Source organism: Collinsella sp. AF16-8, assembly GCF_003462695.1.
GTDB lineage: Bacteria > Actinomycetota > Coriobacteriia > Coriobacteriales > Coriobacteriaceae > Collinsella.
The window spans coordinates 57,672-101,519 of record NZ_QRXX01000005.1 but is presented as its reverse complement, the minus strand read 5'-3'; the positions used below and the strand labels follow the sequence as shown (position 1 = coordinate 101,519).

Sequence of the window (43,848 nt, the reverse complement as noted above, 5' to 3'; positions counted from 1 at the left end):
CGCCCCAAACGGGGCGGCACGCCATCTTTTATCAGCCAACTCGCTGAAGTAAGGCTGCGAAGGCCGCGAGGCCGGGAGGGGTTTCCTAAGGGCACATCCCGCAGCCGCAACGCGGCGAGGACGTGCCCGTGGAAACCCCGCAGGCCCCGCGGCCGGTGGGAGCAACGCTACTTTACGACCAAAATGTCGCAGTCCGTATTGCGCAGCAGGAACGTCGAAATTGAACCCAGCAGCGCATACTTGATTGAGGACAGGCCGCGGGCGCCGCAGAGCACCAGGTCGGGCTTAACCACGTCGAGCATCTCGTCCTTGAGCGTCTCGCGAATGCGGCCGGCGCGAATCATGACCTCGACCTCGGGAATGTCGGGATTGGCCTTGGCCTCTTCGAGCTGCTTGGCGATGGAGTTCTTAAATGCCTCCTCTAGGCCGTTGACCAGGTCGACCGGATAGGAGCCGGCGCTCTCGAGTGCCGTGGAATCGATAACGTGGCCGATAATCAGCTTGGCGCCGTTGTTCGCGGCGACCTTGATGGCGCGTGCGAGCACAAAATCCTGCTGCTCAGTACCGTCGAGTGAAACAAATACCTTGGTGTAGCCCTCGTTCATGGTTTCCTCCTTGGTCTATCGCACGGGCGCGGGGCTCGTGCGTCGGGCGGGCGCGGGTGCGTTGACCGCCGGACACTTTATCTTGTTGCAGTTATACCCAAGGATTTCGGTTTAACTGCTCGCAATTCTGTGAACGGGCGAGTTTTTTGGTAAGGGTAGGCGCGGTCGCACCGCCAACGGTTAATAATGGGACATCGCCCGCATCGTCCGCAGAACATCTACCGGCGGGTGTCTAACGAGGGGGTCCCTTTGGATATTATCGAGCTTCTAAAATCTGCCTTCATGGGCCTGGTCGAGGGCATCACCGAATGGCTGCCCGTTTCGTCGACGGGCCACATGATCTTGGTGGACGAGTTCGTCAAGATGAACGTGAGCGAGACGTTCTGGAATATGTTCCTGGTCGTGATTCAGCTCGGCGCCATTCTGGCCGTCTGCGTGCTGTTTTTCCATGAACTCAATCCGTTCTCGCCCAGCAAGGGCAAGGAGGGCCGCCGCGACACCTGGGTGCTGTGGGGCAAGATTGTGCTCGGCTGCATTCCTGCGGCGGCGATCGGCCTGCCGCTCAACGACTGGATGGAGGAGCATTTCTACAATGCTCCCGTCGTGGCGCTGGCGCTCATCGTGTACGGCGTGCTGTTTATCGTGATCGAGAACTGGCGCGCGAGCAAGCGCGAGGAAATGGCCGTTGCCGGTTCGTTTGGTTCGCGTGCTGTGGTGTCGGGTGGACGTCCCGCCGGTGCGCACTTTGCGGCGCCCGCCGCGGCTACCGCTGAGGATGAGGACGATGACGAGAATCTGGACTTTGGTTCCATCGCCACGCTCGAGGATCTAAGCTGGAAGACTGCGCTGGGTATCGGCTGCTTCCAGGTGCTTTCGCTGGTGCCTGGTACGTCTCGCTCCGGTTCTACCATCATCGGCGGCCTGCTTTTGGGCTGTACGCGTTCGGTGGCGTCTAAGTTCACGTTCTTCCTGGCTATTCCTGTTATGTTTGGCGCGAGTGCGCTCAAGCTGGTCAAGTACTTCATCAAGGGCGGCACGTTCGGCACCAACGAGATCGCCATCTTGGGCGTGGGCTGCGTTGTGGCCTTTGTGGTTTCGCTCATCGCCATCAAGTGGCTCATGGGCTTCGTCCGCCGTCACGACTTCAAGTGCTTCGGCGTCTACCGCATCATCCTGGGCATCGTAGTGCTCGCATACTTCTTCGTTCTGGAGCCCATGCTCGGCCTGTAACTTGGTTGACGTTGCGCGGCGGCCAGAGCGACAACTTGTCATTCAAAGAGGGTGGCATGACCAAAAGGTCTATGCTGCCCTCTTTTTTGGGCGATGGGGCGGGCCTGACGGTGGCGCACGGAGTCGTGGTGTGATTTGCGTCGGTGTCCGCGCGGCTCGGTATACTGGTACGGCTCAAACTATGGCGCTGCCCGCAGGCGCGCCGTCCGTCAGATGAGGAGTCGCCCATGACCCAGCCCTTGCCCTGGGAAAAGAACGCCGCGGTACCCGTGCCGCCTGCGCCGGAACCCGTGCCGCTCGATGCATACACCGCCCCCGCTGCGCCGGAGCCCGAGCTCGTTCCGCTCGACATCTACGATGCTTCCGCGCCGGCGCCCAAACCTGCCAAGCCGCTCGTCGACATCGACAGCCTTAATCCCGCCCAGCGCGAGGCGGTCCTGACCACCGAGGGCCCGCTGCTGGTCCTTGCCGGTGCTGGCTCGGGCAAGACCCGCGTCCTGACCTTCCGCATCGCTCATATGCTCGGCGACCTGGGCGTTAAGCCCTGGCAAATCCTTGCCATCACGTTTACCAACAAGGCCGCTGCCGAGATGCGCGAGCGTCTGGCGGCACTCATTCCCAGCGGCACCCGTGGCATGTGGGTGTGCACCTTCCATGCCATGTGCGTGCGCATGCTGCGCGAGGACGCCGACCTGCTGGGCTACACCGGCCAGTTCACCATCTACGATGACGATGACTCAAAGCGCATGGTGCGCGACATTATGCAGGCGCTCGGCATTGAGCAAAAGCAGTTCCCCATCAACATGATCCGCAGCAAGATCAGCTCTGCTAAAAACGCCATGATCGGGCCCGAGGACATGCTCAAGAGCGCCGATAGCCCCAACGACAAAAAGGCCGCGCAAGTCTACCTGGAGCTGGAGCGCCGCCTGCGCGCCGCCAACGCGATGGACTTCGACGACCTGCTCGTGCGCACGCTCGAGCTACTGCGCACCCGCCCCGAGGTGCTCGACAAGTACCAGGAGCGCTTCCGCTACATTAGCGTCGACGAGTATCAGGACACCAACCACGTCCAGTACGAGATCGCCAACCTGCTGGCCGCCAAGTACCAAAACCTTATGGTCGTGGGCGACGATGACCAGTCCATTTACAGCTGGCGTGGCGCCGACATCACCAACATCCTGGACTTTGAGCAGGACTTTAAAAACTGCAAGACCGTCAAGCTGGAGCAGAACTATCGCTCTACGGGTCATATCCTGAGCGCCGCCAACGCCGTGGTGCGTCACAACTCGCAGCGCAAGGACAAGCGCCTGTTTACGGCCGAGGGCGATGGCGAGAAGATTCAGGCTTTCCAGGCAAGCGACGAGCGCGACGAAGGTCGCTGGATTGCCGGCGAGATCGAAAAGCTGCATGCCAAGGGTACAAGCTACGACGATATCGCCGTGTTCTACCGCACCAACGCCCAGTCGCGTATCCTCGAAGATATGTTCCTGCGCGCGGGCGTGCCCTACAAGATCGTCGGCGGCACGCGATTCTTCGACCGCGCCGAGATTCGCGACGTCATGGCCTACCTCAAGATGATCGTGAACCCGGCCGACGAGATGAGCGTCAAGCGCGTCATCAACACGCCGCGCCGCGGCATCGGCTCCACCTCGATCCAAAAGATCGAGCAGCTGGCGCGCGACAACCGCTGCTCGTTCTTCCAGGCCTGCGAGATCGCAACAGCCGAGACGGGCATGTTTAGTGCCAAGGTGCGCAACGGCCTGTCGAGTTTTGTGGCGCTGGTGCGCGAGGGCCGCCGCATGGACGGCGAGCTCAAGGACGTCGTCGAGATGATTGTCGATAGGACGGGCCTGCTGCAGGCGTTTCGCGCCGAGGGCACCATGGAGTCCGAGAGCCGCGCCGAGAACATCCAGGAATTCCTGGGCGTCGCCGCCGAATTTGAGGAGACGCACGAGGATATCGAGGGTACGCTCGAGAGTCTAGAAGAGCTGCGCGCGGCCGGTGTTGCCGACGTGCCGTCCGTCGCCGAGTCCGAGTCCGTCGTGGTGAGTGCGCCCGCGTCCGAGCCGGAGCCGTCCGCTCCGGCATCCTCGTTTGAGGCACTTGTCGGCGCTCGTGACGCCGCGGGCTCCAATCCGCTCGATAGCCTAGCCGCCCCGGCGCTCTCGCCGCAGGATGCCCTGGCCGCCGCCATCGCGGGCAACGCGTATGCCGTGCCAACAGAGTTACCGGCGGGCGCCGTGCATGCCGACGAGATCGAGCGCACCTACGGTCCGCTCACCTGTAAGGCACTGCCGGCACTCATGGAGTGGCTGGCCCTGCGCTCCGACTTGGATTCCCTGGCCGGCGAGACACATGCCATCACCATGATGACCATCCACTCCGCTAAGGGCCTGGAGTTCCCGGCGGTGTTCGTGGCCGGCATGGAGGAGGGTATCTTCCCGCACGTGCACGACTTTGGCGGCAGCGATGACCCGGGCAAGCTCGAGGAGGAGCGTCGCCTGGCCTACGTTGCCATCACGCGTGCCCGTAAGCGCCTGTTCCTGACCTATGCGGCCACGCGTCGCACCTACGGCTCGACCTCTGCCAACCCGCGCTCTCGCTTCCTCAACGAGATTCCGTTTGAGGATATCGAGTTTAGCGGTATCGGTTCTGCCGGTTTTGAGGGCACGGGCTGGGAGAAGCGCGGCGACCGTCACGGCACCTTTGGTTCGGGCATGGGCTCGGATATGTATGGCGGCAAGGTGTTCGGTTCGCATACGCGCTCGACCGGCGGTTCCGGTTCGCGCGGCGGATCGAGCTTCGACGATTTCTTTGGTGGCAGCACCTATGGCACCGAGCGCCATCGCGGGGTTTCGCCCGACGCCGGCCGTGTTGCCTCGACCTTTGGTTCGGGCGCGCCGCGAGCTAAAAAGCCGTCGTCCAAGGTGTCGCCGACGGTGGAGCGCAAGGTCGATCGCGCCAGCGCGTCGCAGGACTTTGCCGCGGGCGATACCGTGAGCCACAAGACCTTTGGCACCGGTACCGTGATCTCGGTCGCCGGAGACATGATCGAGGTTCAATTCGAAAAAACCGGCCAGACTAAAAAGCTCATGAAAGGTTTTGCACCGATCGTCAAGCTGTCGTAATCCCGGCGGACCTGGGAGGGCGTATGGGGCAACATCGCCTGCTCGGGCAGTCCTGCGCAAGACGGAGAGCACATTAAGTGCTCTCCTTTGCGTGCGGAACTCGCGATCGATGTTGCCCCATACGCCCTCCCAGGTCCTTTGATAACGCTGCTTGCGAACGTCGCTTTGCTCGTTCGTTTTTTGGTCTGGAGAGCCGGGTGGGCCGATAGCTAGATATGGCAAGGGGCTCCTCCGTTGATGAACGGGGGAGCCCCTTGTTGCGTTGTGATTGTTGTTGCTAGTCGGAGGCTCGCCGGGACGGGGCGCGGGGTTTGGTCGATCGCGAGTTCCGCACGAGCCGGAGAGCACTTAATGTGCTCTCCGTGCGAGCAGGACTGTCCGAGCAGGCGACCAAACCCCGCGCCCCATTACAGTTTGAGTCGTCCGAAAGGGCGGCTCTTTTCCGTTGCACGGTTATACGATTGAGCCGTACCGGTGGTCGCTGGCCGACCGCCCCGGACGGCCGTCAGCCCCTGCCCCGTAGAGGGCCCGGGACGTGTTGCCGCCGGGGCGGGAGGGGCCGCGGGGAACGACTGATAGAGATGTGCCGGGCCCGGACCGGGCCACGGCCGGGTAATGTGGGTGTCGCTTCCGCGGCTAACGGCCGGCTCAAGGGAGAGGATACACCATGCCAGCAGCAGAGACGCCCGTGGCCTACCTGGGGATCGACGTCGGGAAGAGCTCGCACAGCGCGTGCGCGCTCGACGCGGGAGGGGGCGTCGCCTTCAGGGCCGAGCTGGCAAACAGGCCCGACGACATCGACCGGCTGCTCGAGCGGGCCGGCTCCGGCGCGCTGGTCGTCGTCGACCAGAAGCGAAACATCGGCGCACTGGTCCTCGCGCGCGCCCATGCGCATGGGAACCCCTGCGCCTACCTGCCCGGATATGCCGAGAAGCAGGCCCGCGGGATGTTCCCCGGCATCGCGAAGACCGACGCCATCGACGCCGAGGTGATCGCGCGCACCGCGCTCGGCGTGCCCCGCGCCCTCAGACCGGCGCCCGAGGAGCCCGAGGGGACCGCCTCGCTTCGGATCCTGTCGTCGCAGCGCGAGTTCGCGTCGTCCGCCAGGACCCGCGCGAAGAACAGGCTGCGCGCGACCCTGCTCGAGGCCGACCCCGCGCTCGAGGGCGCGGTCGACCCGTCGAGCCGCTGGCAGGTGTCGATGCTGGCCGAGTTCGGCGGGGCCGCCGGGTGCTCGGCCGCCGGCTGGCGCAGGTTCTCGAACGCCGCCAGGCGCGCGGGCGCCCCCGCGGCGGGGGCCAGGAGGCTCTGGGAGGCGCTGCTGGCCTCGTCGCACTCGGGAAGGCGGCTCCCGGCCGGCGAGGACGTCGCGGTCCGGATACTCGCCCGGGAGATAGCCTCCCTCGACGCCGACATCGAGGAACTCGACTCGCTCGTGGCCGACTCGCTGGCGGGAGACGAGGTCTACGAGTGCCTCCTCACGGTGCCCGGGATCGGCCCCAAGACCGCCGCGGCGCTGGTGACGTCGATCGACATATCCGCGTTCAGGGGGCACGACGAGCTCGCGAGCTATTGCGGCGTGGCGCCGTCAGACAGGCGCTCCGGGAGCAGCATCAGGTCGACGTCGCCGCAGCACGGCGGGAACAGGCAGCTCAAGAACCTGCTCATATTCAGCTGCAACTCCCTCATCGGCACGGACAACAGGTTCGGGAGGTACTACGGGGAGTGCAGGGCGAGGGGGATGAGGCACAGCAAGGCGCTGAAGGCGGTCGCGAGGAAGAGGCTCAAGGTCATTTACGCGATCATGCGCGACGCCGTCCCGTACGCGGCCTAGCGGGCGGCGGGATCAACCAAAGAGGAAACCAAGCGGGGGCGCCTGACGCCCGGATGCGTCATGCCGAAATGGCGCGAAGCACGCGGTTGACAAAACCATAGAGACACGTCCCGGCGAGCGCTCGGGGACCGGTAGCTTACAGGTGGCTGATGATCAGTTCCATCTTGCCTTCGAGGTCGATGGAGCTGACGGTGCTGGGGGCCAGCAGGTGGCTTCCCTTGTGGACGGGGTCGCCGCAGACGGTGCCTTCGCCGTCGATGACTGACAGGCACATGAAGGGCCAGCGCTGCTCCAAGGTCTTGCTGCCGTTGACGCGCACGCGATCGACGGTGTAGCAGGGGTTGGACTCGAGCTCGGTTACGCCATCGACCTCGCGCGCGGTTACGGTACCGTCGGTCGGTGCCTGCGCGTTAAAGTTGATGCAATCCAGGCTCTGCTCAATGTGAAGTGGGCGCAGCTTTCCGTCGGTGCCGGGACGATCGTAGTCGTATAGGCGATACGTCACGTCGCTCGACTGCTGCGTCTCTAAAATGAGCGTGCCGGTCTTGATGGCGTGCACGGTACCGGAATCAATCTGGAAAAAGTCGCCCTTGTGAATCGGCAGTACGTTGAGCATGTCGTCCCAACGGCCTTCCTCGATCATCTGTGCGGCCTCGGCGCGGTCCTTGGCACGCTGGCCGACGATGATCGTGGAGCCGGGCTCGCAGTCCAGCACATACCAGCACTCGGTTTTGCCCAAGCTACCGTTCTCGTGCTCGGCGGCGTACTCGTCGTTGGGATGGATTTGGATCGAAAGGTCGTCCTTGGCGTCCAGAATCTTAATGAGCAGCGGGAACTCCTTGCCCTCGCAGTTGCCAAAGAGCTCGCGGTGCTCGGCCCACAGCCATGACAGCGTGTGACCGGCGTACGGGCCCTCAGCGATCTGGCAGTCGCCGTTGGGGTGTGCCGAGATGGCCCAGCACTCACCGATGGGACCCTCGGGAATGTCATAACCAAATACGGTTTCGAGCTGGCGGCCGCCCCAGATCTTCTCGTGAAAGATCGGCGTCAGTTTAATCAAATCGGACATGTTCATACCCCCATGGTGTTGCGCGGCCGCCCACTCTAAACGAGCCGTAACGAGCGCCCGCATGACTACAAAAACCTATGCCAACGTTACGTTGTGCAGCTCAAAGCGGTCACCAACGTTGCGCGAGATCGAATGCTCAAAGGCGGTGCCGCTATCCAAAAAGCCAATCTGGTTGAGCTCGAGCAGGGGAGAGCCGGGTTTGGTGTCCAGGCGCTCAGCCTCTTCCTCGGTTGCCGCTACGGCGCGAATGGTGCGGTGGAAGCTCGAAATCTTCAGCCCGCATTGCTTGCGGATGAAGCTGTAGACCGATCCATACAGGTCTTTCTTTTTAAGGCCCGGAATCAGCTCGAGGGGCATGTAGGTGTACTCGATAACGATGGGCTTCTCGTCGACCTGGCGCACGCGCACGATGTGATAGGCAAAGTCGTCCTCGGCAATTCCCAGCTGGGCAGCGACGTCTGCTGGCGGATTGACAATCGAGAAATCGTAGACCACCGAGGTCACCTTCTCCCCGCGGTGCTCATACGAAAAGCCCTGGGAGCGATCGTTCTTGCCCTGGAAAAACGCCTGGCCGGGAAGCCCCGCCGTGTCCTTAACGTAGGTGCCCGATCCGCGCCGGCTGGTAACAAGACCTTCATCGGTAATCTGCTCAATAGCTCGTTTGACGGTGATTTTGGAAACGCTATAGAGCTCGCAGAACTCAACGACGGTGGGCAGCTTGTCGCCCGGCTTTAGAGCGCCGTCCTCGATGCTTCGACGGATATCTGCAGCTATTGCCTCGTATTTGGGAATCATGGAACCTCCTTTCCGGCTTGATTGAGTACAAACGAAAGTATAGTCCACGCCTAAGCATCCCTATTGCGTTTTTGAAAAGTTCGAGAAAGATATAATCAAAAAACGCTTTTCTATATTAACTAGAGCGCTCTAAATGAATATGCATTCGAATAATGTGGTATTGAGCAAATTGATCGGCTCGAAGATGGGGTTGGGCCGTTTTGCCGCCCAGCGAACCGAATCTCATGCCTTGCGTTTTCCCAGATAAAACCTGCCAAAACAAACCTGTCCCTTTTTGACAGGTTTTTGCCTGGGGAGCGGTACCATACAGGCAATGTTTAAACGAGAAAGGTGGGCTCCCATGGAACCTAAGCAGTACTACATCGGCATCGACGTTGGCGGCACTTCGGTTAAGGAAGGCCTGTTCGACGAGGACGGCAACCTGCTTGCCAAGGCCAGCGTGCCCACGCCTCCTATCGTTGACGCCGCGGGCTTTGCCGCGGTGACCGAGGCTATCGATCAGGTGATCGCCAAGGCACAGATTCCGCGCGCCTTTGTGGCGGGCATTGGTCTGGCCGTTCCGTGCCCCATCCCGGCTTCGGGCGATGCCAAGGTCAAGGCCAACATTGCTATCAACCTGCCTGAACTGAGGATTGCCATCCAGGAGCACTGCCCCGACGCGGTCGTTAAGTACGAAAACGATGCCAACGCCGCTGCCATGGGCGAGGCCTGGCTCGGCTCTGCCAAGGGCGTACAGAACGTGGTGATGGTCACCATCGGTACCGGCGTGGGCGGTGGCGTTATCGTTAACGGCGACGTGGTATCGGGCGTTGTGGGTGCCGGCGGCGAGATTGGCCACATGTGCCTGAACCCCGAAGAGGAGCGCACCTGCGGCTGTGGCGGCCATGGCCATCTGGAGCAGTATTCCAGCGCCACCGGCGTGGTGAGTAACTACCTTGCCGAGTGCAAGAAGGCGGGCGTCGAGCCCATCGAGCTCACCGGGCCTTCTGATTCCAAGGACGTGTTCCAGGCCTGCCGCGAGGGTGACAAGCTCGCGCTGGCAGCTGCCGATACCATGGCCGACTATCTCGGCCGCGCCCTGGCGCTTATTGCCAACGTGGTCGATCCCGAGATGTTCCTGATCGGCGGCGGTGCTTCCGCTTCGGCCGATGTCTACCTCGACAAGGTCCGCGAGCACTTTAAGCAGTACGCGCTCTCCGCCTCGCGCGAGACGCCCATTAAGGTCGCTTCGCTCGGCAACGACGCCGGCATCATCGGTGCCGCTTACGTAGCCCTGCGCGCCGCCGGTAAATAGCTGGTGCGGGGGCAGGTGGTGAAAGGGGGACAGGCTTCGTCCCTGACCTCGCCTCAGCGCTTGCCCCAAATTGTGCCGCGACCCTTCCGTCTCATAAGGTTCGGCGTCAGCGTGCTACCATAGCTACGTCCAAGTACACATATCAAGTGGAGGATATCCATGGCAAACGTTCTTGTCTTTGGTCACCAGAACCCCGATAACGACGCCATCATGAGCGCCGTCGTCCTGTCCCAGCTGCTCAACCAGGTTGAGTATGCCGGCAACACCTACGAGGCCTGCGCCCTTGGTCAGCTTCCGGCCGAGTCCGCCAAGCTGCTTGCCGACGCCGGCATTGCCGAGCCCCGCGTGATCGAGTCCGTCGAGGCCGGCCAGCTCGTCGTCCTCACCGACCACAACGAGTCCGCCCAGTCTGTCGCCGGCCTTAAGGACGCCACGGTCTTTGGCGTTGTCGATCATCACCGCATCGGCGACTTCGAGACCGCCGGCCCGCTGCACTACATCTGCCTGCCCTGGGGCTCCAGCTGCACCATCGTCACCAAGCTCGCCGACGTGCTCGGCGTTGAGCTTTCCGACGTCCAGGCCAAGCTGCTGCTCTCGGCCATGATGACCGACACGCTCATGCTCAAGAGCCCCACCACCACCGATGTCGACCGCGCCGTCGCCGCCAAGCTCGGCGAGCAGGTGGGCGTCGACCCGGTCAAGTTTGGCATGGAGGTCTTCCTCACCCGTCCGTCCGGCTCCTTCACCGCAGCCGAGATGGTCGGCAACGACATCAAGATGTTCGAGCCCGCTGGCAAGAAGCTGCTCATCGGCCAGTACGAGACCGTCGACAAGACCCGCGCACTCGGCATGATCGACGAGATCCGCGAGGCCATGCGCGCCTACGCCGCCGAGAAGGGTGCCGACGGTATTGTCCTGTGCATCACCGACATCATGGAGGAGGGCTCGCAGGTCCTGCTCGAGGGCGAGACCGAGGCCGCTCAGAAGGGCCTGGGCATTGCCGATGAGCACGACGGCGTCTGGATGCCGGGCGTCCTCTCCCGTAAGAAGCAGGTCGCTGCCCCCATCATGGCCTCCTGCTAGGTTTAGTTGACCGAACGCCACGACCGGATCGCGGACGCCCCGCGCTCCGGTCGTTTTTTGTGCACGGCGCCGCGTCGTCTCCCGGACAGGCACGCCCGTGCCGTTGAGCAAATAATGTTCAACCTGTGGTTCCGCTTTTCGGCCACGCCTGCGTGCTTGTCGTGCAGGGTAGGCTAGATGCAAGCGTAATACGATAGAGCGCGGCGCCGCCACTTGGGCGGGCCGTGCTTTTTTAAGACGGGAACTTTCCCGTGAAAGGAGCCGCCCATGGCAGCAACTGAGCAGCTGTTCAACGTTCGTGAGCGCAAGCGCTTTGAACGTCACGACATTTGGGAGCGCATTGCCGAGAACGGCACCATTTCTGCCGCCGTCATGGTGATCGCCGCCATCGCCGCCGTCATCTGCGCCAATACCGATGCCTACGAGGCCATCCATCACTTTTTGGAGACCCCGCTGTATGTGGGTCTGGGCAACCTTACGGCCGGTCTCACCGTTGAGCTTTTCGTCAACGACTTCCTCATGGCGATTTTCTTTTTGTTGGTGGGCATCGAGCTTAAGTACGAGATGACGGTCGGCGAGCTCAAGAATCCGCGTCAGGCTATGCTTCCCATGCTGGCGGCCGTGGGCGGCGTTGTCGTTCCCGCTTGCATCTACCTGATCTTTAACCATGCCGGCGCCCGCAACGGTTGGGCCATCCCCATGGCAACCGATATTGCCTTTGCGCTGGGCGTGCTGTCGCTTTTGGGCAACCGCGTTCCCAACGGCGTGCGCGTGTTCTTCTCGACGCTCGCTATCGCCGACGACCTGATCTCCATCGCCGCCATCGCCATCTTCTACGGTCAGAGCCCCAATCCGTTTTGGTTGGGCGCCGCCGCGCTTGTGACCTGCGCGCTCGTGTGGCTCAACAAGACGCAGCATTACCGCCTTGCCCCGTACTCGGTGCTGGGCCTGCTGCTGTGGTTCTGCATGTTCAAGAGCGGCGTACACGCCACGCTTGCTGGCGTCATCTTGGCCTTTACCATCCCGGCCAAGTGCGGCGTCAAGCTCGATAGCCTCACCGATTGGCTGGGCGAGTGCCTGCCGCTGCTCGATGACCGCTACGACGACGAGGCACACATCCTGGGCCAGCATGACTTTACCGTCTCGACTACCAAGGTCGAGCGCGTCATGCACCGCGTGACCCCGCCGCTCATCCGCATGGAGCGTCTGATCTCCACGCCGGTCAACTTTGTGATCCTGCCGATCTTTGCGTTCGTGAACGCACAGGTTCGCCTAGTGGGCGTGGACATGAGCACGCTGCTCACCGACCCGGTGACGCTCGGCGTGTACTTTGGCATGCTGCTGGGCAAGCCGATCGGCATCTTTGGTATGACGTTTGCCCTGGTTAAGCTTAAGGCCTGCGAGCTGCCGCACAATGTCAACTGGCACATGATTGCCGGCGTGGGCATTCTGGGCGGTATCGGCTTTACCATGTCGATTCTCATCAGCGGCCTCGCCTTCCCGACGGCCCAGTTTGAGGTTCTTGCAGCCAAGGCCGCCATTCTTGCCGGTTCGGTCACCGCAGCCGTGCTTGGCATGATCTACATGAGCGTGGTCTGCAAGCACCCCGCGCCCAAAGACGAGTAAGAGCGCGAAAACCGGCTCCAGAACGGATTCGGGCGCGTTCAAAATGCGGATTCGGGCGGTGCTTGCCGCCTGCCAGACACGCCAGTGGTCAAAAAACGCCGTTTGTGAGTACTGTCACAAACGGCGTATCATTTTAGGTGCGGAAAATAATGAACAAAGTTATAAGAACTGTACGTTAATGAGTGACCATCGACTTCCAATTTGGCGCTAGCTGACGGTGATTAGGAAGTTTCAAGTCGAGTTTTGCCGATTTCGACCAAGAATCGCTGCTACTAAAAAGGTAACAGTACTCATATTTGCCCTTTTTTGGCCACAAGCCCTAAAACAAGCCTCGCCAAGGTCGGGAAGCGGGCCAAATCGCCGGCCTCGAGGCTTATTCCACCGTTCCGTAGACGGCGCCCCAGCCGTGGGCGGCCAAGGCGGAGTTGAGCTGGTCGCAAAGTGACTGGCGGTCGTAGTAGCCGGGCGGCAAAAGATTCACGATCTCCATGAGGTCGGGCGCCAGGTCCAAGATTTCGGCCTGTACGATCAGATCCAGGCGGTCGATGGCGTGGCGGTCGTAAAACAGTCCGTCGACCAGGCACTGCAAGTCGCCGAATTCCTCGGCCTGAAACGATCCGTACTCCATAGTGCCTCCTTGGGCGCCCCACGCCGGCATGCGCGGCGATTCGTAATTGATTGCGATGAACTTAATCTATCACGGCTTCATAACGTTGCGACGATGGCGGTCTATACTTAGACGAACTGCAACGTACCGCTTCGCGAAAGGTCGCACCCCATGCAGACGATCTACCAGAAGATGGAAACCACCGAACTCGATGCCGCCATCGAGGCGCTCAAAGCCGAGGTCGCCGAGGTCAAGGCCAAGGGCCTGGCGCTCGATATGGCCCGCGGCAAGCCGTCGCCCTCCCAGGTGGACATCTCTCGACCCATGCTCGATATCCTCAATGCCGATGCCGATCTGCACGACGGCAACGTCGACTGCTCCAACTACGGCTGCTTTGAGGGCATTCCCTCGGCACGCAAGCTGGCGGGGGAGTTCCTGGGTTGCCCTGCCGAGCAGACGCTCGTGCTGGGTTCGTCGAGTTTGCTGATTGAGCACGACATCGCCGGCATGTTCTGGCGCTGTGGCTCGTGCGGCAGCGACCCTTGGGAGGCTTACGAGGCAGCGCACGACGGCAAGAAGGTCAAGTTCCTGTGCCCCGTTCCCGGCTACGATCGCCACTTTGGCATCACCGCCGACTTGGGCATCGAGAACGTCCCCGTCGCGATGACCGACAATGGCCCCGACATGGACGAGGTTGAGCGCCTGGTTGCCGCCGACGATTCCATCAAGGGCATCTGGTGCGTGCCCAAGTATTCTAACCCCACGGGCATCACCTTTAGCGAGGACACTGTGCGCCGCCTGGTCGAGATGCCCACGGCCGCGCCCGATTTCCGCATCTTTTGGGACAACGCTTACTGCGTGCACGACCTGTACGACGAGACCGACGAGCTCGCAAATATCTTTGACCTCGCTCGCGCGGCGGGCACCGAGGATCGCGTGGTGGCCTTTGCCTCGACGTCCAAGATCACCTTCCCGGGCGCCGGCATCGGCTTTATCGGTGCGAGCCCCGCGGTCATCGCCGAGTTCTCCAAGCGCCTGAAGGCCGGTCTTATTAGCGCCGATAAGCTCAACCAGCTGCGTCACGTGCGCTTCCTTCCCACCATCGAGGCGGTCAAGGAGCACATGAAAAAGCATGCCGAGTTCCTGCGCCCGCGCTTTGAGGCCGTTGAGCGTAAACTCACCGAGGGCTTGGGTAACACGGGTTGCGCCACTTGGACGCATCCCCATGGCGGCTACTTTGTGAGTTTCGATGGCCCCGAGGGCTCGGCCCAGAAGGTCGCCGCGCTTTGTGCCGACCTGGGCGTCAAGCTCACGCCGGCTGGTGCCACCTGGCCTTATGGCAAGGATCCGCGCGACACCAACATCCGCATCGCGCCGAGCTATCCCACGGTCGAGGACCTGGAGGCTGCGCTCGATGTGCTGGTGCTGGCTGTCAAGCTCGTCGCTGCCGAGCTTGCGCGTGCCGAGCGCGCCTAACGCGTAGGGCCCCGCAAGTCCGCGCCTAGTACTATCCGCACTTTCGATACGTAAAGGAGCGTATACATGGATTTGGGTATTTCCACCAACCCCACGCCAGAGCTCTACACCATTAAGGTGACCGGTGAGATCGATATCTCTAACGCCGATAGCCTGCGCAATGCCATCGACCTGGCGCTCGAGCAGCCCACTGAGGCCGTTGAGCTCGATTTTGCCCAGGTGAGCTACATCGATTCGACGGGCATTGGCGTGCTTGTGGGCGCCGCACACCACGCAGCTGATCATGGTAAGCGTTTTAGCTGCGTCAACGTGCAGCCCCCGGTGATGCGCGTGGTTCAGCTGTTGGGCGTCGACCAGGAGATTTCGATCACCGCTGCATAATCTTTGCCCCCAAAAGGGCGTGCCGTTTGGCATATGTTTGTGATGCGCTCGGACGTTTTGGCGTCCGGGCGCTATACTTGACCGAATGAATAGACGAGTTCCGGCCGAATGGCGCGGTGCGGGCTCGACTCACATCGAGCCTTGGAGGTATGTGTGTTTGGTATTGGAGAGGGTGAGCTCGCGATCATCGTGGTCTTCGGCTTTTTGCTGTTTGGCCCGGATAAGCTCCCGCAGATGGGCCGCACGATCGGCCGTGCCATCCGTCAGTTCCGCGAGACGCAGGAAAAGATGACGGCCGTTGTTCAGTCCGAGATTATCGATCCGGTGAGCGAGGCCGCGTCGGCCCCGGTCAAGCCCAAGAAGACTGCTGCGACCGACGACGATTCCGATGCGAACGAGGATGCCGCCGAGACGGCAGCGCCCGCCAAGAAGGAGACCTTTGCCGAGCGTCGCGCCCGTCTTGCTGCCGAGAAGGCCGCAAGCGAGGGTGCTGCTGAGGGCGAAGGCGCTGTTGATGAGGCCGAGGGTACAGAGCCTGCTGCTGCCGTCGAGCCCGAGCCTGCTGCAGAGCCCGAGCCCGAGCCGGCAGAGCCCACGACGGCTGACCTCTACGCCCGTCGTCCCCGCAAGCGCAAGGCCGTCGTCGACCAGCTCGCTCGCGAACTCGAGGCCGAGGACGCTGCCGAGACTGCTGCCGCCGACGCCCCGAAGGGAGGCGATGAGTAATGCCTATCGGACCTGCTCGTATGCCGCTCTTCGATCACTTGGGAGAGCTCCGTCGCCGCCTGACCATCGTGGTCGTGTCGGTGTTTGCCGCCGCCATCGTGCTGTACTTTGCCACGCCCGTGGTGCTCGATATCCTGGAAGATCCCATCCGCTCGTTTGTGCCGGACGGTAAGTTCTACATCACCACCACACTCGGCGGCTTTGGCCTGCGCTTCTCGCTGGCCATCAAGATGGCCGTGGTCATGTGCACGCCCATGATCATCTGGCAGATCCTGGCATTTTTCCTGCCGGCGCTGCGCCCCAACGAGCGCAAGTGGGTCGTGCCCACGGTGCTCGCCTCGACGGTGCTGTTCTTCCTGGGTGCCATCTTCTGCTATTTCATCATCATCCCGGCGGGCTTTGAGTGGCTCATCGGCGAGACCTCGGCCGTCGCTACGGCGCTGCCCGACCTGGAGAACTACGTCAACATGGAGCTGCTCTTTATGATCGGCTTTGGTGTGGCGTTTGAGCTGCCGCTCATCATCTTCTATCTGTCCGTCTTTCACATCGTGTCCTATGCGGCCTTCCGCAGCGCCTGGCGCTACGTGTACGTAGGCCTGCTTGTGGGCTCGGCTGTGATTACGCCCGACGGCTCGCCCGTTACGCTGGGTCTCATGTATGGCGCCCTGCTCTCGCTCTACGAGATTTCGCTCGCCATCGCTCGCGTGGTCATTACCGCGCGCGAGGGCAAGGAGGGCCTGTTCGTGAGCCGTCTGGACCTGTTCTCGGACGACGAGGACGACGAGGAGTAAATCGGTATGCACGAGGTTGGCATTGTCAACGGCATACTCGATACAGTGATTCGCGCGGCGCGTGGGGCGGGGGCCTCGCGCGCCGTTTTGGTAACGCTGCGTATCGGGGATATGACCGAGGTCGTGCGCGAGGCGCTTGACTTTGCGTGGGAGACGTTTCGCGACGAGGACCCGCTCACGCGCGGCTGCGAGCTTGCCGTGGAGGAAGTCCATCCACAAAGCGAGTGTCTGGACTGCGGTGAGGTCTTTGAGCACGACCGTTTCCATTGCCGTTGTCCCCAATGTGGCGGTGCCAACGTGCGTCTGCTGCATGGCCGCGAACTCGACATCGCAAGTATCGAGATCGAGACCCCCGACGATTAGCACGCTCGCCATCTAGCGATGGGGTATAAAAGGGCCAAAGTAAGGAGCGCTAAGTATGGCCGAGAAAACGATTGATATCGCGTCGCCGATTCTGTCGCGCAACGAGCGCCTGGCAGATCAGCTGCGTCAGCGGTTTGAGCAGACGGACACCTACGTGATCAATGTGCTGTCGAGCCCTGGCTCGGGTAAGACCACCACGATTCTGGGCACCAACGAGCGCCTGCGTGACAAAGCCAGCCTGCGCTGTGCCGTTATCGAGGGCGATATCGCCTCGGACGTCGACGCCATCACCATGAAGGAAGCCGGCATGCCCGCCATCCAGATCAACACGGGCGGCCTGTGCCACCTCGAGGGCAACATGATCATGGAGGCCGTTGACGCGTTCGACCAAGCTGTGGGTCTGGAAAACATCGACGTCATCTTTATCGAAAACGTGGGTAACCTGGTCTGCCCAGTCGACTTTGACCTGGGCGAGAACCTGTCCATCATGATCCTCTCGGTGCCCGAGGGCGACGACAAGCCCATCAAGTACCCGGGCATCTTCCAACACGCCGGCGCGCAGCTGCTCAACAAGGTCGACGTGGCCCCGGCTTTCGATTTTGACATGGATAGGTATACTAAGACCCTCGATGACCTCAATCCGCAAGCGCCGCGGTTTGCCGTGAGCGCGCGCAAGGGCGAGGGCATGGATGCCTGGTGCGATTGGCTCATCGGGCAGATTGAGCAAGCAAGGGCGTAAGTCGGCCGCCATAAGCGCGGGCGCAGCCGCAGAGACATGAGATAGGAGCCTCTTTTGAAGCTCATCATCGCCGAGAAAAACGACGCCGCGCGTCAGATCGCCGAGCGGCTGTCCACGGGCAAGCCCAAAAAGGACAAGGTGTACAACACCGCCATCTACCGTTTTGAGTGGAAAGGCGAGGAGTGCGTGACGATCGGTCTTGCCGGTCACATCCTCGCGCCCGATTTTTGCGACAGCGTGCTGTTTGATAAAAAGCTGGGCTGGTATTCGGTTACCGAGGACGGCGAGATGCTGCCGGCCGACATGCCCGATGGCCTGGCTCGTCCGCCCTACGACACCAAGCGCAAGCCGTTCCTTGCCGACGGCATTTCCATCAAGGGCTGGAAGCTCGAGAGCCTGCCTTACCTCACCTGGGCGCCCGTCATTAAGCTACCGGCCGAGAAGGAACTCATTCGTTCGCTCAAGAACCTTGCTAAAAAGTCCGACAGCGTCATCATCGCTACGGACTTCGATCGCGAGGGCGAGCTGATCGGCTCGGACGCCCTCAACAAGGTGCGCGAGGTTGCGCCGGACTTGCCGGTCGCCCGTGCCCAGTATTCTTCGTTTACCAAGGCCGAGATCACGCACGCCTTCGATAATCTCGTCTCGCTCGACCAGAACCTGGCCGACGCCGGCGAGAGCCGTCAGCACATCGACCTTATCTGGGGCGCGGTGCTCACGCGCTATCTGACGCTCGCCAAGTTTGGCGGCTTTGGCAACGTGCGCTCCGCCGGCCGCGTGCAGACACCGACGCTTGCCCTGGTGGTCGAGCGCGAGCGCGAGCGCATGGCGTTTGTGCCCGAGGACTATTGGCAGATTCGCGGCATGGGTGCCGCGCAGGGTGCCGCCGAGGACGATCGCTTTAAGATCGCGCACAAGACAGCGCGCTTTACCGACAAGGATGCTGCCGTGACGGCGTACGGCCATGTTGACGGCGTTGCGACGGCAACCGTTGCCGCGGTGACCAAGCGTTCGCGTAAGCAGCAGCCGCCCACGCCGTTCGCGACGACCTCGCTGCAGGCTGCCGCCGCGGCCGAGGGCATCTCGCCTGCGCGTACGATGCGCATCGCCGAGTCCCTCTACATGGCGGGTCTCATCAGCTACCCGCGTGTCGATAACACCGTGTACCCCGCGACGCTCGATCTGGGCGCCGTGGTAAGCGACCTGGCAAAGATCAACCCGGCGCTGGCGCCCGTGTGCAAAAAGGTGCTCGCCGGTCCCATGAAGCCCACGCGCGGCAAAGTCGAGACCACCGACCACCCGCCTATCTATCCCACGGGCGAGGGCGATCCGTCCACGCTCGATGGCGGCCAGCGCAAGCTCTACGACCTCATCGCCCGCCGCTTCCTGGCGACGCTTATGGGTCCTGCGACCATCGAGAACACCAAGCTCGAGCTCGACGTCAACGGCGAGCCGTTCGTGGCCTCGGGCGACGTGCTCGTGACTCCGGGCTTCCGCGAGGCGTATCCGTACGGACTCAAGCGCGATGAGCAGATGCCGCCGCTGGAGCAGGGTGATACGGTCGACGTGTTCGACATTAAGCTCGAGGCCAAGCAGACCGAGCCGCCCGCGCGCTACAGCCAGGGCAAGCTCGTGCAGGAGATGGAGAAGCGCGGCCTGGGCACCAAGTCCACGCGCGCGAGCATCATCGAGCGCCTGTACGCCGTGCGCTACCTCAAAAACGATCCCGTGGAGCCGAGCCAGCTGGGTATTGCCATTATCGATGCACTGTCGCAGTTTGCCCCGCGCATCACGAGCCCCGATATGACCAGCGAGCTCGATGGCGATATGACCCGTGTGGAGCGCGGCGAGGACACCGAAGAACATGTCGTGACGCACTCGCGCGCGCTGCTGGCCGGCGTGCTCGACGAGCTGCTCAAACATACGCAGGAACTGGGCGACGCCATCAGCGACGCCGTCACGGCCGATGCGCGCGTGGGTACCTGCCCCAAGTGCGGCAAGGACCTGGTTATGAAGACGAGCGCCAAGACCCGCGGCAGCTTCATTGGCTGCATGGGCTGGCCCGACTGCGATGTGACCTATCCGGTGCCGAGTGGCGTCAAGGTAAGCCCGCTCGAGGGCGAGGCGGCCGTGTGCCCCGAGTGCGGTGCGCCGCGCATTAAGTGCCAGCCGTTCCGCCAGAAGGCCTTCGAGATTTGCGTGAACCCCACGTGCCCCACCAACTACGAGCCCGACCTTAAGGTGGGCGAGTGCAAGGTGTGCGCCGAGGCAGGACGCCATGGCGACCTGATCGCGCACAAGAGCGAAAAGAGCGGCAAGCGCTTTATCCGTTGCACCAACTACGATGACTGCGGCGTGAGCTATCCGCTTCCGGCGCGCGGCAAGCTCGAGGCGACGGGCGAGACCTGCCCCGAGTGCGGCGCCCCCATCGTGGTGGTCAACACGGCGCGCGGTCCGTGGCGCATCTGCGTGAACATGGACTGCCCGACCAAGGAGAAGAAGCCCGCCCGCGGCCGCAAGACCACAACCAAGGCGAGCACGGCAAAGAAGACGACGGCTAAGAAAGCCACTGCCGCCAAGAAGACGACCGCGAAGAAGTCGACTGCCAAGAAAGCAGCCGCCGACAAGTAACGGCGCAGTCGAAACATTGCCCAAAAAAACGAGCGAGGACCCCGCGATCCTCGCTCGTTTTTTTGACCGGCAGTTAGGGACGTTCCTTTTCTGCCGGCAGTTTAGGAACGTCCCTAACTGCCGGCTCGGGAACGACAAAGCGCTAGTTCACCTCGACAGGCTTGGCGCCGGGATAGCGCTCCTCAAAGTCTAGGCGGTACTTATTGTCATTGGTGCCCGCCACGTTGTCGCGCGACAGCGGCGCCACGATCTCATTCTTGTGGTCCGCAGGCTTGGCGTATTTCAGGCTGATCTCCCAGGCATCACAGATTGCGTCAATGCGGTGATCCAGGTCGTCGTACAGGGCGATGATATCCTTCCAGGAGCTGTAGTTCTTGGAGCTCGTCGGGACGTCCAGGTCCTCGACGATGTCGTAATACTGCTCGATGGTGTCCTCCGTGCGCTCGGCGACGTCGGCGAGATTTTGACGGGTGGTTCGATCCTCTTCCAGATAGTTGCCGTTGAAGTTCTGCGCGCAGCCACGGACCTGGCTGTCGAGATCTTCGAGCAGGTCGTAGTATTCGCTCAGGCGACGGTAGAGGTTCTGCTCGGAGAGCGTTGCTTCGCCGCCATCCTCGTCGTCATCGTCATCATCGTCGTAAAGGCTATTGGGGTCGCCGAGAGGCTTAAGGTCGTCATCGTCAACATCGTGGTGTAGCTTGGTAACCTCGGCAGTCGTCTGCGTGGCGGTGTTGTCGAAAGGCTTGATCACAAAGAAGATGACCAGGGCGATGATGATGGCCACCAGCACAACGATAACGGCGATAAGCGACCCGGTGCCGCTCCTTTTGGGAGCGGGGGTCTGTGGCGAAGCGGGCGCGTATGCGGGAGCCGGCTGCTGTTGGGGCGAGCCGCTCGCGACGGGTATGCGCTGCGTGGTCTCGACGGCCTCGGTCCTTGCGGCGGGGTCGGGGCTATAGGCGAGGGGGTCGTCCGCCTTGGCTTGCGGCGTATCAAGGGAGCCGGTCTGCTCAAAAGCGGGCTGGCTATCGCTCGCGGCTGTTTGCTCAACGGGTGCACCGCACGAGGTGCAGAACTTGGCATCATCTGCAAGAAGCTTGCCGCACGAGGCGCAATACCGAGACATTGCCACTCCTTTCGCCACATTTCAATGCAATACGACGATTATACCCAGCATCCAAAATTCCCCATCATAAGTTGCGGTGAAATAGGGACTGTTTGGCGGTCTCAGAGCTTCAATCAGTCCCTATTTCACCGCAACTTTTGAAAGGCACCTTTAGCCATTGGGGACGCGTCGAGCACTGGGGTATCATGGTTTGGTTGATATATCTGCATTTACGCGCCTTGTAGGAAGGGGCTGCGCCCATGGCTTTTGAGCCCGCTCAACATAGCTTTATCACGCTCGAGGGCGTCGACGGCGCCGGCAAGTCCACGCAGGCGCGCCTGCTTGCCCGCGCGCTCGACCTCGCTGGCTATCAGGTCGTAACTCTGCGCGAGCCGGGTGGCACTGCCATCAGCGAAAAGATTCGCGCCCTGTTGCTCGACCCCGCCAACACGGCGATGGGCGATACTTGCGAGTTGCTGCTCTACGAGGCGGCGCGCGCCCAGTTGGTGCACGAGGTCATAGCCCCCGCCCTTGCGGCCGGCAAGGTGGTCCTGTGCGATCGCTTCTACGATTCCACGACCTGCTACCAGGCGTTTGCCGATGGCCTCGATCGCCAGATAGTGCGCGACGCCAACAACCTGGCCGTCGCGGGTACGCACCCGGCGCTCACACTCGTCTATCACATCACGCCCGAGCAGGCGGCGCTGCGCATGGCAGCCCGTGGTGCGGCAGATCGCATGGAGGCAAAAGGCATGGCATTCCAGGAGCGTGTCTACCAGGGCTTTTGCGCAATTGCTGCCGAGGAGCCAGACCGCGTAAAGCTCATCGACGCCACTACGACCGTCGAGGAAGTCTTCGAGAAGACGGTCGAGCAGGTTCGCGCGTACGGTCTCGACATTCCGCGGGAAGCCGTCGCCGCCGCGCTTGCCAAGGAGGCCGAGTAACATGGCCCCCGCTCAGGCAAGCCTGCTGGCCAAGCTCGACACCCAAGAGCGCGTGCGCGACTTTTTGACCAATGCCGTCGCTAGCGGTCGCGCATCGCATGCCTACCTGTTTTTGGGCGCGCCCGGCGCGGGCAAGCTCGACGCCGCGTGGGCGCTCGCCCAAGCCTTCCTGTGCGAGCAGGATGGCTGCGGCTCATGCGATAGCTGCGTGCGCGTCGCCCGCCATACGCACCCCGACGTGCACTATTACACGCCCGAGAGCGCCACGGGTTACCTCATTGCCCAGACCCGCGAGCTGCTCGATGACGTGCCACTGGCGCCCATCCGTGCCAAGGCCAAGGTCTACATCATCGACCGTGCCGAGCAACTGCGTGCCAACACCGCCAACGCACTGCTCAAAACGCTCGAGGAGCCGCCCGAGGGCGTTATGTTTATCTTGCTGGGCACCTCGGCCGACGTGATGCTGCCCACTATCGTGAGTCGTTGCCAGTGCGTGCCGTTTCGGCTGGTATCGCCCGCCGTCGCCGCGCAGGCCGTGAGCCGCGCCACCGGTCAGGATATCGCGCGTTGTCGCATGGCCGTCGCCGTGGCGGGAAGCCCCACGCGTGGCATCGAGTTTCTTAAGAGCGCCGAGCGCCAGGACGCCCGCCGTCAGATGGTCCGTGCCATCGACTCACTCATTGCCGCCGACGAGGCCGACGTGCTCAGTCGCGCCAAGTCGCTCATCGTCGCCGTCAAGGCGCCGCTTGCCGAGGTCAAGTCCACGCAGGAAAAGGTACTCGAGCAAAACGCCGACTACCTGTCGCGTGGAGCATTGAAGCAGCTTGAGGACCGCAACAAGCGCGAACTCAACGCGCGCGAGCGTTCGGGTATCATGGAAGCGCTGGCGAGCGCGCGGACGCTCATGCGCGACGTGCTGCTGACACTTCAGGACGAGGCGGCCGACGTGGTGAACGAGGATGTGCGCGACACGATCGGTCGGCTTGCCGCCGCGACCAATGTTGCGGGTGCCACCCAGGCGCTCGAGGCGGTCGCGACCGCCGAGCGCAACATCGCCAGAAACGTTACTCCCCAGCTGGCCATCGAGGTCATGCTGTTCGATATCAGGAAGGCACTGAAATGCCGTTAGTCGTACCCGTTAAGTTTACCTACGCCTCGCGCGACCTGTGGTTTGACCCGCAGGACCTGGATATCCTCGAGGCCGATTATGCCATTTGCTCCACCGAGCGCGGAACCGAGATCGGCTTGGTTACGGCCGATCCCTTCGAGGTGCCGCAAGACGAGATCGGTCAGCCGCTCAAGCCCGTGCTGCGCGTGGCGAGCGACATTGACCTGCAGCTTGCCGACGATCTTGCCATCCAGGGCGACGAGGCCATGGTCGATTTCCGCCGTCTGGTCAAAGAACTCGACCTCGAGATGAAGCCGGTCGGCGTCGAGTACCTGTTTGGCGGCGAGAAGGCCGTGTTCTACTTTGCGGCCGAGGAGCGCGTCGATTTTCGTCAGCTCGTCAAGGATCTGTCCTCGACGCTGCACATTCGCGTCGACATGCGCCAGATCGGCGTGCGCGACGAGACTCGCCTGGTGGGCGGCTATGCCCAGTGCGGCCAGGAGCTCTGCTGCACGCGCTTTGGCGGACAGTTTGAGCCCGTCTCGATCCGCATGGCAAAAGAGCAGGACCTGCCGCTCAATTCCTCCAAGATCAGCGGCGTTTGCGGCCGCCTGATGTGCTGCCTGCGCTATGAGTTCGAAGCGTACAAGGACTTTAAGAGCCGTGCGCCCAAAAAGAAGACGCTCATCGATACGCCGCTCGGCAAGGCGCGTATCCAGGAATATGACACGCCGCGCGAGCAGCTGGTGTTGCGTCTGGAGAACGGCAAAGTCTTTAAGGTCAACCTGGCCGATATGACCTGCTCGGAGGGCTGCAAAAAGAAGGCCGCCGAGCAGGGCTGCAACTGCCGCCCCGACTGCGTGACGCGCGACGTGCTCGAGCGCATCGAGTCGCCCGAGATGCGTCTGGCGCTTATGGAGCTCGACCGCGAGAACGGCGTCGACGTGGGCGATGGCCTGTCGAGCGCCGACCGTCTGGCCGGTACGTCGATGCCCAAGCGCCGTCGTCGCGATGCTGAATCCGATGCTCGCGCCGGTCAGGGGCAGGGCGAGGGCCGTGGCCGCGGAAAGGGCCGCAGCAAGGCCGAGGCGCCTGAGGTCGAGGATACCGCCGGTGGCCGTCGCCGCCGCAAGCGTGCGGGCTCTGCCGATGCCGGCGAGGCCGCAGCCGCCGGCAAGAACGGAGCTCGCGAGCGCGAGGTTCAACAGCCCCAGCAGCAAAACCGCGGCGGTGGCATGAACCCCACGCGCCGTCGTCGCCGTCATCTGTCGAGCGAGGAGCGCGAGGACGCCTTCCGCGCCGCAGTTGCTCGCGAGGCTGGTGCCGCTTCCAAGGGCGCCTCGGCCTCCGACGCGCCTGCCGACAAGGGCGGCAAGTCACGTGGCGAGGAGGAGCGCGCACCGCGTCCGCGTCGTCGCCATTCCTCGGGCGCGCAGCAGAAGCCCTCAGTGCCCTCCGTTGCCGATCAGGTCTCGGATGGCGAGGTCAAGGTCACGCGCCGTCGTCCCGGAGATGGCGGGGGAGCGGCTGCCAAGGCTTCGCGTGGCGCCGCTCGCGACGAGCGCGAGCCGCGCGAGGATCGCGGTGGCGAGGGCTCGGCCGACCAGGGTCAAAAGCGCCGTCGCCGTCGCCGTTCCCGCAAGCCGCGCCAGGATGGTGGCGAGGGCTCGGCCCCGTCTTCGTCTGCACCACAACCGCCTGCCGGCGAATAACGCCCGCGAGCGGATTTAACCAGCCTTGCCCCAATCGCGTCGGGGTACCATAGCGCTGAATCAACAACCCTCCCTGCGATCGAACGTAGGGAGGGTTGTGTCGTGAAGAGCCATCTGAACATATTGAGCTGTCTGCAGGGTGCCGGTGCCCTACCGTTTGCGGACGAATTACTACCGTTTGCCGAGCGGGTGGCACGCGAGGCGCTCGAGGCATTGTCGCCAACACGATGTGCCGGCTGCGAGCGCGCCGGTACGCTTATTTGCCAAGACTGCCTGGCTGCGCTCACGCTCATCGACCCACGTCATAGCTGCACCCGATGCGGCGCCCCGTTTGGGGATTTGCTGTGCACTGAGTGTTCGGTCGAGGGCACGTCCTCGGCAATGGCGGAGGCGCTCGATCGCTGCCTGGCGTGCGCCGTCTATGCGCATCCGCTGCCGCGCATCATTAAAGCGTACAAGGATGCGGGCGAGCGACGTCTGGCTCCGTATCTGGCGGAGCTGCTCTACGACACCGCCCTGCATGCCCAGGTCGTAGCGCCCGATCGCTTAGGAGGTGTGCTGTCCGGTGCGGATGCGGTGGTGTTTGTGCCTGCGACGGCGGCAGCGTTTCGGCGGCGTGGTTTCGATCATATGGAGGCCATTGCGCGCCCATTTTGCGAGCTGTCGGGTGTTCCCCTGCTCGATGCCCTCGTCAAGTACGGGCATGGCGACCAGCGCGAACTCGGTCGTGAGGAGCGTCGCGAGCGTGCCCAAGGCATGTACGAGACGGTTGAGGACGTGCGCGGCCGCCGCCTACTGCTTATCGATGACGTTATCACCACGGGCGCGACCATGGCAGCAGCCTCGGCGGAGCTCAAGCGTGCCGGCGCTGCGGCAGTCGATGGCCTTGCTATCGCACGTGTTTGGTAGGGGTGGTTTTGTGGCAGTGAAGATTGAGCGGCGCAACGAGCCGACAGGCGAACAGCTAGCGGCTTCCGTAATCCTAACAGGCGCTTCAGCGCTGCGCATGATGCGCGCCGAGCGCCGGCAGATGGGCTATATCAGCTGGAAGGACCTTAATCCCGATGAAGAGCGCCGTGTGCTGCGCACGTCGTCGCCCTCGACCGAGGATATCTATCTTCCTGACTTGGTGCGAATTGGAGCCAAAAGTGGCGAGGTGCAAGAAGATCTGTGCTTGCTGGTGGGATCTGCGGCGCAGCGCCGCCGCATGCCTGGCGTAGGCTGGTCCGTGTGTTCCGGGTTGCCCGCCGGCTCGATTCTAGAGGTGGAACCGGGGGTGTACAGCCTATCTCCCGAGGCCCTTTGTGTTGCCGTTGCGCGCGAGGTCGGCTGCATCCAGGCGTTTGCCCTGGCCCAGGAGCTGTGCTCTAAGATTTCACTGAGCGACCGCGGGAAGTATCTGCCTCCCTACACCTCGCCTGTTACGAATAAACTTGCAAAGGACAAGGACCAGCCAGCAGACGTGGGCTACTTTGAAGTCGAACCGGTGCTGACGCCCGATCGCCTGGCAGATTACCTTACGACATGCAAGGGAAGCACGGCCAAACAATTGCAGCGTCTGTGTCCCTACTTGTCAGAAAACCTGCTCTCGCCCATGGAGTGCATCATGCTCGCTCTGTTTTCGCTTCCGTTTTCCTATGGCGGGTTTGCCTGCGGACCTTTTAAGACCGACTACAAGATCGAGTTCGATGACCGTGCGCAGGCAATCTCGGGGATGCCTCATGCAGTTTGCGATGCGTATCAAGAAGCGGCCCGGTTTGACCTGGAATACAACGGTGAGCTGGGCCATTCCTCTCGGAGGGGACGTATCCATGATGAAAAACGCAACACGGGCTTGATTACTATGGGAATCGAGGTCGCAACGGTCAACAACGAAATGCTTTGCGACATGGAAGCGATGGAAGCGCTCGCATGGCGCATCCACCAGCGTATGCGAAAGCGGTACCGGAATCGCGTCGATGCCCGCAGAAAGAAGCAAGAGGCGTTGCTTAACACGCTGCGGGTGTGTTTTGGGCTTAAGCCGGTCTAATATCGTGTCGAAAATAGGGGGTTAATCATATGCCCTGGCCAAAATATGGCAAATATGAGTACTGTCACTAAATCAGTAACAGCAAAATCAAGGAATTTAGGACTTGGAGGCGGTGTAAAGTAAGAAAATAATAAACAAATGTAGAATAACTAAGCATCAGGTTGGCGACACTGAGCGCAAAATCTGTCCGAGAGGCCAAAATTGCCTGTTACTAAATTGGTGGCAGTACTCATATTTGCCATATTTTGACCAGGGCACCCTAAGAAGGGCGCCCCGGAGCTCCCCGTAGGGGAGCTCCGGGCTTCATAGGGGCACGAATAGCCCACTCCGACCTGCAAAATCTGTACTCGCGATGCGAATGACGCCCCTAACCTTAAACTTTAGCTTGAACTTAGCTATAATGCGCTACGTTCCTACCAGGCTGTGGTTGCGGACGGACGAAATGCCCGTCCTAGTCCAAGACAGACGCGGTCAAAGGGATCCACGTAAGCGACCGCGTGCGCGCGGCGCGATCATGGCGCGTCCTAGATGTAAGCCGCACCGTCCGTTCTACTTTCTTTGGGGCAATACCGCCTCGCGGGCGAGCGGGCCAGTCGTGAAGGTGGCTGCGGCCTCCCGAGCAAACACCCCGGTGCGCAAGTGTGGGGTCAAATACCAGGTCAGCTGGTGGGAACAATCTGATATTTCGTGCAACGCACGGATCGTATACGACACAGAAGGCAGGGTAGTGGACATGGTGAGGGGCAGCTTGATGCACGCGGCTCGGTTAGGTGCTGGGACCGCGGCGGTCATCGCCGTTTTGGGCCTGAGCGGATGCGCGTTCAACCCGCTGTCTGCGTTCACGACTCCCACGATCGACCAGATCGAGTACGAGACCGTCACGCCCACGGTGTCGGATGATGCCCTGGTCACTCCCGGTACCCTGACGGTTGCCCTCGATACCTCCGATGCGCCGCAGGCCATGCAGAGCGCTGACGGCGAGCTCACGGGGTATGCAGTCGACGCTGCCCGCGCCCTCGCAAGCCGCATGGGCCTTAAGGTCGCCTTTGTCGATGCGTCCTCGGCAGGTTCCGCGCTCGGCGACAAAAAGGCTGATATCTTTATCGGCGAGATCAACTCCACGGATGGGGACGTTAGCTCGCTCGGCACCTGCCTGTACGATGCCGCTTCCGTGTTCGGTAAAACCAGCGATGGTGGGTCGCTAAGCGTTTCCACCGATACCCTTAACACGTCTACTCTGGGTATCCAGATGTCCTCGGCCTCGCAGGAGGCGCTTGCTAAGCAGAGCATCACCGCCAACCAAAAGACTTACTCCAACATCAACGAGTGCTTTGAGGCGCTCGAGTCCGGCGAAGTCGACTATGTGATCTGCGACTCCACGGCCGGCGGCTACCTTGCACGCCTGATGAGCGAGATCTCCTATGTCGGTGCGCTCGAGGCGCCCTCGACGCTTGGTGTTGCGGGCCTCTCGTCCAATGACGAACTGTGCCGTGCCGTGAGCGATGCCCTCGACGGCATCACGGTCGACGGTACGCTCGAGGCAGTCCACTGCGTCTGGTATGGCACGATGCCCTACGACCTCACCACTAAGACAGTATCTGGTGTCAACCTTCAGTCGTCTGGCTCCGCATCCTCCGGCAGCGAATCCTCCGATTCCAACAATGAGACCGCACCCTCCGAAGACAAATCGTCCAGCCAGGAAGACACCATCACCGACGACGACATTAACAAGCTTAATAGCTAGTTATTGCTAGGGGTGGCGTCTCCTATGCGCTAGGAGAGACGCCTCTTCACGGTTTCAACACGCACTGCCGGGCTTCCCCAATAGGGGAGCCCGGCTTTTTCATCCCTATAAAACCAGCAGGTCAAAGCCAATTTTCGGGACCAAATACAAAGCCGTCGGCTCCCTTCTATAGCGCACTTTGCCACAGAAAAGTGCGAGACTTCGGTATGCGGTATCAAGCAATCGTTATTCGGGTCTTTGGGAATCCGCGTGATTAAATGCACGGCAATGGGTACATAGCCAGTACAGTAAGTCCCCGAGGCAGATTGGAGCCACGTATGGATATCAAGGTTTCTGGACGCAAGACGACGGTAACCGATGCTCTGCGTGCGCATGTGGATGAGAAGATCGGCGAGGCGCTCAAGGTTTTCGATATCGAGCCCATGACGGTCGACGTTGTACTTCGCTATGAGAAGAACCCCTCGAACCCCAACCCGGCAATCGTCGAGGTTACGGTTCGCGCCCGCGGTTCGGTGATTCGCGTTGCCGAGCACGGTGCAGATATGTACGCCGCCATCGACCTCTCCGCCGATAAGGTCACCCGCCAGCTGCGCAAGTTCAAGACCAAGGTCGTGGACAACCGCCAGGGTGGTGCCAGCGCAGCGGATGTTGCACCGGTCGAGCGTGTCGAGGATCTGGCCGACCTGCTGCTGCCCGAGGAGGACGACGACCTGCTCGTCCGCGAGAAGGTCATCGATGTCACCCCGATGACTGAGGAGCAGGCGCTGGTGCAGACCGATCTGCTGGGCCACGACTTCTACGTGTTCGAGAACGCGACGACTGGCCTCATCAATGTGGTGTATCACCGTAAGAATGGTGGATATGGCATCATCAAGCCCCGTATCGAAACACTTGACGAGTAAAATACGTTAACTTGCATGAGTTAACGGTTGGCGGCCATCCCATGCGGGTGGCCGCCTTTTTACGTAAGGAGTCGCTTTGATGGACAAGGCCGCATCCGCCGGTCATTCGGACCGTTGCCGCATCGTCGTCGATACCTGCTGCGACTTTAGCCCCGAGGTCGCCGCGAACCTCGATGTCGATATCTTGGGTTTCCCCTTCATTATCGATGGCGAGGAGCGCACGGATGACATCTGGTCGAGCATCACACCCAAGGAGTTCTACGATCGCATGCGCGCCGGTGCCCGCGTGTCCACCTCGGCTGTGTCGCTCGGTCGCTATATCGAGTTCTTTACCGAGTGCGCCAAAGAGGGTACGCCCACGGTCTACCTGTGCTTTACCTCGGCGCTGTCGTCGAGCTACAACTCCGCGTGCCAGGCGGCGGACGCCGTGCGCGCCGAGTATCCCAACTTTGAGCTGTACGTGGTCGACAACGCCCTGCCCTGCGCGACCGGCGAGCTCTTGGCGCTCGAGGCCGTCCGTCAACGCTCGGCGGGACTTACCGCCAAGCAGCTGGTCGACTGGGCAAACGAGGCCAAAACCTATGTCCACGGTTACTTTACGCTCGAGAGCTTTGACGCGCTGGCTGCCGGCGGCCGCATTCCGCCCGCGGCGGCACAGCTCACGGCAAAGCTCGACGTCAAACCCGAGCTGTCCTACGACCTGGCCGGCTCGCTGTCGCTGATCGGCGTCAACCGCGGTCGCAAGAAGGCGCTCAAGTCCATTCTCAAGTCGTTCCGCGAGAACTATGTGCCCGATCGCACCATGCCCATCGCCATTATGACGGCCGATGCCGAAAAGGACGGCGACTGGCTCGAAGCCGCCATCCGCAAGGAGGAGGGCTGCGCCGACGTCACGATCATTCGCAGCTCCGTCGGTCCTACCATCGGCTCGCACGTGGGCCCCGGCATGGTGGCCTGCGCGTTTTGGGGTAAGAACCGCGCCGACAAGGCGTCGCTTTCCGACCGCATCGCCCGCCGCGTGCGCGGTCAGTAGGCAAGTAACGCGGCCGTAATCGATCCCAACTCACAGCCCAAACGCTGGCACCGAGTATTCAACCTGGTAATAACACCCAACCCAAAAGGAAAGGCTTCATGGCAAACAAGCTCTCTGTCGCATTTATCGGCACCGGAATCATGGGTGCCCCCATCGCCGGCCACATTCTGGACGCCGGCTATCCCGTCACGGTCAACAACCGCACTAAGTCCAAGGCGGCGGCGCTTATCGAGCGCGGTGCCGTCTGGGCCGATACGCCGGCAGATGCCGTGGCGAACGCCGACGTCGTCTTTACCATGGTGGGCTATCCCTCCGAGGTCGAGGAGCTCTACCTGGCGGGCGACGGCCTGCTCGCGTGCACCAAGCCGGGCGCGGTGCTGATCGACCTCACCACGAGCTCCCCCGAGCTGGCGCGCGACATTGCCGAGGCCGCCCAGGTTTCCGGCCGCATGGCGTTTGACTGCCCCGTCACCGGCGGCGAGTCTGGTGCTATCGCCGGCACGCTCACGGCTATCGTGGGCGCCACCGAGAACGACATCGCGCCGGTCCGCGATATCCTTGCCACCTTTGCGGCCAACATCTGCTGCTTCGACGGCGCTGGCAAGGGCCAGGCTGCCAAGCTCGCCAACCAGGTGTCGCTGGGCGCCTGCATGGTCGGCATGGCCGACGCCATGGCATTTGCCGAGCTGAGCGGCCTTGACCTGGAGAAGACCCGCCAGATGATCCTGGGCGGCACCGGCAAGTCCGGCGCCATGGAGAGCCTGGCCCCCAAGGCGCTCAACGGCGACTACAAGCCCGGCTTTATGGTCGAGCACTTCATTAAGGACCTGCGTCTGGCGCTCGCCTACGCCGATGACCGCGAGCTCGCGCTGCCCGGCGCCGACGTGGCCTTTACGCTCTACGACATGCTTGACGCCATCGGTGGCGCCAAGCTGGGCACCCAGGCCATCACGGTCCTCTACAAGGAGGAGGCCGACGCCATCGCCGCCGGTCTGGACTGGTCGCAGTATCGCCCCGAGGAGCACGGTGCCCACGAGGACGGTTGCGGTTGCGGCGAGCACGGCGACGACCATGAGTGCGGTTGCGGCCACCATCACGGCGAGGACCACGAGTGCTGCGGCGGCCACGGCCATGATGACGGCCACGAGTGCTGCTGCGGCCACCATCACGAGGAGTAGCGCCCATGAGCTGGACGTTCGTGGTGCTTGCGCTGGTGCTCTTTCTCTTTGCGATCTACATCGGCTTTTTGTGCGGTCAGTGGGCGTGCGAAAAGCGCGTCATCACCAAGCGCGACTACTGGATTGCCAACTTTGCGGGAGCGGCGGCAGTCGTCCTGCTGACCTGGGTGTTCTCGCTGTTCCCCCTGGTGCAGTTTGCGCCGATCGGCTGGCTCGGCGGCTTTATCGCAGGCCTTAAGATGAGCTTTGGCGAGTCCGTCGGTCCGTGGCGCAAGCACGACGAGGTCTTTAACGTCAACAAGGCTCATCGCGCCGCCGCCGACGCGGGCGACGCCGAGGAGCGCCGCCGCGCACGTCGCAATGGCGCGGCCGACCGACAGCTCATCTCGGTCACCGATGACAGCAAGGGTGCTGGCAAGCACGCTAAGAAATAGTAAGAAGAGGTAACTATGGCAGAAAACAAAGACGAACAGCTCACCGACGAGGAGCTGGCACAGCTCCAGCTGGCAGAGGAGAACGAGAACGCCGTCGACCGTCTGGTCCAGGAGCTCGGCTGCCCCACGCGCCGCATCCGCCAGTTTGCCGCCCGCGTGCTGCACCTGCTTGCCGAGCGCGATCCGCAGCGCGTCGAGCCCTGCGTACCCGCGCTGATCGAGGCGCTCGACCGCCCCGAGGCGCAGACCCGCTGGGAGGCCCTCGATGCCCTGACGGCGCTCGCCACCACCTGCCCCGAGCAGCTGGGCGATGCCTTTGAGGGCGCCGAGACCGCACTGTTCGACGAGATCTCCTCCACGCTGCGCTATGCCGCCTTCCGCCTGCTGTGCGTGTGGGGTGCCACGAGCATCGAGCGTTCGCGCGAAGCTTGGCCCATCCTGGACGAGGCCATCCAGTGCTACCACGGCGACCTTGAGTATCGCGACATGCTCGGTTGCCTGTACGAGTTTTGCCAGGGCGAGATCGACGCCGAGGTCGCCGAGAAGCTCGCGCTGCGCCTTAAGTTCGATGCCGAGAACGGCAAGGGCAGCTATCTCAAGGCCCGTTCGAGCGAGATTTGCGAAATGCTTGTTAAACGTTTTGGCCTGGATCTCTCCAAAAAGAAGAAGCGTGCTAGCGTTAAAAAATCTGACGACGCCGAAGACGAGGAGTAACAGATTATGGCGCACGATGTAGTCCTGATTCCCGGTGACGGTATCGGTCCCGAGATCACGCAGGCCATGCGCCGCGTGGTCGAGGCCACCGGTGTCCAGATTAACTGGAATGTCCAGGAGGCCGGTGCCGGCGTCATGGACGAGTTTGGTACGCCGCTGCCCCAGCACGTCCTCGATGCGGTCGCCGAGACCAAGGTTGCCATCAAGGGCCCCATCACCACGCCGGTCGGTACGGGCTTCCGCAGCGTCAATGTTGCCCTGCGTAAGCACTTCGACCTGTACGCCTGCGTGCGCCCCTGCCTGTCGCAGCCGGGCGACGGCTCGCGCTTCCGCGACGTCGACCTGGTCATCGTGCGCGAGAACACCGAGGACCTCTACGCCGGTATCGAGTTCGATGAGGGCGCTGCCGAGGTCGAGGAGCTTTCGCAGCTCGTCGAGCGCTCGGGTCAGAAGACCTTCGCCGCGGATTCCGCCATCTCGATCAAGCCCATCTCCATCGCCAAGAGCCGCCGCATTGTGGAGTACGCCTTTGAGTACGCCCGCCGTTGCGGCCGCAAAAAGGTGACGGCCGTGCACAAGGCCAATATCATGAAGGCGACCGACGGCCTGTTCCTGCGCGTTGCGCGCGAGGTGGCCGCGGGCTATCCCGATATCGAGTTCAACGACAAGATCGTCGACGCCACCTGCATGGGCCTGGTCCAGAACCCCAATGACTTCGATGTGCTGGTGCTGCCCAACCTGTACGGCGACATCGTGAGCGACCTGTGCGCCGGCCTGGTGGGCGGCTTAGGGATGGCCCCCGGCTCCAACATCGGTGCCGACTGCGCCATCTTTGAGGCCACGCACGGCTCCGCGCCCGATATCGCTGGTCAGGATATCGCCAACCCCACGGCCGAGATTCTCTCTGCCGCGATGATGCTCGATCACCTAGGCGAGAACGACGCGGCCAATCGCATTCGTGCCGCCGTCTCTGCCACGCTCGACGAGGGCGAGCAGGTTACCGGCGACGTGCGTCGTGCCCAGACCGGCTCCGTTGAGGGTGCCGTGGGCACGCAGGCCTTTGCCGATGCCGTTATCGCGCACCTGGTCTAAGGCATGCAGGCTGCAAACGCCTAAATAGTACTTAAGTGTTTGCGTATAACCTAAGAATGAATACGCCCGGCGCTCCGTCGGGCGTATTCTATTGCGGACTATGTTTCCTAACAAGGAGTAACTGATATGGGTCTGATTCAAAAGAAGGACGAGAAGGACGAGATCGACGGCATCCAGATCATCGAGCGCGGCGAAGGCCCCGACGGTGATGAGGACGAGAAGATCGACCTGGTCGCCGGCACGTCTGCCGAGCACATTGCTGCCGGCACGACCGCCGAGGAGGAGGACGCTCGCCTGGAGGCAAAGATCGCCGCGGACGCCGCCGACGAGAACCTCATGCCCGAGGAGCAAGACGAGGACGACTCCGACGCGGACGACCATGCATCCAAGCACAAGAAGACGATGATTGCCGCCTTTGTGGTCGCCATCGTGATTGCTGCGGTGGTCGGCTTCTTTATTGGCAATGGCGGCTTTGGCGGCAAGGGTGTCGGCTCGTCGACCCTCACCGAGGACCAGCTCGATTCGACCGTGGCAAGCTATAGCTACAACGGCAAGAAGAGCGATATCACCGCGCGCGAGGCTATCGAGAGCCAGTACAGCCTCGACACCGTCAAGGATAGCGATGGCAACTACACCGCTCCGTCTGCCGACGTTATCCTGTCCTACGTGCGCAACAAGATCCTGCTGGACGCTGCCGAGGACGAGGGCATTACCGTTTCTTCCAAGGAAATGAAGCAGTACGCCGAGGATTCCATCGGCACCTCCGACTACAAGACCATGGCCACGCAGTACGGGGTGTCCAAGGACCAGGCCAAGCAGATTGTCCGCCAGTCCGCGACGCTGCAGAAGCTCTACAAGAAGAAGGTCGGCGACAGTTCCGCAAGCATGCCAACCGCTCCGACCGAGCCTTCTGACGGCAACGAGGACACCGCGAGCAAGGATTACGCCGATTACATCATCAACCTTGCCGGTGACGAGTGGGATAGCTCGAAGGGCACCTGGAAGGACGAGAACAGCACCTACGCTAAGGCCTTCGCTAACGATGCCTTTACCGCCGATAGCGCAACCTATAAGCAGGCCATGACCGCCTATTACACCGCCTACCAGCAGTACTCTTCGCAGGCCTCGAGCGCCAGCTCCAAGTGGACCGAGTATGCTAACGGCCTCTACGCCAAGGCAAACATCAGCATCTACGGCCTGTTTGCGTAAGATCTGTCTGCACTACTGCGCGCTAACCGATCTACCTGATTAAGCCCGCTAGAACGACAACGTTCTAGCGGGCATTTTGTTACCGAAACCACTAGGATAGGACTTGCGCCCGCGCAAGTGCTTCATCGGGTATCCTCAATTCATCCGGGAAAACGGCCGTAAACGATTGCAAATAACCGGTGAACGGTCGAAAACTACCGTTCACCGATAATATCGAAACTGGTTCTTACTGGTATTAAGTCAAAAAGACCAATTCGCAAATCTTCACAATGACCTGCAATTTTTCTACACGCCATTTTTAGCCACCCTGCGTTGTTTAGACACAGAAAAGGTTCCGATCTTTCGTCAAAGTATTTCGATACTGTTTCAAAACCGCAGGTAGAAGTGTTAACGAGCGGTAAACGGTCGATTTTTTACCGTGAACGGTGCAAAAACGTTTTACTGTTTGAATCAACGAAAGCAACCTCTTCTGTGGTGATATAGTGACAACAACACGTCACGTGGTTACTACCAGTTGAGAGACCACTGGTTCTCAAAGAACGCTTTCCAAGAAGCTTTAAGGGCGATTGCCCGTTGGCTTCCGAAAACTATCGGACTCAGATCGTACACACCTTCGGAAGGGAAATTTGAATGGTTGGCTTTATTCTTACCGGTCATGGACAGTTCGCACCCGGCCTCGCAAGCGCTATCGCTATGGTCGCTGGCGACCAGCCCGCTTTTACCGTCGTTCCTTTTGAGGGCGACCAGGCTGCTTCCTACGGTGAGGATCTCCGCGCCGCTATTACCGCCATGCGCGAGGAGTGCGATGGCGTGCTCGTCTTTACCGACCTGCTTGGTGGTACCCCGTTCAACCAGGCAATGATGATTGCCCAGGATGTCGACAACGTTGAGGTCCTGACCGGCACCAACCTTCCCATGGTTATTGAGCTTCTGTTCCTCCGCGGCAACGCCACGCTCGCCGAACTTGGCGAGCAGGCCGTGACCGTTGGCCAGACGGGCATCACCGCCCAGACGGTCGCATCCGTTGCCGGCTCCGATGAAGAGGATATCTTCGGCGACGAGGACGGCATCTAATGGCCGATTTCGGAGCCAGCGTCCTGAGCTCTTCGGTCGCTCTATTGGGCCTGCTTGTCATCATGGGCTTGATTTACACCATCTGGTCGCAAATCAACATGAAGAAGAAGCAGAAGTACTTCAAGGAGCTGCACACGGAGCTCAAGCCGGGTCAGGAGGTTCTTTTCGCCGGCGGTATCTACGGAACCGTCAAAGGCATCGAAGGCGAGAAGGTCCAGATCAAAGTCCGATCCGGCGCCGTTGTAGATGTTTCGCGTTACGCGATTCAGGAGATCAAGTAACTGTCGTCAGCAATCAACGAAAGGAAGCTGATCAACATGGCAGAACCCAACATTCTTCTTACCCGCATCGATAACCGACTGGTTCATGGTCAGGTCGCTACCCAGTGGAACTCCACCCTGGGCTCCAACCTTATCCTCGTCGCCAACGACGATGTGTCGACCAACACCATGCGCCAGAACCTCATGAAGATGGCCGCTCCCGCCGGCGTCGCTACGCGTTTCTTCTCCCTGCAGAAGACCATCGACGTCATCGGCAAGGCGAGCCCGCGCCAGAAGATCTTCATCGTGGCCGAAACACCGGAAGACGTGCTTACGCTCGTCAAGGGCGGTGTGCCTATAAAGAAGGTAAACATCGGCAACATGCACATGTCGGAAGGAAAGCGCCAAGTCGCCACCTCCGTCGCAGTTAACGACGAGGATGTCGCTGCGTTTAAAGAGCTGCAGGAATTGGGGGTGGAGTTGGAGATCAGGCGCGTTCCGAGCACGCCTGTTGAGGACACGAGCAAGCTCTTCTCGTAGTCTTCGTGATCCACGTTGTCAGGAGTGAAACCCTGACACTCTGTACGTGAAATCCAAAGTGCGTACATACATTTTGAAAGGAGGAGCAAGATGGAATACTCGATCATCCAGGTCGCTCTGGTCTTCATCGTCACGTTCGTCGCGGCAATCGACCAGTTCAACTTCCTCGAGTCTCTCTATCAGCCCATCGTCACCGGCGCCGTCATCGGTCTTATCCTTGGCGACCTCAACACCGGTCTTCTCGTGGGTGGTACTTATCAGCTCATGACGATCGGCAACATGCCGATCGGAGGCGCTCAGCCGCCTAACGCCGTCATCGGCGGCATCATGGCAGCCATTCTCGCTATCGCTACGGGCCTCGAGCCCAACGCGGCAGTCGGCCTTGCCATTCCGTTCGCTCTGCTTGGTCAGCTCGGCGTTACCCTGGTCTTCACGCTTATGTCGCCGCTCATGTCCTCTGCGGACAACATGGCTCACAACGCTGACACCAAGGGTATCGAGCGTCTGAACTACTTCGCCATGGCTCTGCTCGGCCTGATCTTCGCCGTCGTCGTCACCCTGTTCTTCATCGCTGGCGCCACCATCGGTCAGACCATCGCTTCCGCCATCCCGACTTGGCTGCAGACCGGTCTTTCCGCTGCAGGCGGCATGATGCGCTTCGTCGGCTTCGCCGTCCTGCTCAAGGTTATGATGAACCGCGATATGTGGGGCTTCTTCCTCATGGGCTTTGGCCTCGCGCTCATCACCGTTGCCAACGATTCTCTGGCAACCCCTGCTCTGCTCATCCTCGCTCTCATCGGCTTCGGCATCGCTTTCTGGGACTTCCAGCAGCAGACCGAGCTGAAGGGTGCAGCTGTTTCTGACGGAGGTGACTTCGAAGATGGCATCTAATGAGTATGTGATCCCGGAGCACTACGAGGATCTCACTCCTGCTCCGCAGCTCGACCAGAAGACCCTCAACAAGATGGCTTGGCGTTCCTGCTTCCTGCAGGCCTCGTTCAACTACGAGCGTATGCAGGCCGCTGGTTGGCTCTACTCCATCATCCCCGGTCTGGAGAAGATCCACACCAACAAGAACGACCTCGCGGCTTCCATGAGCCACAACCTGGAGTTCTTCAACACTCACCCGTTCCTCGTCACCTTTGTTATGGGCATCGTGCTTTCGCTCGAGCAGAACAAGGTTGACATCCCCACGATTCGCGCCGTCCGCGTCGCCGCAATGGGCCCGCTCGGTGGTATCGGTGACGCCCTGTTCTGGCTGACGCTCGTGCCTATCACGGCCGGCATCACCTCCAACATGGCCATCAACGGCAACGCCGCTGCGCCGATCATCTTCCTGGTGATCTTCAACGTCGTCCAGTTCGCACTGCGCTTCTGGCTCATGAACTGGTCCTACAAGCTTGGCACCAGCGCTATTGACGCTCTGACCGCCAACATGCAGGCCTTCACGCGTGCCGCTTCCATCATGGGCGTCTTCGTCGTCGGTTGCCTGGTCGTCACCATGGGTGGCACCCAGATCAACCTCCAGATCCCCAACGGCACCACCCGTGGCCTTGCCCCTACTACCGTGATCGTCTCCGAGAAGGAGGCCGAGAACTTCACCGGTATGGAGGGCATCGATACCGAGACCGCTGAGGCCGGTACCATCGCCATGACCGATGAGGACGGCAACGCCCTCACCGCCGTCGATGCCGACGGCAACGAGGTCAAGTGCGGCGTCGCCGATCTGGGCAACGGCATGGAGTCCGTGACCTACGCTACCGTCACCGAGGATCCGGTCAACTTCTCTGTTGCCGACACCCTCAACACCATCGTCCCGAAGCTCGTTCCGCTTATGCTTACGCTGCTGCTTTACTACATGTTCGCTAAGCACAGCTGGACCCCGACCAAGGGCATTCTGCTGCTCTTCGTCCTGGGCATCCTGGGCGCTGGCCCGCTTGGTCTCTGGCCGAGCATCTGGTAAGGCTCTAGCTTGAGGGGTGTGTCCCTACGCGGCTCACACCCCGACCCCTTAAGCCATGTGTATGTTAAAAGCCGCGTGCTCGAAAGAGCGCGCGGCTTTTGTTTTCTTGTTGATTCGGGTGTGGCAGACAGATAATGCATAACACCCTAGGTGGTTAGCCGAATTCGAGCAAAAGGGAGGATAGGATGGCGATCGGAGCGCGTAAGCAACCGCTGTACGATCAGCTGGTCGATATTCTGACCGAAAAGATTGACCATGAATATCGCGCCGGTGACATGATTCCTTCCGAGCGCGAACTTTCGGAGCGCTATGGTCTCTCGCGCACTACGGTACGCCTGGCTCTGCAGGAACTGGAGCGTTTAGGACTGGTGGTTCGGCAGCACGGTCGCGGTACCTTTGTGACCGACCGTTCGGCAAAGGCAACCAATCTTATGCAGTCCTACAGCTTTACCGAGCAGATGCGCGCGATGGGTCGTGTCCCTGAGACCACGATTCTCGAGTTTTGCGAGATGGAGGCCGATAAGAATCTGGCCGAGCATATGGGATTGCGTATCGGTGATCGCATTTTTAAGCTCAAGCGCCTTCGTTCTGCCGACAACATGCCCATGATGGTCGAACGCAGCTATCTACCGGTTCGTCAATTTCTATCCCTAAAGCGACCGCTGCTGGAGCGTAAGCCGCTTTACGATGTGATTGAGCAAGACTTTCAGCAAAAGATACGCGTGGCCGAAGAGGAGTTCTATGCGAGCATAGCCCGTCCCACCGATGCCCACCTTTTGGAAATTGTCGAGGGCTCGCCTGTGCTCGATTTGGTTAGGACTACGTATAACGAGTCAAACGAGGTTGTGGAGTATACGCTCTCGGTTGCTCGTGCCGATCAGTTTAAATACAAGGTTTACCACCAGCGTAGCGACTAGTGTCTGCACCGTTTCCATATGATGATTGTTTGTATTTAACTGGTTACTACCAGATAACCAACCGAAGTGTATAATTGCACGTCAGAGGATTACTTCTAGAGAGAGGTATTAGAAATGTTCGAGAAGAGTGTCGAGGAGCTCACCGAGCTCGGCGCCCAGATCACCACGGCCGAGATTGCTCAGCAGCCCGAGCTTTGGCGTGATACGCTCAACATCTATCGCGAGAACAAGGAGGCCATCGAGGCCTTCCTGGCCGAGGCTCGCGCTATGGGCGAAGGCCGTCTGTCCGTTGTCTTCACCGGTGCCGGTACGTCCGACTACGTTGGCGATACCTGCGCCCCGTATCTGCGTCACGCTGGCAACACTGATCTCTACGACTTTAAGCCCATCGCCACGACCGACATCGTGAGCGCACCGCGCGACTTCCTGCGCGCCGAGGATCCCACGCTCGTGGTTTCCTTTGCCCGCTCTGGCAACAGCCCCGAGAGCCTTGCCGCCGTTGCCGTTGCCAAGGAGCTCGTCCACAACGTCAAGTTCCTCAACATCACCTGCGCTCCCGAGGGTAAGCTCGCCGTCGAGTCCGCTGATGACCCCAATGCGCTGACGCTGCTCATCCCGCGCGCCAACGACAAGGGCTTCGCCATGACCGGTTCCTACACCTGCATGACCCTGCTCTCTACCCTCATCTTTGACGAGGCTTCCGACGAGCAGAAGGCCGAGTGGGTCGAGACCATCGCCAAGATGGGCGAGGAGGTCATCGCTCGCGAGTCCGAGGTTGCCGATTACCTGGCTGGCGACTTCAACCGCGTGACCTACTTGGGTTCCGGCTCCTTTGGCGGCCTTGCTCAGGAGAGCCAGCTCAAGATCCTCGAGCTTGCTCATGGCCTGGTTGCCACTTCCTACGACACCTCCATGGGCTATCGTCACGGACCTAAGTCCTTCGTCGACGATAAGACGCTCGTCTTCGTATTCGTGAACAACGACGCCTACACCCGTCAGTACGACATCGACATCCTCAACGAGATCGGTGGCGACAAGATCGCTCAGCATACCGTTGCCGTTCAGCAGGATGGCGCTACTGTCTACGAGGGTGAGTCCTTCACCTTTAAGGGCTATGAGGCGCTCCCCGAGGGTTACCTCGCCCTGCCGTTCGTGATGTTTGCCCAGGCCATCAGCCTGCTCAACTCCGTGCGCGTGGGCAACACGCCCGATACGCCGAGCCCCACCGGCACGGTCAACCGCGTGGTTAAGGGCGTGACGATTCACCCCTTCACCGCTTAATCGCGTCCCCCTGTAAGGGCGCCCGTCCGCTCATAACGGCGGGCGGGCGCTTTTTGTTTTTACTTGAACCGGGTATAAGTATCACCACGGTCAACTGCTTTAGAAGCAAGGAGTGCATATGAGCACGTACGCAATTAAGGCTGACAAGTTCTTCTTGCCGGCAGGTCCGCAACTGGGCGGCTATCTTATGGTCGAGGATGGCGTCTTTGGCGCCTGGCAGGCCGACGAGCCCTCTTGCGAGATTAAGGACTACACGGGATCCTGGATCGCACCGGGTATGGTCGATACTCACATCCATGGCTTCTACAACCACTCGACTACCGATAACGACCCCGAGGGCATCGATATCAGCTCGACCGAGCTCGCCCGTCGCGGTACCACCAGCTGGCTGCCCACGACGTTCACCGATGGCGTCGAGCAGATCAAGGACGCCTGCGCCGCCATCGCCCAGGCTGACGAAGGCCGCGGCCCCGACTTCTGCGGTGCTCACATTCAGGGCATCTACTTGGAGGGCCCCTTCTTTACCATGAAGCACGTGGGCGCGCAGAACCCCGCTTATCTTATCGATCCCTCCGAGGAGGTCTTTGATCAGTGGCAGGAGGCTGCGGGCGGTCGCATCGTTAAGAGCGCCATGGCGGCCGAGCGCGACGGTGCCGCTGCTTATGCGGCTGCTCTGAACGCCAAGGGTGTGGTGACCAGCATCGGTCACTCCGACGCCACCTACGATGAGTGCATCGCCGCCATCAACGCCGGTGCCAGCTGCTTTACGCATACCTATAACGGCCAGCGCGGGCTGCATCACCGTGAGCCCGGTGTCGTGGGTGCTGCTATGTCCACGTCCGAGACCTACGCCGAGATCATCTGTGACGGCAAGCACGTAAACCCTGCCGCCATCAAGGCGCTGCTGCAGGCCAAGGGCTGGCAGCACACGGTACTCATCACCGACTGCCTGGGCTGCGGCGGCATGCCCGAGGGCAGCTACACCAGCGGCGGCATGGACGTCATCATGAAGGACAACCTGTGCTGGCTCGCCGATGGCAAGAGCATTGCCGGTTCGGTGCTCACGCTTGCCCAGGGCGTCAAGAACATCGTCGACTGGGGCATCGCCAGCGCCGATATCGCCATTCGCATGGCAACCGAGGTGCCGGCACGCTCCGCGCACATCGAGGATAAGTGCGGCAGCATCATGCCGGGTCGCGACGCCGACTTTGTCGTGTTCGACCATGAGCTCACCCTCGTCGAGACGTATGTTGGCGGCCAGAGCGTCGGCAACGCCTTTACCGAGTAACGAAAGAAAAAGACGGCGGGCCCGAATCTGCTCGGACCCGCCGTACGGGTTAAACGCTCAACAGCACCTTTACAGTTACAGCTTGCTAGCGATTTTCTTTGCCGTACGCTTAACGCCGGCCACCAGGCCTCCTGCAGGATGCTCCTTCTCGTATGCTAGGCGCTTCTCGCGCTTGGCGTACTCTTCGACGATGATGTCTCCATACTCGTCTTCGATCTTTTCGAAGAAGTCGACGGCACCCTTAATTTCCTCAGCGGTCGGGTGCCCCTTTTGGACACCGCCGGTGAGTTTGAACGGCCCCCACGTATCAAAGCCGGGGCAGCCGTAGACACCCATAAAGATGGCCTGCCTCATGCGGCAGATGCCATCGATATCCTTGCCGTACCACTTGTTTTTGCCACCGTAGGTCATAAGGCCAAACACCTTGTCCTGCGGCTGCAGCACGTTAGTGAGCACGCGCGCCATATCTTTGTCGATCTCGGAGTAATAAATGCCCGTGGCGACGCCGATCAGATGGTATTCGTGCAGGTCGGGGTACTCGTTTTTACCGAGCGCCTTGACGTCGAGGGTATCGATTTCGGGGTGCGCCTCAACGATGGCGTCCACGAGCTTTTTCGTATTGCCGTGGTGGCGTGAGGCATAGAGGATGATGGTTCGCATAAGAACGCCTTTCAGCTGTAATTGCATCAATGTCTATATGGTACCCCGTTGCATGGCTGGGATACCGGACACATCGATGAGCGTGCGGGTTTGTCCTTTGGTCAGGGCCGAGACGGGTACTTGCGAGCAAAAAGCAGTTGTTCGAAAGGATGGGCAATGGAATACGCTCTCTCCAACGATTCGATTTCTATTAAGGTGTCTACGGCCGGCGGCTCGTTTACCTCGATTGAGGCCGACGGTCGCGAGTATCTGTGGCAGGGTGATCCCACCGTGTGGTCCGGCC

General features: G+C 61.2%; 41 protein-coding genes (1 of these 41 cut by a window edge). 35 read left to right on the top strand and 6 right to left on the bottom strand.

Annotated features, from left to right (window positions below; translation table 11 throughout):
- Nucleotides 1–167: 167 nt before the first annotated feature.
- Nucleotides 168–605, bottom strand: coding sequence for a universal stress protein (locus DWW73_RS05820; protein ID WP_006235921.1), 438 nt, complete (start codon nt 603–605; stop codon nt 168–170).
- Between the two features lie 249 nt (nt 606–854).
- Between DWW73_RS05820 and DWW73_RS05815 the strand changes: the two genes are divergently transcribed.
- From DWW73_RS05815 to DWW73_RS05805, 3 genes are all read left to right on the top strand, one after another.
- A complete protein-coding gene (locus DWW73_RS05815; protein WP_117654900.1) occupies nt 855–1,835 on the top strand; it encodes an undecaprenyl-diphosphate phosphatase in 981 nt (326 codons plus the stop codon).
- A 227-nt stretch (nt 1,836–2,062) separates the two neighbouring features.
- Nucleotides 2,063–4,963, top strand: a complete 2,901-nt coding sequence (locus tag DWW73_RS05810) for an ATP-dependent helicase (protein WP_117778995.1) — start codon at nt 2,063–2,065, stop codon at nt 4,961–4,963.
- Nucleotides 4,964–5,630: 667 nt separating this feature from the next.
- A complete protein-coding gene (locus DWW73_RS05805) occupies nt 5,631–6,797 on the top strand; it encodes an IS110 family transposase (RefSeq protein WP_117778994.1) in 1,167 nt (388 codons plus the stop codon).
- A 136-nt stretch (nt 6,798–6,933) separates the two neighbouring features.
- Here DWW73_RS05805 and DWW73_RS05800 read toward each other — a convergent pair whose 3' ends face one another.
- Together DWW73_RS05800 and DWW73_RS05795 are read right to left on the bottom strand one after the other, a co-directional pair.
- Nucleotides 6,934–7,866 carry a type I phosphomannose isomerase catalytic subunit gene (locus tag DWW73_RS05800; protein WP_369831458.1) on the bottom strand — a complete coding sequence of 311 codons (933 nt, stop codon included), beginning with the start codon at nt 7,864–7,866 and terminating at the stop codon, nt 6,934–6,936.
- A 75-nt stretch (nt 7,867–7,941) separates the two neighbouring features.
- Complete coding sequence (locus tag DWW73_RS05795; protein WP_117646233.1) at nt 7,942–8,661, bottom strand: GntR family transcriptional regulator; 720 nt, start codon at nt 8,659–8,661, stop codon at nt 7,942–7,944.
- A gap of 340 nt (nt 8,662–9,001) precedes the next feature.
- On the opposite strand from DWW73_RS05795, the gene DWW73_RS05790 reads away from it, so the two are divergent.
- The 3 genes from DWW73_RS05790 to nhaA all read left to right on the top strand — a co-directional run bounded on the left by DWW73_RS05790 (nt 9,002) and on the right by nhaA (nt 12,664).
- A complete protein-coding gene (locus DWW73_RS05790; protein WP_233505708.1) occupies nt 9,002–9,955 on the top strand; it encodes an ROK family protein in 954 nt (317 codons plus the stop codon).
- Nucleotides 9,956–10,114: 159 nt separating this feature from the next.
- A complete protein-coding gene (locus DWW73_RS05785; protein ID WP_117778993.1) occupies nt 10,115–11,038 on the top strand; it encodes a manganese-dependent inorganic pyrophosphatase in 924 nt (307 codons plus the stop codon).
- Between the two features lie 267 nt (nt 11,039–11,305).
- Entirely contained in the window at nt 11,306–12,664 is a 1,359-nt protein-coding gene (gene nhaA / locus DWW73_RS05780; RefSeq protein WP_117757644.1) for a Na+/H+ antiporter NhaA, read from the top strand.
- A 373-nt stretch (nt 12,665–13,037) separates the two neighbouring features.
- Here nhaA and DWW73_RS05775 read toward each other — a convergent pair whose 3' ends face one another.
- Nucleotides 13,038–13,292, bottom strand: coding sequence for a hypothetical protein (locus DWW73_RS05775; protein WP_117565010.1), 255 nt, complete (start codon nt 13,290–13,292; stop codon nt 13,038–13,040).
- A gap of 150 nt (nt 13,293–13,442) precedes the next feature.
- Between DWW73_RS05775 and DWW73_RS05770 the strand changes: the two genes are divergently transcribed.
- The 7 genes from DWW73_RS05770 to DWW73_RS05740 all read left to right on the top strand — a co-directional run bounded on the left by DWW73_RS05770 (nt 13,443) and on the right by DWW73_RS05740 (nt 20,378).
- Nucleotides 13,443–14,747, top strand: coding sequence for an aminotransferase class I/II-fold pyridoxal phosphate-dependent enzyme (locus DWW73_RS05770; protein ID WP_117565011.1), 1,305 nt, complete (start codon nt 13,443–13,445; stop codon nt 14,745–14,747).
- A gap of 66 nt (nt 14,748–14,813) precedes the next feature.
- Nucleotides 14,814–15,128, top strand: coding sequence for an STAS domain-containing protein (locus DWW73_RS05765; protein ID WP_089572422.1), 315 nt, complete (start codon nt 14,814–14,816; stop codon nt 15,126–15,128).
- Nucleotides 15,129–15,281: 153 nt separating this feature from the next.
- On the top strand, nt 15,282–15,854 hold the full coding sequence (locus DWW73_RS05760; protein ID WP_158548978.1) for a twin-arginine translocase TatA/TatE family subunit: 573 nt from the start codon (nt 15,282–15,284) through the stop codon (nt 15,852–15,854).
- Nucleotides 15,854–16,645 carry a twin-arginine translocase subunit TatC gene (gene tatC, locus DWW73_RS05755; RefSeq protein WP_055285525.1) on the top strand — a complete coding sequence of 264 codons (792 nt, stop codon included), beginning with the start codon at nt 15,854–15,856 and terminating at the stop codon, nt 16,643–16,645. Before DWW73_RS05760 ends, tatC begins: the two co-directional genes overlap by 1 nt.
- Nucleotides 16,646–16,651: 6 nt before the next feature.
- A complete protein-coding gene (gene hypA / locus DWW73_RS05750) occupies nt 16,652–17,008 on the top strand; it encodes a hydrogenase maturation nickel metallochaperone HypA (RefSeq protein WP_117565013.1) in 357 nt (118 codons plus the stop codon).
- A gap of 55 nt (nt 17,009–17,063) precedes the next feature.
- On the top strand, nt 17,064–17,747 hold the full coding sequence (gene hypB, locus DWW73_RS05745) for a hydrogenase nickel incorporation protein HypB (protein ID WP_117778992.1): 684 nt from the start codon (nt 17,064–17,066) through the stop codon (nt 17,745–17,747).
- Between the two features lie 54 nt (nt 17,748–17,801).
- On the top strand, nt 17,802–20,378 hold the full coding sequence (locus DWW73_RS05740) for a DNA topoisomerase I (RefSeq protein ID WP_117565015.1): 2,577 nt from the start codon (nt 17,802–17,804) through the stop codon (nt 20,376–20,378).
- A gap of 142 nt (nt 20,379–20,520) precedes the next feature.
- On the opposite strand, the gene DWW73_RS05735 is transcribed toward DWW73_RS05740, so the two are convergent.
- Nucleotides 20,521–21,504 carry a zinc-ribbon domain-containing protein gene (locus DWW73_RS05735; protein ID WP_117778991.1) on the bottom strand — a complete coding sequence of 328 codons (984 nt, stop codon included), beginning with the start codon at nt 21,502–21,504 and terminating at the stop codon, nt 20,521–20,523.
- 239 nt (nt 21,505–21,743) lie between these two features.
- Between DWW73_RS05735 and tmk the strand changes: the two genes are divergently transcribed.
- From tmk to nagA, 21 genes are all read left to right on the top strand, one after another.
- A complete protein-coding gene (tmk, locus tag DWW73_RS05730; protein ID WP_117778990.1) occupies nt 21,744–22,427 on the top strand; it encodes a dTMP kinase in 684 nt (227 codons plus the stop codon).
- A gap of 1 nt (nt 22,428) precedes the next feature.
- Nucleotides 22,429–23,556 (top strand): ATP-binding protein, encoded by a 1,128-nt coding sequence (locus DWW73_RS05725; RefSeq protein WP_117778989.1) that lies wholly within the window; start codon nt 22,429–22,431, stop codon nt 23,554–23,556.
- Nucleotides 23,547–25,247 (top strand): regulatory iron-sulfur-containing complex subunit RicT, encoded by a 1,701-nt coding sequence (locus DWW73_RS05720; RefSeq protein ID WP_117778988.1) that lies wholly within the window; start codon nt 23,547–23,549, stop codon nt 25,245–25,247. Before DWW73_RS05725 ends, DWW73_RS05720 begins: the two co-directional genes overlap by 10 nt.
- A gap of 102 nt (nt 25,248–25,349) precedes the next feature.
- Complete coding sequence (locus DWW73_RS05715; RefSeq protein WP_233509134.1) at nt 25,350–26,156, top strand: ComF family protein; 807 nt, start codon at nt 25,350–25,352, stop codon at nt 26,154–26,156.
- Nucleotides 26,157–26,166: 10 nt separating this feature from the next.
- Nucleotides 26,167–27,276, top strand: a complete 1,110-nt coding sequence (locus DWW73_RS05710; protein ID WP_117778987.1) for a hypothetical protein — start codon at nt 26,167–26,169, stop codon at nt 27,274–27,276.
- Nucleotides 27,277–28,027: 751 nt separating this feature from the next.
- Nucleotides 28,028–29,020: an ABC transporter substrate-binding protein gene (locus DWW73_RS05705; protein ID WP_233509133.1), complete on the top strand. Its 993-nt coding sequence runs from the start codon at nt 28,028–28,030 to the stop codon at nt 29,018–29,020.
- Nucleotides 29,021–29,337: 317 nt separating this feature from the next.
- Nucleotides 29,338–29,922 (top strand): ribosome hibernation-promoting factor, HPF/YfiA family, encoded by a 585-nt coding sequence (gene hpf, locus DWW73_RS05700; protein ID WP_055285508.1) that lies wholly within the window; start codon nt 29,338–29,340, stop codon nt 29,920–29,922.
- Between the two features lie 79 nt (nt 29,923–30,001).
- Nucleotides 30,002–30,955: a DegV family protein gene (locus tag DWW73_RS05695; protein ID WP_089572413.1), complete on the top strand. Its 954-nt coding sequence runs from the start codon at nt 30,002–30,004 to the stop codon at nt 30,953–30,955.
- Between the two features lie 98 nt (nt 30,956–31,053).
- Complete coding sequence (locus DWW73_RS05690; protein ID WP_117778985.1) at nt 31,054–32,133, top strand: NAD(P)-dependent oxidoreductase; 1,080 nt, start codon at nt 31,054–31,056, stop codon at nt 32,131–32,133.
- Nucleotides 32,134–32,138: 5 nt separating this feature from the next.
- Nucleotides 32,139–32,567, top strand: a complete 429-nt coding sequence (locus DWW73_RS05685; RefSeq protein WP_055310425.1) for a hypothetical protein — start codon at nt 32,139–32,141, stop codon at nt 32,565–32,567.
- A 15-nt stretch (nt 32,568–32,582) separates the two neighbouring features.
- On the top strand, nt 32,583–33,281 hold the full coding sequence (locus tag DWW73_RS05680; RefSeq protein WP_117778984.1) for a HEAT repeat domain-containing protein: 699 nt from the start codon (nt 32,583–32,585) through the stop codon (nt 33,279–33,281).
- Between the two features lie 6 nt (nt 33,282–33,287).
- Complete coding sequence (locus DWW73_RS05675) at nt 33,288–34,373, top strand: isocitrate/isopropylmalate dehydrogenase family protein (RefSeq protein WP_117778983.1); 1,086 nt, start codon at nt 33,288–33,290, stop codon at nt 34,371–34,373.
- Between the two features lie 126 nt (nt 34,374–34,499).
- The gene (locus DWW73_RS05670) at nt 34,500–35,582 is read left to right on the top strand and encodes a hypothetical protein (RefSeq protein WP_117778982.1); all 1,083 of its coding nucleotides are present in this window, start codon (nt 34,500–34,502) and stop codon (nt 35,580–35,582) included.
- 630 nt (nt 35,583–36,212) lie between these two features.
- The gene (locus DWW73_RS05665) at nt 36,213–36,656 is read left to right on the top strand and encodes a PTS sugar transporter subunit IIA (protein WP_022094613.1); all 444 of its coding nucleotides are present in this window, start codon (nt 36,213–36,215) and stop codon (nt 36,654–36,656) included.
- The gene (gene yajC / locus DWW73_RS05660; RefSeq protein WP_117583566.1) at nt 36,656–36,937 is read left to right on the top strand and encodes a preprotein translocase subunit YajC; all 282 of its coding nucleotides are present in this window, start codon (nt 36,656–36,658) and stop codon (nt 36,935–36,937) included. The genes DWW73_RS05665 and yajC overlap by 1 nt, the downstream gene beginning before the upstream one ends.
- 36 nt (nt 36,938–36,973) lie before the next feature.
- Nucleotides 36,974–37,456 carry a PTS N-acetylgalactosamine transporter subunit IIB gene (agaV, locus tag DWW73_RS05655; RefSeq protein ID WP_089572404.1) on the top strand — a complete coding sequence of 161 codons (483 nt, stop codon included), beginning with the start codon at nt 36,974–36,976 and terminating at the stop codon, nt 37,454–37,456.
- A 90-nt stretch (nt 37,457–37,546) separates the two neighbouring features.
- A complete protein-coding gene (locus tag DWW73_RS05650) occupies nt 37,547–38,347 on the top strand; it encodes a PTS sugar transporter subunit IIC (protein ID WP_089572403.1) in 801 nt (266 codons plus the stop codon).
- Nucleotides 38,337–39,419 (top strand): PTS system mannose/fructose/sorbose family transporter subunit IID, encoded by a 1,083-nt coding sequence (locus DWW73_RS05645; protein WP_089572402.1) that lies wholly within the window; start codon nt 38,337–38,339, stop codon nt 39,417–39,419. Before DWW73_RS05650 ends, DWW73_RS05645 begins: the two co-directional genes overlap by 11 nt.
- Before the next feature lie 185 nt (nt 39,420–39,604).
- Nucleotides 39,605–40,336: a GntR family transcriptional regulator gene (locus DWW73_RS05640; RefSeq protein ID WP_117756828.1), complete on the top strand. Its 732-nt coding sequence runs from the start codon at nt 39,605–39,607 to the stop codon at nt 40,334–40,336.
- Between the two features lie 114 nt (nt 40,337–40,450).
- Nucleotides 40,451–41,617: an SIS domain-containing protein gene (locus tag DWW73_RS05635; RefSeq protein ID WP_117640368.1), complete on the top strand. Its 1,167-nt coding sequence runs from the start codon at nt 40,451–40,453 to the stop codon at nt 41,615–41,617.
- Between the two features lie 118 nt (nt 41,618–41,735).
- Nucleotides 41,736–42,905, top strand: coding sequence for an N-acetylglucosamine-6-phosphate deacetylase (gene nagA, locus DWW73_RS05630; RefSeq protein WP_117778981.1), 1,170 nt, complete (start codon nt 41,736–41,738; stop codon nt 42,903–42,905).
- Between the two features lie 75 nt (nt 42,906–42,980).
- On the opposite strand, the gene DWW73_RS05625 is transcribed toward nagA, so the two are convergent.
- Nucleotides 42,981–43,565, bottom strand: coding sequence for a flavodoxin domain-containing protein (locus DWW73_RS05625; protein ID WP_117778980.1), 585 nt, complete (start codon nt 43,563–43,565; stop codon nt 42,981–42,983).
- A 156-nt stretch (nt 43,566–43,721) separates the two neighbouring features.
- On the opposite strand from DWW73_RS05625, the gene DWW73_RS05620 reads away from it, so the two are divergent.
- A protein-coding gene (locus tag DWW73_RS05620; RefSeq protein WP_117772912.1) for an aldose 1-epimerase family protein crosses the window boundary here: on the top strand, nt 43,722–43,848 show its 5' portion. 755 nt of this gene lie beyond the right edge of the window; the window shows 127 of its 882 coding nt (coding positions 1–127); its start codon is at nt 43,722–43,724; the stop codon falls past the right edge of the window.

Excerpts from the sequence above, each read along its gene's own strand:
- DWW73_RS05735 (WP_117778991.1), bottom strand. The coding sequence starts at position 21,504 with ATGTCTCGGTATTGCGCCTCGTGCGGCAAGCTTCTTGCAGATGATGCC.
- tmk (WP_117778990.1), top strand. The coding sequence starts at position 21,744 with ATGGCTTTTGAGCCCGCTCAACATAGCTTTATCACGCTCGAGGGCGTC.
- yajC (WP_117583566.1), top strand. The coding sequence starts at position 36,656 with ATGGCCGATTTCGGAGCCAGCGTCCTGAGCTCTTCGGTCGCTCTATTG.
- DWW73_RS05705 (WP_233509133.1), top strand. The coding sequence starts at position 28,028 with ATGCACGCGGCTCGGTTAGGTGCTGGGACCGCGGCGGTCATCGCCGTT.
- DWW73_RS05765 (WP_089572422.1), top strand. The coding sequence starts at position 14,814 with ATGGATTTGGGTATTTCCACCAACCCCACGCCAGAGCTCTACACCATT.
- nagA (WP_117778981.1), top strand. The coding sequence starts at position 41,736 with ATGAGCACGTACGCAATTAAGGCTGACAAGTTCTTCTTGCCGGCAGGT.
- DWW73_RS05775 (WP_117565010.1), bottom strand. The coding sequence starts at position 13,292 with ATGGAGTACGGATCGTTTCAGGCCGAGGAATTCGGCGACTTGCAGTGC.
- hypB (WP_117778992.1), top strand. The coding sequence starts at position 17,064 with ATGGCCGAGAAAACGATTGATATCGCGTCGCCGATTCTGTCGCGCAAC.
- DWW73_RS05640 (WP_117756828.1), top strand. The coding sequence starts at position 39,605 with ATGGCGATCGGAGCGCGTAAGCAACCGCTGTACGATCAGCTGGTCGAT.
- DWW73_RS05805 (WP_117778994.1), top strand. The coding sequence starts at position 5,631 with ATGCCAGCAGCAGAGACGCCCGTGGCCTACCTGGGGATCGACGTCGGG.
- DWW73_RS05790 (WP_233505708.1), top strand. The coding sequence starts at position 9,002 with ATGGAACCTAAGCAGTACTACATCGGCATCGACGTTGGCGGCACTTCG.
- DWW73_RS05820 (WP_006235921.1), bottom strand. The coding sequence starts at position 605 with ATGAACGAGGGCTACACCAAGGTATTTGTTTCACTCGACGGTACTGAG.
- DWW73_RS05725 (WP_117778989.1), top strand. The coding sequence starts at position 22,429 with ATGGCCCCCGCTCAGGCAAGCCTGCTGGCCAAGCTCGACACCCAAGAG.
- DWW73_RS05645 (WP_089572402.1), top strand. The coding sequence starts at position 38,337 with ATGGCATCTAATGAGTATGTGATCCCGGAGCACTACGAGGATCTCACT.
- tatC (WP_055285525.1), top strand. The coding sequence starts at position 15,854 with ATGCCTATCGGACCTGCTCGTATGCCGCTCTTCGATCACTTGGGAGAG.
- DWW73_RS05665 (WP_022094613.1), top strand. The coding sequence starts at position 36,213 with ATGGTTGGCTTTATTCTTACCGGTCATGGACAGTTCGCACCCGGCCTC.
- DWW73_RS05635 (WP_117640368.1), top strand. The coding sequence starts at position 40,451 with ATGTTCGAGAAGAGTGTCGAGGAGCTCACCGAGCTCGGCGCCCAGATC.
- hpf (WP_055285508.1), top strand. The coding sequence starts at position 29,338 with ATGGATATCAAGGTTTCTGGACGCAAGACGACGGTAACCGATGCTCTG.
- DWW73_RS05675 (WP_117778983.1), top strand. The coding sequence starts at position 33,288 with ATGGCGCACGATGTAGTCCTGATTCCCGGTGACGGTATCGGTCCCGAG.
- DWW73_RS05650 (WP_089572403.1), top strand. The coding sequence starts at position 37,547 with ATGGAATACTCGATCATCCAGGTCGCTCTGGTCTTCATCGTCACGTTC.
- DWW73_RS05695 (WP_089572413.1), top strand. The coding sequence starts at position 30,002 with ATGGACAAGGCCGCATCCGCCGGTCATTCGGACCGTTGCCGCATCGTC.
- DWW73_RS05670 (WP_117778982.1), top strand. The coding sequence starts at position 34,500 with ATGGGTCTGATTCAAAAGAAGGACGAGAAGGACGAGATCGACGGCATC.
- DWW73_RS05680 (WP_117778984.1), top strand. The coding sequence starts at position 32,583 with ATGGCAGAAAACAAAGACGAACAGCTCACCGACGAGGAGCTGGCACAG.
- DWW73_RS05690 (WP_117778985.1), top strand. The coding sequence starts at position 31,054 with ATGGCAAACAAGCTCTCTGTCGCATTTATCGGCACCGGAATCATGGGT.
- DWW73_RS05720 (WP_117778988.1), top strand. The coding sequence starts at position 23,547 with ATGCCGTTAGTCGTACCCGTTAAGTTTACCTACGCCTCGCGCGACCTG.
- DWW73_RS05785 (WP_117778993.1), top strand. The coding sequence starts at position 10,115 with ATGGCAAACGTTCTTGTCTTTGGTCACCAGAACCCCGATAACGACGCC.
- hypA (WP_117565013.1), top strand. The coding sequence starts at position 16,652 with ATGCACGAGGTTGGCATTGTCAACGGCATACTCGATACAGTGATTCGC.
- DWW73_RS05795 (WP_117646233.1), bottom strand. The coding sequence starts at position 8,661 with ATGATTCCCAAATACGAGGCAATAGCTGCAGATATCCGTCGAAGCATC.
- agaV (WP_089572404.1), top strand. The coding sequence starts at position 36,974 with ATGGCAGAACCCAACATTCTTCTTACCCGCATCGATAACCGACTGGTT.
- DWW73_RS05800 (WP_369831458.1), bottom strand. The coding sequence starts at position 7,866 with ATGTCCGATTTGATTAAACTGACGCCGATCTTTCACGAGAAGATCTGG.
- DWW73_RS05770 (WP_117565011.1), top strand. The coding sequence starts at position 13,443 with ATGCAGACGATCTACCAGAAGATGGAAACCACCGAACTCGATGCCGCC.
- DWW73_RS05625 (WP_117778980.1), bottom strand. The coding sequence starts at position 43,565 with ATGCGAACCATCATCCTCTATGCCTCACGCCACCACGGCAATACGAAA.
- DWW73_RS05685 (WP_055310425.1), top strand. The coding sequence starts at position 32,139 with ATGAGCTGGACGTTCGTGGTGCTTGCGCTGGTGCTCTTTCTCTTTGCG.
- DWW73_RS05810 (WP_117778995.1), top strand. The coding sequence starts at position 2,063 with ATGACCCAGCCCTTGCCCTGGGAAAAGAACGCCGCGGTACCCGTGCCG.
- nhaA (WP_117757644.1), top strand. The coding sequence starts at position 11,306 with ATGGCAGCAACTGAGCAGCTGTTCAACGTTCGTGAGCGCAAGCGCTTT.